This window comes from Rothia endophytica (genome assembly GCF_928381505.1).
Lineage (GTDB): Bacteria > Actinomycetota > Actinomycetes > Actinomycetales > Micrococcaceae > Rothia > Rothia endophytica_A.
The window spans coordinates 57,672-98,665 of the sequence record NZ_CAKMSJ010000010.1 but is presented as its reverse complement, the minus strand read 5'-3'; the positions used below and the strand labels follow the sequence as shown (position 1 = coordinate 98,665).

Here is a 40,994-nt window from a genome sequence, read left to right as displayed (position 1 = left end):
TCCTTGCGCCCGGTTCATTAGAATGGTGAGCATGAAACTCATCTCTTGGAACGTAGATTCTCTCAACGCCGCCCTCACCAGCGAATCAGCCCGCGCGCTGCTCTCACGCGACGTCTTTGCCACCTTGGCGGAGCACGCCCCCGACGTTCTGGCTATCCAGGAAACCAAGCTCTCCGATAAGGGGCCCACCAAAAAGCACCTTGAAGCACTCGAAAGCTACTTCCCTCAGTATGAAATTGCCTGGGTTTCCTCGGTCGAACCGGCTCGCAAGGGCTACGCCGGCACCCTCTTCCTCTACAAGAAGGGTCTGAACCCGGTGGTGACCTACCCCAAGATTCAGGCACCCACCACCATGGACTCTGAGGGCCGCATGATTACCCTCGAATTTGAGGACTGCTTCGTCACCCAGGTCTACACACCTAACGCCTCTGATGGCCTCAAACGCCTGGACGACCGCCAAATCTGGGATGCCCTCTACGCCACCTACCTGTCTGAGCTGGACGCCATCAAGCCTGTGCTCGCAACCGGTGACTTCAACGTAGCCCACACCGAAATCGACCTCGCAAACCCTAAGAGTAACCGCCGCTCACCCGGCTTCACCGACGAGGAACGTCAGGGTTTCACCAATCTGCTTGCCAAGGGCTTCACCGACACCTTCCGCCACCTGCACGGGGATGTCACCGGCGCCTATACCTGGTGGGCACAGCGCTCGCGTACCAGCAAAATTAACAACACCGGCTGGCGCATCGACTACTGGTTGGTGTCAGACCGTGTAGCAGATAAGGTGACCGCCTCAGAAATGATTGACTCCGGCACCCGCCAGGACCACACTCCCATTCTGCTGGAGATTACCCTCTAGTTTGGGCAACATTCGCACCCTGTCCACGTGGTGCGTTATTCTTGATAGTTGATATACAAGCCGTCACCGGTCTCTGCATAGCAGGGGCTAGGTGCCGGTGTCCCCAGCGATGAAAGTAGTTCACGGCTCGTGTTCAATTCACTCTCCGATCGTCTAACAGCCACCTTCAAGAATCTGCGCGGTAAGGGCAAACTGACCGAAGCGGATATTGACGCAACCGTACGCGAAATCCGCCGCGCCCTGCTGGACGCCGACGTCGCCGTGCCCGTGGTCCGCGAATTCACCGCCCACGTCAAAAAACGCGCCTTGGGTGCTGAGGTTTCGGAAGCGCTGAACCCCGGCCAGCAAATCGTCAAGATTGTTAATGAAGAGTTGGTTGGTATTCTGGGCGGGCAGACCCGCCGCATCAACATGGCAAAGACCGGTCCCACCATCATCATGTTGGCAGGTCTGCAGGGTGCGGGTAAGACCACCCTGGCCGGTAAGCTTTCCCACTGGCTCAAAAAGCAGGGGCACACCCCCATGCTGGTGGCCTCTGACCTCCAGCGTCCCAATGCTGTTAACCAGCTTAAGGTGGTAGGTGAGCGTGCCGGTGTACCCGTCTATGCACCCCACCCCGGTGTAACTTCTGAGTTTGATACCCCCACCGGTGACCCGGTTCAGGTGGCGCGCGACGGTGTTGCTGAGGCTCGTGCCAAGCTGCACGACGTCGTTATTGTCGATACCGCCGGCCGCCTGGGTGTAGACGCCGAGCTCATGGCGCAGGCACGCAACATTCGCGATGCCATTAACCCCAACGAAGTCCTCTTCGTCATCGATGCCATGATCGGTCAGGACGCCGTCAACACCGCTAACGCCTTCAACGAGGGCGTAGACTTTACCGGCGTTGTGCTCTCAAAGCTGGACGGTGACGCCCGCGGTGGTGCAGCCCTGTCAGTAGCATCGGTAACAGGTAAGCCCATCATGTTTGCTTCTACCGGTGAGAATGTTACTGACTTTGAGCAGTTCCACCCGGACCGCATGGCCTCGCGCATCCTGGATATGGGCGATGTTCTTTCGCTCATTGAGCAGGCAGAGCAGACCTGGGACAAGGCCGAAGCTGACCGCATGGCCAAGAAGTTCGTTGACCAAGAGGACTTCACCTTTGAAGATTTCTTGGCTCAGATGCAGCAGATTCGCAAAATGGGTTCCATGAAGAAGATGCTGATGATGATGCCCGGTGCGGCTCAGATTCGCCAGCAGCTTGAGAACTTTGATGAGAAAGAAATCGACCGCGTTGAGGCGATTGTCCGCTCCATGACCCCTCATGAGCGTGTTGCTCCCAAGATTATTAACGGCTCCCGCCGAGCTCGTATCGCCAAGGGCGCGGGTGTCACTGTTTCTGAGGTCAATCAGCTGATGGAGCGTTTTTCTCAGGCTCAGAAGATGATGAAGAAGCTAGCATCAGGCAACATGGCTGGTATGCCCGGTGGCATGCAGATGCCCGGTATGGCTGCTGCCGGTGGCGCCGCCCGGAAGAACAAGGGCAAGGCAAATAAGAACAAGAAGGGTCGCTCAGGTAACCCCGCGAAGCGCGCTGCGCAGGAGGCAGCTGCTGCTGCAAAGCCTGCTGCTACAGGTTCAGCCTTTGGTCAGCAGAACCAAGATTTCAAGATGGATGACATGAACCTACCCAAGGGCTTCGAGAAGTTCCTTAAGTAGGCCGGTTATAACAAGTGCCGCCGCTAGCCCACCGTGAGGTGTAGCCAGCGGCGGCACTTGCTTTTCAGCAGGTTCAGTTCTGCTGAGAGAAAGCAGAGGCCGTTTCACCTCGCACCCTGCAAGCGGCAGTTGTAGATTGGTGGAAAGAAACCTGTTCACCACCTTAAGGGAGACACCGTGGCTGATTCCTACTTGCCTGAAGAAGAGCTAAAAGCTTTTATTGCTTCGCTACCTACTCGCCGCCTTGCTTCGGGTGCTGTGATCCGCAACGAAGCCGGGCAAATGCTCTGCGTCAAGCCCAATTACAAGGATGGCTGGACCATCCCCGGTGGCACCGTTGAGGCCGGCGAAGCCCCTCAGCCGGCCTGTTTCCGTGAGGTGCTAGAAGAGGTGGGTCTCGATTTGCCCGCCGGGCGTCTGCTGGTGATTTTTCACGGCCTTCAACTGGGCATCTGGGGCGACTCTACATACTACATCTACGATGGTGGAGTCATCCCCGAGAACAGCGACATTCGTTTGCAGGAGGAAGAGCTGACGGAATACCGCTGGGTGTCTCCCGAAGACCTGGACGAATATTACGGCCCCCGCCACGCAGCGCGTCTTCGCCAGGCCTACCGGGCACTTGAAACCGGTGAAGTAGCCGAGTTCAGCTCTGCTGACCTGCCCGCTTAACCGCTCCGCCGCGCCGTCCTCTACTGAACCGCTGCAACACTGGTGCTGAGAATCGCGCACCACTGTCTATCAAAGCCACCCCTAGGATTGATGTATGTCTGATTTTTCGATCGAAGATCTTGAGCCGTCCGAGCCTCAGATGCTCTGGGCCCGTGTGCAGCTCGATTTCGGGCCAACGGGTATTGAGCTTGATGATGTTGAGACCTCTACGACACCTGATGAGAACCCGGGTTCACCGGAGGCCCGTCTGCGCCGTGAGCTTGAACAAATGGTGGGGGCTATTCAGCAGGCCAGAGGAGCTAGCAACAATGCTCTGGGCGAGCAGGACCTAGCAGAACTTGAAAACTTGCTCAAAGAGCCCGGGGCACTGGAGGACATGTTTGAAAAAGTGCTGACCGAGCACCGGGAGAGCGAGGGCGAAACTGCTTCAAAGTCTGACGTAGCACCTGCTGAGAGGCAGGATAACGAACAGCCTAATGCAACGGCCGATGACCTTGACCCTTTCGAGCAGGAGAAAGCTGAGCAGGAGGCCGAGGAACGCAAGCGTTTGGACGCTGAAATTGAGCAGCGCATTGTTGAGACCACCGCCGAGGACGTTATTAACGCCCTGATGCTGGCTAGCATTGACTCCGCTGAGGTGCTGGTTCATGAGACTACCCAAGAAAGCGTTAATCTCTACGTACTGTGCGAGAGCGACGGGCAGACACTGACTACCGTGCACATGCAGGAGGGTGGATCGGTAGAACCGGGCCAGCCCTTCGATGCGTTTGTTGATGATCTGCTGGAGCAGCTACCGGTGCGTGGTGCTATTTGTGCGGATCAGTTCTCCTACAGTTTCTCAGCTCCTGTCACGGCGCTGGGCGAGGAACTTGCGCTGAGCAATGACGGGACCGTAGCGGCCCTGGTTGAGTTGCCCATGGCCGAGATTCCCACCTATATAGGTCAGACACCGCTTGCTGGTCCGATTGAGGCCGCTCCGGCTGATAATGGCTGGTCTCTGCTCACCGGTGACCCTGTCTCGCTGCTCAACCTTCTGAGCCTGATGCGGGTGCCATCGATCGTTGCTGAAACCTCTGAGGGGCTGCAGCATCTTGCCTTTGTTTTCCCTGGCTCGTCCCAGCTTATTGAAGAGGGTTCGGTGGGCGAATGGATGACTCAGGTGGTGGGCTCACCCGATGATTCGGACGTCGGTTCCATCCTTGAGTTCGCTTGGGGTGTTCCCAAGATCTTGACGCGCTATATCCCCAGAGATTCTGCCGTGCTGGATTATCTCTGGCTACTGCCCGGTGTGCTGCCTGAGCCTCTGCACGAGATTCGTGCGGCTGAGGAAATTGATAACCTGGCCTGGCTCTACGGTCTTGATGAACAAACGTCCAAGCGTTTAGCCAATTACGTGAATGACATGACCAGCGAGACCGGTCTTGAGTCCGTTATTCAGGTGCTGCAGCTACCCGAAGAACTCTCTAAGGTAGCGGCTTCAGAAGGATCTATGCAGGATTACGTTGGCTACCGCGAATTCACCCCGGAAATGACGGGCATGGATTTGCTGAAGCAGACCGTTACTGCCTACCCCAATGGCAGTGGTCCGCTCAACGCGGTTGCCCGTGAGCTCATGGCCCGCCCCTGGCTGGTCGCGGCGGACGGCGCAGCTGCCTTGGGCGCAGCCGGTGCCTTTGCCCTATGGGCGGCGCGTCGTGCTGCTCGCGGAGATAACCCCAAGGCAGCGCTTATTGCGGCAGCAGCCCTGGGCGCGAGTGGGTCAGCTGAATTGGTGATGGCCAGCGTCTACCGCAAGCTGAAGAACGTCAATTTTGTGCAAGACCCTGCTCCGCAGGCTCCATCCCTCATGGAGGAACTAAGAGCACAGGTCGAAGGCACCGATACAGCCAAAGTCTTACCGCCCGAACCCAAAGTGGTACGCAAGGCCAAGCAGGTTGGCCAGCGAATCAGCGACACCGCCCGGCAGGGTCTCAAGAAATTCTTAGGTAGGGAGTAACCGCTTATTCTCCCCCTAACGGGGGAGGGCAGAGCATGAGAGCTTCTGTTAGGGTGAAACCCATGACTGCCCACCCCCGTTTTAGCTTTAGAGCCTTGGACCCTGACTGGGAACGCCCCAGCCCAAGCCCGCGTGAATTGCGCTGGGACTACGCTGTCTGGTTGGTAGTACTAGCTGGTACCCTCTTGATGGTCTCTGCCTATCACAGCACTGGTGTGTTCGGATCTGATCCCGGCGATATTCGCAACGCCTATATTGCCCATATTGGCATGACCCTACCGTTACTCTTGCGTCGGCGTTTCCCCCTGACCATGCTGATTTTGGGGACCGTGTTTTTTTATTGTCTAGGGTTTCTCAATAACCTTGCAGCTGCCACGATTGGCTACCAGGTGAGCTATCTTGCGGTAATTTATGCTGCTGTTGCATGGGGCAAGAATCGGTCCATGCTGTGGATTATTTATGCCATGGTTTGCCTGTCAGTCCTTGTCTGGTTGGTGAGCCTCTGGGCTATTAACGGTTCTGCTTTTTCCCTCTTTAATATCGATGATTACCAGGGCGGACTGTTTGATGTTCCCACGGCCTCCTATATTTCAACCTTCTTATCCAATCTGATTTTCTTTGGCTTCGGAGCAGTTCTGGGCAGGAGCGCTTGGATCGGTGCCTACCAGCGCTCGGTTCTTGAACGCCAGCAGGCCCAGCTAGAGGTTCAGAGCCAGCAGTTAGCCGAGGACGCCGTCAATAGGGACCGGTTGCGAATTGCAAGGGAGCTCCATGACTCGGTAGGGCACCATGTCTCTGCCATGGGCATCCAGGCGGCCGCCGCACGTCGGGCCCTCACCAAGAAACCAGAGTTAGCTTCCCAGCCCCTAGAAAATGTTGAGAAGCTAGCACGGTCATCGGTTGATGAGATGAAAAGTATTATTCGGGTGCTGCGCAGCGATTCTAGCGAGCAGACGGGGGCTTCGGCTGAACCCGGTGTGAGAGACATTGTGGAGCTGGTAGATCAGCTGAGTGACAGCGGCATCGTCGGTAAGCTTCAGGTGGATGCTCAGTCTGAGGCTAGGCTAGGAAGCCTGGCCCAGGGCACTCAGCTATCCATTTACCGCATAGTGCAAGAAGCTCTGACCAACGTGCGTAAGCATTCGACAGCCCGTTCGGTGCTGGTTGTTCTACGTACTGTTGAGTCTGCAGCCGGTGGTTGGGTTGAACTTGAAGTGACGGATGATGGCAGGGTTAGCTCTGCAGTTTCGGGTAGGGGTTACGGCTTGCAAGGTATCCGTGAACGTGCCGAGGTGCTCGGGGGCACCGCTGATCTTGGGCCCCGCCAAGGCACCGATGGTTGGAAGGTCCGGGTGCGGTTCCCGGCAGATTTTCAGACAGGACAATAGAAACATGATTCGTGTACTTCTCGCAGATGACCAGGATTTAGTGCGCAGTGGCTTCTCCCTCATCCTTTCCATGGAAGATGATATTGAGGTGGTTGGCGAAGCTAAGAACGGGCAAGAAGCTGTTGAGCTAGCGCAGTCTTTGCAACCGGATATTGTACTGATGGACGTTCAGATGCCGGTTCTAGATGGCATCGCTGCAACCGCCGCTGTGGTGTCCGAGCACCCGGCTACCCGCGTCCTGATTCTGACGACCTTTGACCGCGAGGACTATCTTTTTTCTGCGCTGCGTGCCGGTGCCAGCGGCTTTTTGCTCAAAACAGCGGATGCCGATGAGCTGGTGGACGCTGTGCGTAAGGTAGCCGGCGGCCTTGCTCTCCTTTCGCCTGAAATGACCGTTCCTCTGATTAGCCGCTTCGCGCAGGAAGATACGGCCACCACCTCAGATCAACCGGCTGGGGGAGCGCTGCCCCTTGATAACCGCGATGCTTTTGCCCTTGAGTCGCTAACCCCTCGCGAGCGTGAAACCCTGCAACTATTAGCCCAGGGGTTAACCAACGCTGAGATTGCTAGCCAACTCTTTTTGGGGCCGGCAACCGTCAAAACCCATGTCTCCAATATTCTGGCTAAAACCCAAAGCCGCGATCGGGTGGGTGCTGTTATTTTTGCCCACAGAGTAGGGCTGGTGCAGTAGGGCTACTGTCCCATTCATCCTTAAAATTCCCCCTGGTGGGGGAGGTAAGCTCTAGTCGCCCTTTCTAGGCTGGTAGATAAGAACACACTAGAGAAAGGGTGAGCGATGAATTCACGCATCGGCCGTATTGAGGCCGTGGGCCTGACTAAGGTTTACGGTGATAAAACCGTTGTGAGCGATGCCAGTTTTACCGTGGAACCGGGATCTATGACGGGCTTCCTGGGAGCCAACGGAGCCGGCAAAACCACCACCATGCGCATGATGATGGGACTGTTAGAACCAACCGCGGGTCAGGTGCTCTATAGCGGGCGTCCCATGACCGCCGAGGACCGCGCGTCCTTTGGCTATATGCCCGAAGAGCGAGGTCTCTACCCCAAGCAGCCGATTCTGAGCCAGCTAGTCTATCTGGGTCAGCTACGTGGTCTTAGTGTCGCTGAGGCACGTGATATCGCCACCGAGTATCTGACCGCTCTGGGGCTGGGTGACCGTCTTAAGGACAAGCTGGAATCCCTCTCACTTGGCAACCAGCAGCGCGTTCAGATTGTTGCCTCCCTCTTGCACACCCCCACCGCTCTTATTCTCGATGAGCCGTTCTCAGGTCTGGACCCCAAGGCAGTGGACACCATGGTGTCCATGATGCACGAGCTCATGCGTAAGGGGGTGCCCATCCTCTTTTCATCGCACCAGCTGGATCTGGTAGACCGTCTTTGCGACCGTGTGGTTATTCTGCACGAAGGCCAAGTGAAGGCAACCGGTTCTGCTACTGAGCTACGCGGAAGCGGCGCGCCCCGCTTCCGGTACAGCGCCGGTGCCGACGCCGGGTGGTTACGTGAGGTGCCGAGCGTTCGCGTCCTGGACGTGGAAGGCACAGGAGCCCTCCTGGAAATTGACCCCACAGCTGACCTTGATACCGTACGCACCACCATCCTGAGCGAGGGCATGCAGCGTCAGATGCACGAATTTGCCCGTGTTCTGCCCACCCTGGGCGATATCTACCGAGGAGTGACTAGTCAATGAACACCGCACACAGCACCGTAAAGAACGCCTGGCAGATTGTTGCCACCCGAGAAATCATGACAAAAATCAAAGATAAGTCCTTTATCTTTGGCACCCTTTTCTCGTTGGCTATTATTGTTGCCTCCATCCTAATTTCCTTCTTCCTCAACCAGGGAACCACCACCTACACCGTGGCAACTATGGATGACCGCTCTGTAAGCATGGTCAACTCAGCCGCTACCATCCAGGCAGAGGTCGATGACGAGACGGAGGTTGAGCACCAGAACTTCGCTAGCGCTGCTGATGCAGAAGCGGCAGTGACCGAGGGTGATGCAGATGCCTACCTGCACCCCACCGACGATGGCTGGGCACTGGTTTTTGATTCATCCATCAACCGAGAGCTAGCAACTCTTCTGGAGCAGACCGTTACCTCAACGGTCACCGCTGAGAACGCTGCAGCTCAGGGCGTTGACCTGGCTGCCCTTTCAGCCGGGACCACCCTGCAGTCTTCACTGCTAACGGGCGAAGATAACAGTATGATGATCTACTTTGCTGGTTTTGCCTTCGCCATGATTTTCTATATGACCACCATGCTTTCGGGTACCGCTATTGCCAACTCGGTGGTTGAAGAAAAGCAGAACCGCATCGTTGAAATTATCGCCACCGCCATCCCTCTGCCCCAGCTACTAGCCGGCAAGATTGTTGGCAACATTCTGCTGGCTATCGGTCAGGTAGCACTCTACGCTGTTGCTGCTTTGACGGTGATGAACTTGACTGGCACCGCCGATAACTTCGGTTGGATCCTATCCTCAGCAGGCTGGTTCGTGGCCTTCTACATCGCCGGTTTTGCCGCAATCGCAACCGTCTGGGCGGCAGTTGGTGCAATGAGCGCCCGAACCGAGGACGTCACCAGCCTATCCAGCCCCCTCACCTTCATCCTGGTTGCAGCTCTCTTCGCAGGGGTCTACACCGAGGGACTTATCTTGCAGATCATCTCCTTTATCCCGATCATTTCATCCATCGCAATGCCCGTACGCTTGCTATCCGAAGAGGTGCCCTTCTGGGAGCCCCTGCTGGCACTGGCACTGGTTCTGCTGGCAGCCTGGCTATTGACTAAGGTTGGTTCTCACATCTACCGCAACAACATTATGCGCGGTGGCAGCTCAGTCAGCTGGAAGCAGGCGCTCAAGCGATAGGGCCTTTCACCCCTCATCAAGAATTGTGTAAAACACAGCCGTAATCTGTTCGTGAACCTAGCTTTAAGGCGGGGGAGCTGGCATACTTGATGGGTACTCGATTTTCCCGGCCCCTCTCATCCGGGAACAATTGTGTCCGCAGAGGAACTCTGGACGGTTCGCCCCACGAGCGCAGATAGAGCACCTCGACCATTCTTAGAAAACAGGAGAAACCACTACAGTGGCTGTTAAAATTCGTCTCAAGCGTTTCGGTAAAATCCGCGATCCTCGCTACCGTGTGGTAGTAGCTGACTCACGCACCAAGCGTGACGGTAAGGCTATCGAGGAAATCGGTCTTTACCACCCCACCGAGAACCCCTCACGTATCGAGATCAACTCAGAGCGTGCACAGTACTGGCTCTCAGTAGGCGCTCAGCCTACCGAACAGGTTGCAGTTCTGCTGAAGCTCACCGGTGACCTGGCAGCAGCTAATGGTGAAAAGGCAGAGAACACTGTCAAGCCCGTTGATGCCAAGCCCGAGTTCGTTGTTCCCGAAAAGGGTTCGGTTGTCCTCCCCGAGGCAATCACTCCCAAGGCTGAGGAAAAGGCTGAGGAAGCTCCCGCGGAAGAGGCTGCTGAAGAAGCAGCTTCAGAGGAAGCAGCTGAGTAATCATGATAGCTGACGCTCTCGAACATATTGTTCGGGGTATCGTCGATAACCCGGACGACGTGAAGGTGCGCTCTAAGAGCGGCCGCCGCGGCGAAACCCTTGAGGTTCATGTGAACCCGGAGGACCTGGGCCGAGTCATTGGCCGGTCGGGTCGCACCGCTAAGAGTGTTCGCACCGTGGTCAACGCGATCAACGACGGCGACCACGTTCGCGTGGATGTCATCGACACCGATCGACGACGCTAGACTGACTAAAAAGCCCCGTGGCACGTAAGTGCCACGGGGCTTTCTGCTAACCGGGGTCTGCGCGCAATACTGCCAGTGCACTAGACTGGGAATCACGTAGACATATCCATTGGAAGGATTACCTGTGCAGGTTCAGGTCGCCCGTATCGGCAAGCCCCACGGCATTCGCGGTGAAGTCACCGTTCAGCTTTTCACCGACGCCCCCGAGGAACGCTTCGCACCCGGCACGACCCTCGACATCGAAGACTTTGACGCGAACTCCCTGGTGGGCGCTATCGCTCCCGCCGGCGTCCTCACCGTTGCAGGTGCCCGCTGGAACAAAAAAATCCTGGTGGTTCGCTTCAAAGAGGTCGCTAACCGCAACGATGCTGAGACCCTGCGCGACACCCGCCTTACCTTTGACTCAGCCACCGTTGGAAGCGACGATGAGGATGGTTACTACGAACACGACCTCATTGACCTGCCTGTCTACCTAGCCCAGGAAATCGGCGAGGATGGCTACCTGCCCGAGGAGCCTATCGCCCATGTGGTGGGTCTGCAGACCATGCCCACCCAGGATCTGCTGATTCTAGAAAATGTGGCTGACGGTGAAGAAGCCATGATCCCCTTCGTTGAAGAACTGATCCCTGCTATCGATATTGAAGAGGGGTACGTGGTCATCAACCCTCCCGCTGGTCTGATGGAGCTCAACGGCTCAGACGAAGAAGATGAAGAATCTGACGATAGTGAGCGTGACTAGAGACAGATGCGCTACGACGTCATCACAATCTTCCCCGAGTATCTGGCTCCGCTCGAGCTTTCCCTCATGGGCAAAGCCAAAGAAACCGGCAAGGTGAGCCTCAACATCACTAACCTGCGCGACTTTGCCTTCGACCGCCATAAAACCGTGGATGACACCCCCTACGGCGGGGGAGCAGGTATGGTCATGAAAGCCGAGCCCTGGGGGCTTGCCTTGGAGCAGGCGTTAGAAGCTACCCCAGCTCAGGAGCAGCTGCCCCTGCTGATCGTCCCGTCACCGGCTGGCCAGGTCTTCAACCAGCAGTTAGCCTACGACCTCGCTGATGAAGAGCACATTGTTTTTGCTCCGGCGCGTTACGAGGGTATTGACGAACGTGTTCTGGATTGGGCAGAAACACGTTTCAGGGTGCTGCCGGTATCCATCGGTGACTACGTGCTCTACGGCGGCGAAGTAGCGGTTATGGTCATGATTGAGGCCATCACCCGCCTGATTCCCGGTGCTATGGGCAACCCTGAATCCCTAGAAGAAGAGTCTCACACCGGTGGCCTGCTGGAATACCCGGTCTACACCAAGCCTGCCGACTGGCGGGGGCACCAGGTGCCCGACGTCCTACTCTCTGGTAACCACGGGGCTATTGCTCGCTGGCGCCGTGACCAGCAGATTGAGCGGACCTTTGACCGCCGCCCAGACATGTTCAAGGCCTACCCGCCAGAGAACTGGGATAAGAAGGACCGCAAGAAAGTTCAAGAACTCCACACCGCCAAGAAGGCGGCTGAAGCTGCTAGGGAGAGCTTTTAGAGGGGGCACTCACTGTGCTCGTGCGAAGCATTCGCGCCAGCTGACCCTCTTGCTCCTCGCGCTGGGCGCTCGTCGCAATTCACGCCAGCCCCGAGCCAGTTGGCTTTGAATGCTTCACTGGAGCACAGAAATGCGCGTTGAAGCTCACACAAATAGCTGAACGCAGCTGGTCGCTACCCCTGGTCATGGACAGCTAAATGTGGGATAATTTTTTCTTGTGTTCACGCTGGGCACGCCCCTGCCGCAGGGGGATGAGCGACCGCTAACAGCATGAACCACCGGCTATCGCCCACGGTAGACGGTGACACAGAATTCTCACGAACAGCATCAGTCTGGCGTAAGCCCTTAGACACTGCTCGTGAAGTACACCGAATATGTTTGACCTGCGGCAGAGATATTTATGGAGAATCTCAATGCAGACTCTTGACTTCATTGATAACAAGTCACTTCGCAATGACGTCCCCGACTTCGGTCCCGGCGACACCCTCAACGTTCACGTGAACATTGTTGAAGGTAACCGCAGCCGTGTCCAGGTCTTCAAGGGCTTCGTTGTTGGTCGCCAGGGTGGCGGCGTTCGCGAAACTTTCACCGTCCGCAAGGTTTCCTTCGGCGTTGGTGTTGAGCGTACCTTCCCCGTTCACTCACCCGTGATCGAGAAGATTGAGCTTGTTTCACGTGGCGACGTTCGCCGTGCGAAGCTCTACTACATGCGTGATCGTCGCGGCAAGGCTGCACGTATCCGCGAAAAGCGCGAATCCTAAATCTTTTAGGTTTCACACCGTTTTATGGAAACTGGCCTGATTGCCGATTCCAGTGAGACAAGGCGTCAACCCCGTTTGCGGGGCTGGCGCCTTCTTGCTCTTGCTGCGGCCCTTGCTTTTGTTGCCCTGTTACTGATTAGAACTTTCCTGTTTGATGTGTTCTTTATTCCGTCGTCCTCGATGGAGCCTACTTTTGAGCCAGGGGACCGAATTATTGTTTCCAAGCTGGAGGCTGAAGTGCAGCGGGGCGATATCGTGGTGTTTGATGGAACGGGCTCTTTTTCTCCCTATGTTTCGGGTAGCCCCTGGGCGAAAAATCCTGTCAAAGCTGCTGGTCAGTGGTTGGGGCTGGTAGGTAGCGACACTGTCTACATTAAGCGTGTCATCGGTGTTGCTGGCGATACGGTGGAATGCTGCTCATCCGGCGGAGCTCTGACCGTCAACGAGCAGCCTGTCGATGAACCTTATCTTTACCCCGGTGACGATGCTAGTGACGTGGAGTTTTCTGTGAAGATTCCTGAGGGTCGCATGTGGGTGATGGGGGACCACCGTTCGGGATCAATGGACTCCAGGGCTTTGATGGGAGCGCCCGGCGGCGGCATGATAAAGGTTGATACCGTGATTGGTCACCCTGCCTTCGTCGCCTGGCCCGCACAGCGGTGGGGTTCCCCACCTGAATGATCCTGCCCACCGGCTCAGCGAAGTAAACTAACCGATAGAACTCCAAGAAGAAGGGTGGGCGCAATGGATAAGGCTCACAATGATAGCCAGGCATTTGAAGAGGTATCTTCAGAAGCTGACGAGAAAACAGCCGATACCCCGCGCGGTGGCAAGCGGCGCCGCGAAAACAGCGTACTCAAAGAGTACGGTCTGATTATTCTTTATGCCTTGGTCATTGCCTACCTGCTCAAGACCTTCATCTTGCGAGGCTTCTACATCCCCTCATCATCGATGGAAGATACGCTTCAGATTAATGACCGTGTGTTCGTCAACGTTGCCGGTTCTCTCTTTAGCGATGCAGACCGGGGCGATGTGGTGGTCTTTAAGGACACCCAGAACTGGATGCCACCCACAACGGGTAGTAATCCGGTGCGTAATGCACTTTCTTTTGTGGGCATCATGCCAGATAGCTCATCGAACTACCTCGTGAAACGTGTTATTGGTGTAGGCGGTGACCACGTTGTAGGTCATGAAGATGGCAGCATCAGCATTAACGGGGTAACTCTGAACGAGACCTACGTTAAGGACGGCGTGAGCCCCACGGACATTCCCTTTGACGTGATTGTTCCTCAGAACTCCTACTTCGTGATGGGCGATAATCGCAGTAACTCAGCAGATTCCCGCTATCATATCGAAACGCGCACTGAATTTATCAACGAGGCAGACGTTGAAGGTGAAGTGTTCGTAGTCGCGTGGCCGCTGCAGCACTTTACCTTCACCGGTGGTGCACCGGAAGTTTTCGCTGACGTCCCCGAAGGCGAGTAGCAGAAATGCCAGTGGCTGCTGCTGATCTCAGCGTTGAGGCAGAACTATTCGAACGCGGTATGGGCCTGATTGCCGGTATGGACGAGGTGGGCCGCGGCCCTATCGCCGGGCCGGTCAGCGTGGGTGTCGCGGTGATTGACGCTGATACCAGTCTGAGCATTGAAGGTCTGATTGATTCTAAGGCTCTGACCGAGAAAAAACGTTGCGCTATGGTGCCTTTAATCGAGCAGTGGTGCACCAGCGCTGTGGGGCATGCTAGCCCTGCTGAAATTGATGCATTGGGTATTACCGTGGCCCTGCGCTTGGCAGGTCAGCGGGCCCTGGCTCAGGTGGCAGCCCGCGGGGCCTATCCTGACGCCGTCCTACTCGATGGAAAGCATGATTGGCTGACGCCGGCTCAAGCTGACCTCTTTGCAGAGCTCGACCCTGCAACCGCCCTCTATAGGGATTTAGCAGCTGAAGCATGGTCAGCAGCCGGCGTTCCTTTTGCATGCTGGAGTGGCGCTGTGCAGATGGAAATTAAGGGTGACTACCGTTGCGCTTCTATTGCTGCTGCATCTGTTGTGGCAAAGGTCGAGCGTGATGAGCTGATGAAAGAACTTGACGCTGATTACCCCAACTACGGGTGGGCTACGAATAAGGGCTACGGATCAGCCTCCCATCGGGCAGCCATCACCGAGTCAGGCCCCAGCCTCCACCACAGACTTTCCTGGGCTTTACCTGCCAGCGCTGAACAGCTCCAGAAAGCCTACCTAGCACGAGAAAGCCGGTAACCGTGAGTAGCGAGAATCTAGAGAACTTTGAATCTGATGCCCAACTAGCACTCTACGAAGAGTACAAAAATGTATCAGGGCTTTTTACCTATATCGTTGAAACCGAGCGACGTTTTTACCTGGCTAACTCGGTGCAGGTGACTCCGCACCTCAAGGAAGGCACTGTCTTCTTTGAAATTGAGATGCAGGATGTTTGGGTGTGGGATATTTTTCGGTCCTCCCGCTTTGTAAAAAATGTGCGGGTTTATTCTGTGCGGGACGTTAATATCGAAGAGCGTACACCTGGCGAGGAATTGATGATGCCCCCGATGGATGGGCTTCAGCCACCGGAAGCCTAAGTCTGATATGAATGACAATACGTCCGTCTCACCCTGTGCGGTGAGGCGGACGCTTGCCTTCTGGCAGGGCGCCTGTCGTGAAGCAGCCCTGGTGATAAGTGTGTGGAGGGCTGTCATTATGGTTCCTTGCTTCACCGTTCTGCTTAGAGCTAGGGCCCGCTGACCCAGCTGTCACCTGAAGCGGACCCTAACCTGTCTCTCCACAGCCTCACATCCTCCTGTCCTCGGTGATGGGTAGCTGGCAGGGTAGTGCTCAAAGAACCGAGTCACAGAAATGAGACCGACATGAGCAGGACGCTGGCCGCCACTACACCTATCCAGGTAGGGCGGTGGGGCGAAGATATCGCACTCACCATTTTGCGTTGTAATAGCTATTCGTTGCTAGAGCGTAACTGGCGCCCACGTACAGAGCCGGGCAGCGAACCGATTCGTGGCGAAATAGACCTGGTCATGATCGACCCGGAGATGAACCTGGTATTTGTTGAGGTTAAAACCCGGTCAAGTGAGCTTTTCGGGCACCCGTTAGAAGCTATTTCAAGGGATAAGTCCCAGAAATTGAGAGCGCTGGCCTATGCCTGGTCTAGAAGTCACGAAACCCAGGATTACAGATCTATGCGTATCGATGCAGTCTCTATTTGTGGCAAGCCCCAGCACTTCACTTTCGAACATCTGACGGGGGTTGCTTGATGGGTTTTGCGCGTACCTATTCTGTAGCGCTGGTGGGTATTACCGGTCACCTCGTAGAGGTTGAAGCTGATATCTCAGCTGCCCTTCCCGGGTTTGTTTTGTTGGGACTGCCTGATACTGCACTCAGCGAGTCAAAAGACCGGGTTAGGTCGGCAGCTAAAAATACGGGGTTGCCCCTGCCGCAGCGCAAGCTAACCATCAACCTCACCCCGGCTACTCTGCCTAAGCGTGGTTCAGGTTTTGACCTTGCAATGGTGGTAGCAGCCCTGCAAGCTGAAGGGGAATTGGAGTCCTCAGGTTCTACCGTCTTCTTAGGCGAGGTGGGCCTTGACGGTAGCTTGAGAGCAATACCTGGGGTACTGCCCGCGGTGAAGGCAGCGGTGGACGCCGGCCACCACCGGGTGGTTGTTCCGGCTGATAACGCAGAAGAAGCTGCGCTGGTCATGGGGGCAGAGGTCTCTAGCTTTGGTTGTCTGGCCGAGGTATTTACGGCACTCGGAGCCAAAGAAACAGGCAAACTGCGTCATCCTGCCCGGTCCCACAGCGCAGCTCCCCAAAGGGATACTCCTGAACAGACCTTGAGCCCTGATATGGCTGACATAGCCGGGCAGAGCGAGGGGCGCCTAGCCCTTGAAATTGCGGCAGCTGGCGGGCACCACATTCTCTTCAATGGCCCACCGGGATCAGGGAAAACGATGCTGGCAGAACGGCTGACCAGTATTTTGCCCCAGCTCGATGATGAGGCGGCAATGCAGGTTACCGCTATTCACTCCCTGTGTTCCACCGGGTCGCCCCGCAGAGAGCTGATTCGTACCCCTCCCTTTGAGGCACCCCATCACACAGCAAGCTCCCCGGCTATTCTGGGCGGTGGTTCGGGGATACCTCGCCCGGGCAGTGTTTCAAAAGCACATCGTGGGGTCTTATTTTTAGATGAGGCACCAGAGTTTAGGCGTCAGGTTCTGGACTCGCTCCGTCAGCCTCTTGAGAGTGGGCAGGTGGTGATTGATCGGGCGGTAGCATCGGCGACCTATCCTGCGCGGTTCCAGCTGGTGATGGCGTCAAACCCCTGCCCCTGCGGTATGAACGTGGGTAGGGGGCTGGACTGCACCTGCACCAGCCGCGAGCGCCGCTCCTACTTTGGCAGACTCTCTGGCCCCTTACTAGACCGTATTGATCTGCAGCTAACGGTGCCCAAGGTGACGGCTGCTGAGTTGGCCGGTGCCGGGTCAAATGAATCTTCTGAGTCTATTCGCCAGCGAGTGACTGCCGCCCGTTTGGCACAGGCTGAGCGGCTGCGTGCCTTCGGTTTGCTAACCAATGCTGATACCAACGGCAAGATTCTGCGGGGGCCGCTCAGGTTAGATGCGCGCCTGACGGGGGAGTTGAGTTCTGCAATCGACCGGGGGAGTCTGACTGCCCGTGGTTTTGACCGGGTGCTTCGTACGGCCTGGACCCTGGCTGATTTAGACGGGGTCTCTAACCCAACTAAAGACCATATTGACCTTGCGCTCTACTTCAGAGACCTTGGCAAAGAAAGACTGGAACACCAATGACCGTATATGAAACTGAACCCCAGAAGCTGGAGCAAGAGCAGATTGAGCAAGAACAGTTGGAGACTGTGCGCCGGGCACGCAGTGAGATCATGCGTATAGCTGACCCAGAGGATGCTTACGTCACAGCTCTTATCCAGCTCTGCGGGCCGATTGCTACTGCGGACTACTTGACGGGCAGGCGTGAACTCACAGTCTCTGATATGAATAAGTTCTTTGAAGCTGGTAGTGACCTGCCGCAGACGGTAATGCAGGGGCTGTATGAGGCGGTGCAACACCGATTAGAGCGCTGGACGACGCGCCGCCAGGGAATAACAGCTGAGCAGGATGCCCGTTTTGCTGCTGCTTGTTCCGCCTGGTTGTGTGTGCCTGAGGACCAGGACTGGCCCACCGCCTTGAACGACCTGGCAGAAAAGGCTCCTTACGGTCTCTGGGGCAGGGGAGACCGCCGTCTTCTCAGTGCACTGAGAATAGACCAGAGTGTGGCTGTCGTAGGGTCACGCGACCTCACTTCCTACGGCATCTCAGCTACTTCTCACCTTGCCGGTGACCTAGCGACAGCAGGTAGCACGATTATTTCTGGGGGTGCCTTTGGAGTAGATGCTGCCGCTCACCGCACTGCTTTAGCTGTCTCAACTGCCCGCCTACCTACAGTGGCATTCATGGCCTGCGGAGTCGACCGTTTCTACCCACGGCAGAATCAGAAACTCCTTGAGGGCATTCTGCAGAGCGGTTTGATTCTCAGCGAGGTTCCCCTGGGCCAATCACCCACCCGCTATCGTTTCTTGCAGCGTAATCGACTCATCGCAGCTATATCCTCAGCCACCGTTGTGGTCGAGGCACGCTGGCGCAGCGGGGCACTCAACACGGCCAACCATGCTCTTGAACTGGGCCGGCCGGTCTACGCGGTGCCCGGCCCTATCTTCTCACCCAGTTCAGAGGGCTGCCACCGTTTGATTAGGGACGGTCTGGCCCACCTCCTCACCGATGCTCGGCAGATCGAAAGCGGAGAACTTCTATTGACTGAAGAACCAGAGGCAAGTTTATTCGGCTCAGCCGGTGCTTCTCAACAACTGACGGACAGCCTCAGCGACCTACAGCGCCGAGTCTGGGATGCCTTACCGGTGCACCGCTATGCTCCAGCTGACACAATCAACGCTATCTGCGGTCTTCCCCTGAGAGAGCTACTGCTCAGTTTATCTCAGCTTAAGATTCTGGAGCTTGCTGAAACTAACGGTTCTGGCTGGCGTAAAAAGAAAGAGAACTGACAGAACCCTGCTCTCTCCTACAGGCCCGGCTAGGTTTCCTCGCCCAGAGTAGAATGGAAAACGCTCGGAGTAAAAGGGCCGGGCAAACGAGAGAGCAGGGAAGGAAGTTTTGCGTGGAAAACACCTCAGCTAACAGTGCCGCTGAACTACCCACCACCCTTAAAATTGGGGCAGGAACCCTCGATACCGACCGTGAATTTACCCGTGCCCTAGAAGCCTACGAACGCTACCTGACCTACGAGCTCCACCGTTCACCCGAGACCATCAAAGCCTACATCTCAGATCTTTCAGACTTTTTTGCCTACGCCCTGCGGCACGGAACCACTCACCTCAGTCACCTTGACCTCACCATGATTAGAGGGTGGCTAGCAACGCTCAACTCCAGACAAGCACGAGCTTCACTGGCCCGTAAGACCTCCACCCTGCGTCGTTTCTTCACCTGGGCTGAGGAAGAGGAACTGGTGCAGGTTAACCCAGCCCGGAACCTCAGTACACCCAAGAAAACATCAAAACTGCCGCAAATCCTCAGCAAAGACCACCTCAAGACTCTGACAACCACCCTTGAAACAGCGCTAGATCAAGAACCGGCTAACCCCCGCCTCCTGCGTCTGAATGCCGTGGTTGAAATTCTCTATGCCACCGGCATCCGCATATCAGAGCTCACCAACTTAAACCTCACCAGCGTGGACCGCACCAACCGCACCCTGAGGGTTATCGGTAAAGGCAATAAGGAGCGCGTTGTACCCTTTGGGCCACCGGCGCTCGCAGCCCTCAACACTTGGGTACAAAAGGGGCGGCCGCAATGGTTACCTCAAGCCCCAGCGTCACCCCAGCTTGCCCTCTTCATCGGGGCAAGAGGTAACCGAGCCAACCCACGGCAAATTCGAGAAGACCTCACCAGCTTGCTGCATACCCTAGATGACACACAGGCTACCGGCGCCCATGTCTTCAGACACACCGCTGCCACCCACATGGTCGATGGCGGGGCAGACATCCGAGCCGTACAAGAGCTTCTGGGGCATAGCTCTCTGGCTACCACGCAGGTTTATACTCACGTTTCGGTGGAGCGCCTGGCTCAAACCTATTCACGTTCCCACCCCCGCGCTTAGGCTACGATAGAAAACCATGACAGCTCTACCGCCTCCCTTGAGCCAACCCTCAGATCAGTATCTGACGACCGGTGGCTACCTTCTCCTCTATGCTGTTCCTTCAACAGTAACGCCGCACCTTCGTTGGGCCATCGAGAGCGTCGTAAAAAATGCTGTAAGCCTGAACTGGCAAGAGCAAGCCGCCCGCCCCGGCCACCAGCGAGCGGAGCTCAGCTGGTCAGGTCAGCAGGGAACCGCAGCTCAGCTTGCCTCAGCACTCAGGGTCTTCGATGGTGTCTTCTTTGAGGTGACTGAACGAGCCACCCCCACCACCGATGCCGTGCGCTTCATGTACACCCCATCTTTAGGCATTTGCGCTGTAGGGACCGACGTACTGGGTAACTTCACCGTCACGGAAGACCGAGTCAAGTACGCCTTTGAACAGGCTGAGGGAAGCTTTGAGGCACTGTATCAGGAATTCTCCCTCATGCTGGGGGAGCCCTGGGACGAGCAGCTAGAGCCGCTGCGCGCCGCTAGCGGCCAGAGCAATATCACCCACATCAACCAAAAAACGTAGGTAACTGGCATAAGAGCAGAAACAGCAGGGGGCGGCACCAGCAGGTGCCGCCCCCTAAAGAATTAACTCTATCTAGGTTCTAGACGCTGCGGAAAGCCGCCACAGCATTATGCCCGCCAAAACCAAAGGAGTTAGAGACGGCTGCAATGTCACCTGCGGGTAGGTCACGGGCATCAGTTACTACATCGAGGTCAATCTGAGGGTCTTTGTCATCAAGATTGATGGTGCAAGGAGCCTTACGGTGGTGAAGTGCAAGAACAGTAAGCACCGCTTCGAGGGCGCCAGCGCCACCTAGCAGGTGACCGGTCATTGACTTGGTGGCTGATACAGCAACCGAACCGGTATGGTCGCCGAAAACCTCACGCAGAGCTAGTGACTCGGGGACATCGCCCACGGGGGTAGAGGTTGCATGTGCATTGACGTGAACAACCTGCTCAGGCGAGATTCCACCGTCCGCCAGAGCCTCTTGAAGTGCGCGGGTAGCACCCAAGGCCGAGGGGTCCGGGGCAGTGATGTGGTGGGCGTCCGCAGAGACTCCGGTGCCAGCAAGTTCAGCGTAAATACGTGCGCCGCGAGCTTTAGCATGTTCCTCTGACTCAAGAATCAGAGCGGCTCCACCCTCACCCATCACAAAGCCATCGCGGCCGGTGTCGTAGGGGCGGGAAGCAGCAGCCGGGTCATCGTTGCGGGTAGAGAGTGCCTGCATTTTAGCGAAGGCGCCGATGGTCATGGGGTGGATGGCTGCCTCAGAGCCACCGGCAATAACAACATCAGCCTTGCCCGAACGAATCAGCATGAGGGCCAAATCAAGGGCTTCGGTAGAAGAAGCACAAGCGGAAACCACGGTCTGAGCTGAACCGCGGGCCTTGAGGTTCATGGACACTGCAGCCGCATTTGAGTTGGGCATGAGCATTGGCACGGTCATGGGAAGCATACGGCGGGGCCCCTTTTCCCGCAGGGTATCCCAGGCGTCCAGCAGAGTCCAGACTCCACCGATACCGGTGCCAAAAGCAACGGCGGTGCGCAGAGGATCGCACTCTTTGGCCTCTTCTGCGTCCTTGCCGCTGAAACCGGCGTCCTCCCACGCCTCACGAGCAGCTACCAAAGCCAACTGACCGGAGGGGTCAAGCCTCTTGCCCTCAACTTTAGATAGACGGCCAGATTCAACCGCAGCAACGGCTACCCGGCCTGCAATTGAAACGGGCAGTTCGTACTCCTTCACCCAGGGCTCATCAATGGTGGTGATACCTGAAACCCCGGAGAGGGCGTTTTCCCAGGTAGTAGGAACATCCCCGCCGATGGGGGTGGTTGCACCGAGACCGGTGACAACGACTTTACGAGACATCTGTGCGTCCTTCGAACTAAGTCTTGAGTGAGGGAGTTGAACCGAGAGGTATATAAAAGAGGTTGGGCGCGGAGGAATCCGCACCCAACCCTGCCGGGGGCAAACTTATGCGTTTGCGATGAAGTTTACTGCGTCACCCACGGTCTTGAGGTTCTTTACCTCTTCGTCGGGAATGGTGACGCCGAACTTCTCTTCTGCATTAACAACGATGGTCATCATTGAGATGGAGTCAATGTCGAGGTCTTCGGTGAAAGACTTCTCGAGCTGAACGTCCTCAACCTCAACGCCGGTTTCTTCGTTGACGATTTCTGCAAGGCCTGCGAGGATTTCGTTCTGATCTGCCATGATGGCTCCTTTGTCTAGGGTGTAGCGGCATCTGCCGCTGAGGTAGGGTGCCCCAACCTCTATCAAGAGGTCAGGGCGACATCTAGCAACTACTGCTGCTTTTAGTCTTCACAGTTGAGTGTAGTCTCTCCAGCGGGGTTTGACCGGCTTATCAGCCCCACTATTTTTGAAATAAACCTAACATTTTTTTCAAAAAGCGGTTTAGCTGAGATGGGTGAGAGTCAGTCAGTTCCCCCTAGGGGTGGAGAGGCTTTAGGGGAGGACGACCACCTGGGCGGCAAAGACGAGACCAGCGCCGAAACCAATCTGCAGGGCAAGCTTGCCTGACAGTTCAGGGTGCTCGTCAAGCAGAGCATCTACTGCCAGGGGTACGGAGGCAGCTGAGGTGTTGCCTGCACACTCAATATTGCGGCCTACCAGGACGGTGTCGGGGAGTTTGAGAGTTTTGACCATCTGGTCGATGATGCGCATATTGGCCTGGTGGGGCACAAAGGCGCCGAGATCTTCGGCGGTGATACCCGCAGCGTCTAGGGCTTGCTGCGCGACCTTAGCCATTTCCCACACTGCCCAGCGGAAAACTTTCTGACCATCCTGGCGTAGGGTGGGCCAGATTTTCTCTCCATCTTCAACGGGATGAGCAACAAAATCACGGTTGCGAATCTCCAGTATGGAATGGCTCATGCCCACAGCTTCCCAGTTGGCGCCATCCGATCCCCAAACGGTTGGCCCTATGCCGGGGGTCTCTGAGGGGCCAACTACGGCTGCACCGGCGCCATCGCCCAGGAGGAAGGAGATGGTGCGCTCGGTGTTATCAATAAAATCTGAAAGCTTTTCGACACCGATGACCAGGACGTTCTTGGCTGTGCCTGCCTTGACGAGGGCATCAGCCTGGGCCACGGCGTAGCAGAAGCCTGCGCAGGCTGCTGAAATGTCGTAGGCAGGTGCCTTGGAACCAACACCGTCGGCAACCAGCGCAGCAAGGGAAGGCGTAGCGTGCGGGTGGGTTACGGTTGCAACAATAACCGCATCCAAATCTTCACCAATGATACCTGAATTGGCGAGTGCGTCCTTCGCTGCTGTCACAGCGAGGTCGGTGATGGAAAGGTTCTCTGAGGCGCGGTGGCGGGTTTTGATACCGGTGCGCTGAACGATCCATTCATCTGATGAATCGATGGGGCCAGCGACGTCATGGTTAGTGATATAAAGGTCACCGCGGGCTGATCCGTAGCCAAGAATGCGTGAGTAGCGGTTGGGTTCCGCCTGCTTGAGGGTAGGCACTTAGATGTCCTTTCAGTGTTAGGCAGAGAGCGCTACGGTGAGCGCATCAAGGTCGTCGGGGGAGTTAATCGCTGAGGCAGGGGTGCCGCGCAGACCTCGCTTTGCCAGCCCCACCAGGGTACCGGCCGGGGCTACCTCTACGAGGTATTCAGCACCTGCTTTTGATAGAGACGCCATGCACAGGTCCCAGCGTACAGGGCGGGTCACCTGCGCTACCAGTGAATCTAGTACAGCGGAACCGCTGCTGACAGGGGCGCCGTCAAAATTTGAGAGAAGTGCTGAAGTGGGGTCCTTAGGCGTCAGGGTACCCGCAAAATCAGCGAGAGGCCCCTGAGCAGCTTCCATGTAAGAGGTATGGAAAGCGCCAGCTACCTTGAGAGGAATGACACGGGTTTTAGCTGGCGGGTTTTCAGCAAAGGCAGCTAAATTCTCTAGCGAACCAGCAGCAACGATCTGGCCACCACCGTTTGAGTTGGCAGCAGTCAGACCGGCAGCAGAAATAGCCTCGCGGACATCATCCTCATCTCCGCCCAGCACGGCACTCATGCCGGTGGGTGTAGCAGCTGCAGCTTCAGCCATACCGTTCGCACGCACGCGAATAAATTTCATGGCTTCTTCTTCGGTGAGCACTCCAGCCAAGGCGGCAGCGGTAATTTCACCCACCGAATGCCCTGCAAAAATAAGGTCTCGGTCGCCGAAAAGATTCTGGGCTAGCTTGCCCGTTACAAGACCGGCTGCAACAATCAGCGGCTGAGCAATAGCGGTGTCCTTGATGGTCTCCTCGTCAGCTTCAGTGCCGTAGTGGATGAGGTCAAGGTCGGCAGCAGCTGAAAGTTTTTGCAGGTGTTCACTCACACCGTCCAGCTCTAACCAGGGGGTCAGAAAACCGGGCTTTTGAGCTCCCTGACCCGGGCATACAAGGGCAATCACAGGGGTGAACCACCTTAAAAGTAGCGTTGTCTTTTCAAGAAGTTTGAAACTTTCTTGAATCTTTTTCAAATAACCATCCTACTCCTCTTTTGCCGTCCACCTGGTAGAAGATTCGCGTTGTACAGACCACAAAGATAACCAATCAGTCGCTGACCCATTAAAGATGGGCGGCACTAGATCTTTAGTAGACGAGAAAGGGCTGCTATTCCCTACTGGGGGAATAGCAGCCCTTCGAGCTACCTAGGGGTAACCTTACGCGTCGCCACCGGCGTTACCGGAGGTACCAGCGTTGATGTTGTTCAAGTCGTACTTAGCAAAGGCCTGAGCGGGAGCATCGGCAGCAACTTCACCGCGCTTTGCCAGCATCTGCAGGGCACGGACAACGATGGATGCTGAGTCGATCTTGTAGAAGCGACGAGCACCTGCACGGGTATCTGAGAAGCCGAAGCCGTCTGCGCCCAGGGTTGCAAATTCGTTGGGAACGAACTGGCGCACGCCGTCCATGAGGTCGGTCTGGTAGTCAGAAACTGCAACAATCGGGCCGGTTGCGCCCTCGAGCTGAGCCTCTATGAAGGGCTTGCGCGGGGTAGCTGCAGGGTCTTCGAGCAAAACACGCTCTGCATCGAGACCGTCACGGCGTAGATTGGTCCATGAGGTCACTGACCACACATCAGCTGAAACGCCCCATTCCTCAGCCAGCATCCGCTGAGCCTCCAGTGCACAGGGAACGGCCACACCTGAAGCGAGAAGCTGGGCGCGGGGGCCGTCGTTCTTGGCTTCTGAGAGGCGGTAGATGCCGCCAATGACCCCGTCAACATCGAGGTTCTCGGGCTGAACAGGGTGCTGGATCGGCTCGTTGTAGACGGTGAGGTAGTACATGACGTTATGGTCTTCATCGCCGGTGCCATACATGTGCTCGATGCCGCGCTTGACGATGTGCGCGATTTCGTAACCGTAGGCGGGGTCATAGTGAATAACAGCGGGGTTGGTGCCGGCCAGGATCGGTGAGTGACCGTCCATGTGCTGCAGACCTTCACCCGTAAGGGTGGTGCGGCCAGCGGTACCGCCGATGATGAAGCCTCGAACCAGCTGATCGGCGGCTGCCCAGAAGGAGTCACCGGTGCGCTGGAAGCCGAACATCGAGTAGAAGATGTAGACAGGAATCATGGGTTCGCCGTGGGTGTCATAGGACGAGCCAACAGCGGTCATTGCTGCAACGCCGCCAGCTTCGTTGATGCCCACGTGAATGATCTTACCCTCGGGTGATTCCTTGTAGGCAAGCATGAGTTCACGGTCCACAGCCAGGTAGTTCTGACCGTTGGGGTTGTAAATCTTGGCGGTGGGGAAGTAGGAGTCCATACCGAAGGTGCGTGCCTCATCGGGGATGATGGGCACGATGCGGTGGCCGAAGTCCTTCTCACGCATGAGGTCCTTGAGCAGGCGGACGAAGGCCATGGTGGTGGCTGCCATCTGCTTGCCGGTGCCCTTAAGCGCACCCTTGTAGGCCTTCTCGGAGGGCAAGGTGATTTCGGGCTGGACGTTCTTGCGTCCGGGGATGAAGCCACCGAGCTCTGCGCGGCGTTCCATCAGGTACTTGTACTCCTCTGAGTCCTTACCGGGGTGGTAGTAAGGGGGGTTGTAGAGGTCGTTCTCCAGCTGTTCGTCAGAGATGGGGATACGCAGATGGTCACGGAAGCGCTTGAGGTCATCCATGGACAACTTCTTCATCTGGTGGGTCGCGTTGCGAGCCTCGAAGCTAGCGCCCAGACCGTAGCCCTTGACGGACTGTGCCAGGATGACGGTGGGCTGACCCTTGTGCTCTACTGCTGCCTTGTAGGCGGCGTAGACCTTGTGGTAGTCGTGAGCGCCGCGCTTCATGGCCCAGATTTCGTCGTCGGTCATGTCGGCAACGAGTTCCTTGGTTTCGGGAGTTTGCCCGAAGAAGTGCTCGCGGATGAAGCCACCGGACTCTGCCTTGTAGGTCTGGTAGTCACCGTCCAGGGTTTCGTTCATGACGCGGACGAGCTCACCGGAGGTGTCCTTTTCGAGGAGGGTGTCCCACTCGCGGCCCCAGAGGACCTTGATGACGTTCCAGCCGGCGCCGCGGAAGAAGGCTTCAAGTTCCTGAACGATCTTGCCGTTACCGCGAACGGGGCCGTCCAGACGCTGGAGGTTGCAGTTCACTACGAAGGTGAGGTTGTCGAGCTTTTCGTTGGCAGCCAGCTGCAGTGCGCCGCGTGACTCGGGCTCGTCCATTTCGCCGTCGCCCAGGAATGCCCAAACGTTCTGGTCGCTGGTGTCCTTGATGCCGCGGTTGTGCAGGTACTTGTTGAAAGATGCCTGGTGAATCGCATTCAAGGGGCCAAGACCCATAGATACGGTGGGGAACTGCCAGAAATCGGGCAGATTACGGGGGTGGGGGTAGGAGGGCAGGTGGGTGCCTTCCTTGGTCTTCTCCTGACGGAAACCGTCGAGCTGCTCTTCAGTGAGGCGGCCTTCGAGGAAGGCACGAGCATAGTTACCGGGGGATGAGTGGCCCTGGAAGAAGAGCTGGTCGCCGCCACCGGGGTGGCTGCGGCCGCGGAAGAAGTGGTTGTAGCCTACTTCGTAGAGGGTTGCCATGCCTGCGTAGGAGGAGATGTGGCCGCCCACGCTGATGGTTGCCTTCTGCGCGCGCTGAACCATGACGGCAGCGTTCCAACGCAGAATGGCGCGGTAGCGGCGCTCAACCTGCTCGTCACCGGGGTATTCCGGTTCCTGGTCTACAGGGATGGTGTTGACGTAGTCAGTAGTGGTCACCATGGGGACGGTGATTGACTTCTGGCCTGCGCGCTGCATGAGCGAGCGCACGATGAACTGGGCGCGCTCGGTGCCGTGAGTCTCGACGAGTTCGTCGAAGGATTCAATCCACTCGCCGGTCTCTTCGGGGTCAATGTCGGTGAAGCTGTTTGTCAGCGCACTCAAAACGTGATCGTTCGTTTCTGAGGGTCCCACGAGCCAACCTCTCTATGTTGTAGGTGTAGCGCACCATTTGGTGAAAATGTGCGGTGCGCTGGGTACTGGTGTCTCTAGCGACCTTATGGTCGCTCAGACAACTTCTCTTCTATGGTGTCACAAAATGGCACTCTGGCGGCCTTGACGCCGGGAATATTGGGTGTGAAATAGCCGTCACTTCACCCATTTTTTCTTATCAGCGAAATTTGGTGCCGACCTTTTGGTCGTGTTCTGTTGCTTTGAGCGGTGTTTACGTGTTCAGTGGTAGGTGAACTGACGATGCCCCACATCCGGGTGGGGCTTGGTAAGGGCAGTAGTTGCCCGCTAACTTCAAGGAGGACGTTCGTGAGCGAGACTCGTGCCGCTGAAAAAGATGCGGTAGTCAAGCTTGGTTTCAAGGATGGGGATCTCATCCAGGAATTTGGGTATGACGATGATGTTGATTTTGATCTTCGAGATGATCTTGAAGATTGTATCGGCTCGGAGATTCTTGACGAGGACGACCAGGAAGTCGTAGATGGCATCCTGCTCTGGTGGCGAGAGGAAGACGGCGACCTGGTAGATGGGTTGATGGATGTTCTTTCTTCTCTCGATGAAGGCGGTGCGGTGTGGCTACTGACCCCTAAGGCCGGCCGTGATGGTTATGTTGCCCCGGGCGAAGTTCAGGAAGCGGCACCGCTGGCCGGTTTGCACGTCACCACCACTGAAGCTGCTTCTAAGGATTGGGCTGCTACCCGTCTGGTGATGAAGCAAAGCAAATAAGATATTCCTTATCAAACCCCGTACTGCTGTCTCCAGCGTGCGGGGTTTGGTGGTCTCAGGGGTGAGGTATCAGACAATCCTGTTAACGCTCACTGAGCTCATCGTAAAGTTGGTAGAAAATTTTTTTCACTCATTTTCCCCCTGATTTCTGGGGGTAAAGGGTGCTCTAGCCGCTTTTTTATGGCGAGCGGTGCCTCTTTCGGTTTGCGAGCGCCGAACGGTCTGTGTAAAGTATTTCTTGTTGTCGAGAGCGCAAGCATGCGACATGATGGGTCTTTAGCTCAGCTGGTAGAGCGCCACGTTTACACCGTGGATGTCATCGGTTCGATCCCGGTAGGACCCACGAACGAAACCTAGGTTTTGTCAGTCAGTTACTCGCAGTAACTAATAAATCAATAAGGGTCTTTAGCTCAGCTGGTAGAGCGCCACGTTTACACCGTGGATGTCATCGGTTCGATCCCGGTAGGACCCACCATCTAAAGCCTCGCAGTGATTTGCGAGGCTTTTTGTTTCTGCTGATATAACAGTGCTGGCGTGCTAGTCGGTCTAGTTTTCTTGGCGCTAGACTAGGAAGGTCGCCCCGGCGTCCTGCCTTCTTCTGACCGCTACCGGAAAGCCACCTGTGAAACGCAACTTTAAGCCCCGCAACTTTACCGCTGTGTTCCTCTCTATTATCTGGTTCCTCGTGTCTGTTTCATTTATTATTCAGGGCATGATGGTTCAGCTGTGGATAGGTTTTGCTGCGGTTGCTCTCATTATTGGCGGGCTAGCTGTGTGGGTTCTTTTCACTGATACATATGACCGGGAGCAGTAGAAGGTTGCCACCTGGCTCCCAGCATGTGAACGTTTTGTTTCTCTCATAGCGCGTACGCCCAAAAGTAGCGCAAATCAGCGTAACCTAAAAGGCATGACTGAAACTAATACTGAACGTAAAGCACAGATTGGTGTGACCGGCCTTGCCGTGATGGGCGCTAACCTAGCACGTAACCTGGCACGTAATGGCTACACCGTAGCTCTTCACAACCGGTCTGTTGAAAAAACTGATGCACTCTTAGCTGCACACAGCGCTGATGGCGACTTCATTCGTACCGAGACCCTGCAGGAGCTCGTAGATTCACTCGAATCTCCACGCCGCATTTTAATCATGGTGAAGGCCGGCTCACCGGTTGATGCCGTGATTGAGCAGCTGGTTCCCCTGCTGGACGAGGACGATGTCATCATTGACGGCGGTAACTCACACTTCCCCGACACCATCCGGCGTGAACGAGCACTGGCTGAGAAGAACCTGCACTTCGTGGGTATTGGCGTTTCAGGCGGCGAAGAAGGTGCGCTCAATGGTCCCTCCATTATGCCTGGTGGATCAGCTAAGGCTTATGAGTCGCTCGGGCCGCTCTTAGAAAAGATTTCGGCTAAGGCTCCTAACGGTGAGCCCTGCTGTGCTTGGATTTCAACCGATGGTGCCGGTCACTTTGTCAAGATGGTGCACAACGGTATCGAATACGCAGATATGCAGGTCATCGGTGAGGCTTATGACCTCTTGCGTTCAGTTGCGGGTGTTGAGCCTGCTGCTCAGGCAGAAATCTTCAAGCAGTGGAATACCACTGACCTGAACTCTTACCTCATTGAAATTACTGCTGACGTTCTGGCTCAGGTTGATGCCAAGACCGGTAAGCCCCTGGTCGATGTCATTGTTGATGAGGCTGGCCAGAAGGGTACCGGACGCTGGACGGTGCAAGCAGCTCTTGACCTTGGTGCTCCCGTATCAGGTATCGCAGAATCAGTCTTTGCCCGTGCACTGTCTTCAGGTAATCCTGAGGCACGTCTGCAGGCTCAGCAGCAGCTGCCGGAGGGGCTGATCGCTACCACCGCTGTAGCCAATGGTGATGAGGAGTTCATTGAGGACGTCCGCAAGGCCCTCTTTGCCTCAAAGCTGGTTTCTTACGCCCAGGGTATGGATATGCTGGCTAAGGCCGGCGCTGAATACCACTGGGATTTGAAGCTTGATGTGATTGCTAGCCTCTGGCGTGCCGGTTGCATCATTCGTGCTGAGCTGCTGGGCGAAATTATGGAAGCCTATAAGAGCGAGACCCCCGCTAATATGCTGCTGGCTCCCGCTTTCACCGCCCTGCTCGAGGATCTCGTGCCCTCCTGGCGTCGTGTGGTTGCTAAGGCAACTGCTGAAGGTGTGCCCGTGCCGGTTTTCGCTTCGTCCCTGTCTTACTACGACGCTCTGCGCCGTAAGCGTCTTCCCGCCGCCTTGATTCAGGGCCAGCGTGATTTCTTCGGTGCTCACACTTACGGTCGTATTGACTCAGAGGGTATGTGGCACACCGAGTGGAGCGGCGATCGCAGCGAAATTAACGCTGAAGATAGCCACACCCACTAGGGAGCTGATCTCTTCTAAAGAGTAAAAATGCCCCTGAGCTGCAAGGCTCAGGGGCATTTTGTGGTTTTTAAATCCACATGGTGGGGTCAACATACTCTACAGCGTCCACCAGGGGTAGCTTGGCGTCCGGGGTACGGGTCCGGGAGCGGGCTGGGATGCCCGTGATGATGGAATCCTTTGGGTGATCGTGTACTACCACTGAGTTGCCACCAATAGCTGAATCAGCACCAATCACCACCGGACCTAACACCTTAGCACCTGCACCGATAGTAACCCGATCCCCGATGGTGGGGTGACGCTTTCCCCTCTCCAAGGAACGCCCGCCCAGGGTGACACCGTGGTAGAGCATCACATCATTACCCACCTCAGCGGTTTCACCAATAACCACGCCCATACCATGGTCAATAAAGAAGCGGCGACCGATGGTAGCGCCCGGGTGGATTTCTACACCGGTCATGAAGCGGGTGAACTGACTGATGGTTCGAGCTAGTGACTTGGTGCCCTCCTGCTGCCAGAGCTTGTGAGCTAGACGGTGTGCCCAGATAGCGTGCAGACCGGAGTAATTAATCATAATTTCAGCTGGGCCGCGGGCGGCGGGGTCGTGGGTGCGGACCGTTTCCAAATCCTCACGCAAACGCGCCATAAAACTCATTGTTATCCTTTACCATGCAAGCATCTCTTCACGTTGAGTATAACCCCCGGTAGGGACAAACATATTCCTGTTTTACCCAAAAACGCCACCGCCGAAAATTCGGCGGTGGCGCTCAGCGGGCTTTATTGTTTAACCGCGGATATCTTCGTATAGAAGAGTTGAGATGTAGCGCTCACCGAAATCACACACGATAGCTACAATCAGCTTGCCAGCGTTCTCGCTCTTTTTAGCTTCTTCCAGTGCGGCCCAGACGGATGCACCAGAGGAAATACCGCCCAAGATGCCTTCATGGGTGCCCAAAGCACGAGCCGTTGAGACAGCGTCCTCAATACTGACATCAGCAACAGCGTCATAAATGTCGCGGTTGAGGGTATCGGGAATGAAGTTGGCTCCCAGACCCTGAATCTTGTGGGGACCAGCTTTGCCTTCGGTCAGCAAAGGGGAGTCCTTGGGCTCTACCGCAACAATTTTGACGTTGGGGTTTTTCTCTTTCAGATACTTTCCAGCACCCGAGATGGTTCCACCGGTGCCGATACCTGCTACAAAGATATCAATCTTACCCTCGGTTGATTCCCAGATTTCGGGGCCGGTGGTCTTGTAGTGCACGGTTGGGTTAGCTTCGTTGCTGAACTGCGAGGCCAGGATGGCGTTTTCGGTGCTGGCAACGATTTCTTTTGCCTTCTCCACAGCACCACGCATACCCTCAGAGCCGGGGGTCAAAACAATGTCGGCTCCGTAGGCGCGGAGCATGACACGACGCTCGTTGCTCATGGTTTCAGGCATCGTCAGAATGACCTTGTAACCGCGGGCTGCACCCACCATAGCCAGAGCAATACCGGTGTTACCAGAGGTGCCTTCAACGATGGTGCCACCTGGCTTGAGCGCGCCTGCTTCTTCAGCGGCGTTGATGATGGCAACGCCAATACGGTCTTTGACGGAGTTAGCAGGGTTGTAGAACTCTAGCTTGACGGCTACGTTGCCGGGCAGATTCTCGTCCAAGCGGTTAAGACGGATGATGGGGGTACCGCCGACGACCTCAGTGACATTGTTGTACATTTTTGACACGGGTTAGCCTTTCGGGTTATTGACTAAGAAGGTTCAGTTTTATTCTACGAGAATTGGGTAGCTGGGCTAAGAAAGAAGAAACTTGGCGTAACGTTGGCGCACTTTTGAAAGTTTGGGATTGATGACAGCCATACAGTACCCCTGGTAGGGGTTGCGAGCATAGTAGTTCTGGTGGTACTCCTCTGCCTCATAGAAAGTGCCCAGGGGCTCAAGTACAGTTACTACCCGGTTATCCCATACCTGGTTGGCTCGTTCGATGGCCCTGTCAAAGATAGCTTTTTGCTCTTCATCAGTGTAGTAGAGGGCCGAGCGGTACTGGCTGCCGACGTCCGCTCCCTGGCGGTCCCAGCTGGTGGGGTCATGGGAGGTGAAGAAAATATCGAGCACCGTGTCAGCATCAATGATTGAGTCGTCGAATTCGACCTTAACGACCTCTACGTGACCGGTGGTTCCGCTGCACACCTGCTGGTAGGTGGGGTTGGGGTCAGCGCCCCCGGTGTAGCCTGAGATGCTAGCAGTGACGCCCTTGATATTGCGGTATACGGCGTCGATGCACCAGAAGCAACCGCCGCCTAAAACAAAACTCTGCATATCTCTTCAACCTGCGGGTCGCCCTAAATATTCCTGACGGGCAGAACACCGTGCGCGCTGATGGGTTGAACTTCTCAGTTGGCTACCCCAGTGAAAGAATAGGGGCATGACTGATAAGAAAATACCTACTCTCCATGATGTGGTGACGGCCTTTCACGAGATTTTCCCCCCGGCTTTGGCTGAAAACTGGGACGCTAGCGGTCTGGTGCTGGGCCGAAAGGACGCGCCGGTGCCCACGGTTGGCTTTGCGGTAGATGCCACGGTGAAAACCGCCGCCGAAGCAGCAGAACGCGGGGCCGGTCTGCTCATTACTCACCACCCGCTTCTGCTGCGCGGTGCTTCCTTTCTGCCTGATACCGACTACAAGGGCGAAATTACCCACACCCTAATCGAAGCGCGCTGCGGCCTGCTGGGCGCCCACACCAACGTGGACTCAGCCCCCCACGGCACCAACGAAGCGTTTATGGATATGCTCGGCATCAGCGAACGTGAGGTGCTAGCTGATGACCAGAGCGTTGAGGTTAACGGTAGTCAGGTGCAGGTAGGCATCGGCAGGGTGGGTCAGCTACCCCTGCCTATGACACTCAAAGAGCTAGCTGAAAAAATCGCGGACTTTCTCCCTGCCACCGCAGCAGGGCTACGCGTTGCCGGGCGGGCAGATACCCAAGTGCAAAAAGTGGCTTTGTGCACCGGTGCGGGGGACTCTCTTTTCAAAGATGCGCTAAAGAGCGGCGCAGATGTCTATATCACCGCTGATTTACGCCACCACCCAGCATCAGAACTCCGAGAAAACGCTTTGATAGCCGGCGGCCCGGCGCTCATCGACTGCTCACACTTCGCCAGCGAATGGCTGTGGATGGACGGCGCGGCTCAGCTACTAACAGAACGCTTGGCGGACCGTGGGTTCACCATCAGCACCTATATTTCTGATCTCAACACCGACCCCTGGGACTTCACCGTTTCAACCGGGCAGATTAGCGGTTCAGCCAGCACCCGCTAACTCCAGCTACGGACAGGACCCCAAGCCCGGCGTCCTACTCTTTCACCACCAGGGTGAGGGTGCCGGGCTTTTTATCTGTTGCGGCGCTCAGCTCCACGGTGAACTTAGGGGAGAGCCGGGGTAGTAGCTGTTCAATATTGTTGATGTTCGTAAGGCCTTCATCAATCAGGTATCTTGCCAGCAAACCCCTGTAGTGCTTAGCCATATGTGAGACCACCTTGCGGCTGCCGTCGAGCAGCATCTTCTCAACTCTTACCGCATAGGTAAGCTGAGGTTCAGGTGTCCATGCCTTAGCATAAGCGGCTGACCGGCAATCAATAACTAACTGACCGTCGAAGGCACCGGATAGAACCGACGTCAGCTCACCGGCCCAAAATTTAGCCAGATTCCCACAACTACCTAGTTTCACTCCCATTGAGAGACGGTAAGCCGGGATACGATCCTTTAAGCTCACCGCACCCCAGAGAGCGGAAATCACCAGAAGCGACCGATCAGCGCTTTCTTGAGCTGCAGTACCTAAACTTGCATAGTCAAGCGCTTCAAACAAAACCCCGGTGTACACCTGGGCTGCAGGTGCAGCTGGCTCAGCTAAGAGGCGAGTATTTCTTTCAACCTCAGCCACTAAGGACTTACCGACCTTGAGCTGTTCAGCGGCACCTTCTTCTGCACTCACCTGAGCTAGCTCCTCTACCACGCGCTCGCGGGCTTCGGTGAGCTGCGGGAACGATAAATCACCCATCTCAACGGGGCTAGTACCTGTGGCGGGAGTCTTACCTTCGGAGGGCGGTAGAAGAATGAGCATAGTTTTTAGTGTAGTAAAGTTGAGGGGTAGACGGGGTGCCTGGGCAATCGCGAGACCTAAGGTTTCGAGGAAAGTCCGGGCTCCACAGCACAGGGTGGTCGATAACATCGACTCAGGGTAACCTGCAGGCCAGTGCCACAGAAAATAGACCGCCGCACCTCTGGTGCGGTCAGGGTGAAACGGTGAGGTAAGAGCTCACCAGCACCCCGGGCGACCGGGGTGGCTCGGTAAACCCCACTCGGAGCAAGGTCAAACAGGGCGTGCTAGTAGCCAGTGCGGCGAAGTGCCCGGGTAGGCTGCTTGAACCCACGAGCAATGGTGGGTCTAGATGGATGATTGCCACTCGGCAACGAGTACAGAACCCGGCTTATAGGGCACCCCGTCCCCACAATACTTAAGGCGCCCGCTCAGTTGAGCGGGCGCCTTCTTTTTTGAATTCTTAGTGACCGAAGGGGTCCGGGTCTACACCCGGCACCCAGCTGTTGCCGTCTACAGTCCACCCCTCAGCTTTCACCACTTTTTTGTACTTCTTGGTGTAGCGGGGGTTAAGGCGGTTGACGTAGAGCTTTCCATCGAGGTGATCTGTTTCGTGCTGCATGACGCGGGCAAACCAGCCTGTAGCATCAAATTTCAGGGGGTTTCCATCAGCGTCCTGACCGCTCACTGTGACCCACTCAGCGCGCTTGAGTGGGAAGGAATAACCGGGGAAGGAGAGGCACCCTTCAACTTCTTCTTCGGGATCAGGCTCTGCGGTTGAGATTTTGCCCAGGGTGAGCAGGGGATTGACAATAACACCCAGCGGGGGCACGCCGTCTTCGTTGTCAAACTTGTAGGTAAAGAGCCGCAAACCGACTCCCACCTGGGGAGCTGCAAGGCCCACACCGTTGGAAAGCTCCTGCGTCTCATACATATCAGCAATCAGCTGCTTCAAATCGTCGTCAAAGGACGTAACGGGTGCAGCCGGGCGGTGAAGCACGGGGTTTCCGTGCACAACGATGGGTAGAACTGTCATATCTCAACCTTACCGTGTGGGTCTAGAAGGGCACATAAAAAGAGGGCCGCTACGTTTACCGTAGCGGCCCTCTTTATTCTGGGTGATCGACGGGGGTTGAACCCGCGACCTCCTGGACCACAACCAGGCGCTCTGCCGACTGAGCTACGACCACCATGTTTACTAAAACGCTAGCTAAATTTCTTTTGCTTTTGTTTTGGCAACAGGTAATAGCTTACACAGATTTTTACCAGCTGTAAAACTGAGTGTGCGATTTGCGGGGTGACCATACTCACTCGCGCTCTGGGTGAATCATTAGCAGGGGCTGGTCTTGCTGAAGCTATTCAGGGTTAACCTCTTGACGGGTTTCACTGACCTGGCGGGCTATCTGCTGGCAAGTGGCGCTGTCCGGACCAGGGGCGGGCACAAAGATGGTTCCGCGGTAGTAGCGGAGCTCATCGATTGAATCCTGGATGTCGCCCAGAGCCCGGTGATTTCCGGTCTTGGCAGGGGCGTTGTAGGTTGCCTTTTCAAACCAGCGGCGGGATAGTTCTTTAATGGTTGATACATCAATCACCCGGTAATGCAAATAATCAATGAGCTGTGGCATATCCCGCACTAGGAAGGTCTTATCGGTGCCGATAGAGTTGCCACCCAGTACAGCCTTGCGGGGTTCAGGTACCCATTCTTTGACATAGTCCAGCACGAGCTGTTCTGCTTCAGCCATACTAATGCCGCTGTCCAACTCATTGATAAGACCAGACTCCTTGTGCATGTTGCGCACAAAGTTATCCATCTGCTCAAGAGAGCCTGGAGTCGGTTTGATGACGACATCGACGCCTTCGCCCAGAATATTGAGGTCACCATCGGTCACAAGGGCTGCTACTTCAATCAGAGCATCATTCTCTAAGGACAGACCGGTCATTTCACAGTCGACCCAAACAATTCGTTCATTACTAATAGACACACCACCAATGTACTAGCCCCAGCAGATACTTGTCTGGTCTTAGAGGTAAAAACCTTAATTTATTGAGAGCGGGGGATGAGCATCGGTGCCGATGAGAGCGGCGTGCGGGTAAAATCGGGGGTGTTTTAACAGCGCAACTCACGGAGAACGATGAGCCCCAGAAATGTGGAGGCAACTACCGCCAGCAAACCGGTGCACCGCTATAACAGCAAAACTGCGCACTATGTAACAGGTAGCCCCCTAAGAACGCTGATTTTCGGCACCATTGGGTCCCTGCTAGTGATGTTTGCTTCATTCGGTGTGGGATGGCTAGCAGATGCTTCACCCTTCCGCCGGGTTGAGTGGATTATTCCGCTGCGCTACACCACCCCTGGTTTGATTACCTGTATCGCTTTATTGGTGATTGGTGCCATGATGCTCTGCCGTGAATGGTTGCGTATGGTGCAGAAGCTGATGGTGTGGGATGAACGGGCTAAGAGATGGGTTTGGGCTGCGACCATATGCTGGATCACCCCCCAACTGTTTGCCTTCCCGCTTTACAGCCGCGATGTCTTCTCCTACTTTGCTCAGGGACGCCTGATGCAAGCCGGCCTTAACCCCTATGAATATGGGGTCTCCGCGGTCAACAATTTCTTCCAGTACGGGGCAGATCCCATGTGGGCCGAATCTGCACCACCTTATGGGCCTGTTTTCTTGTGGATCGAAAAGATAGTCGCAGGGATGGCGGGGGAGTCTGTTGATACCGCCCTCTACCTCTTTAGAGGTGTAGCAATGCTGGGCGTCGTCCTGATTGCTATTTATGTGCCAAAGTTGGCTAAACTCCACGGAATCAATGGGACGCGTGCTAACTGGCTGGTGGTCGCTAACCCCCTATTTATTGCGGCGTTTATTACCTCTAGCCATAATGATGCCCTGATGACGGGCTTTATTCTCGCCGGTGTCTACCACGCTGCTTCCCAGAGGGACGCGGTGGGTGGCATTCTTGGTGCCACCCTGGTTACTATGGCTGTCGCCGTCAAGCCCATCGCCCTTGTAGCCCTGCCCTTCATCGGGCTGTTTTGGGCTGGACGAGGGGCGAGCTGGCCCCGTCGCTTTGTCTTTTGGGCGCTGACTTTGGCAGTTTCAATCGCCGAACTGGCTCTCATGGGCTGGGTCTCCGGTCTGGGTTTTGGGTGGATTTCAGCTCTATCAACGACCGGCGGACAGTACATCTGGTACACCCTTATTGGGTTTTTGGGCTTACAAATCAATCAGATTATTGCCTCGATTACCGGTAACAATGACCTAGCTAACAGCATTAGAGACGCTTTCTTTAGCCTGGGCAAACTGATTGGTATGGGTCTCGCCGTAATCACCATGTTCATTGGGAAGGACGAGAACCTGGTGAAGCGAACCGGTCTCGCCATCGGCTTCGTGGTGCTCTTCTCACCCATGATTCAATCCTGGTATCTACTCTGGTTTATACCGCTTTTAGTGGTGGCGGGCATTAGAACAGACTGGCAGCTAGATTTCTACTTCTTGACCACACTCTTCTTTATGATTTATGCGGTCTCAGATCAGCTGGCGGTATCGCCCTACCTTGAAGATTTTGATCAGAATATCGGGCGCCTTATCGCCGCGGTTATCAGCGTTGCCTACGCATCGTGGCTGGTCTTCCTAGACCCTGCTACGCGCCGAGTATTGCGCCGCGCCCAGCGTTCGTCGATTTACGAGGTCTCGATTTAGCCTGAGCCGCCGGGGGCGTGGAGCTCTATCACTGATATGACTTTGAGGTGCACCCACGCTAGAATAAAACACGTTCAGCCTCAGTAGCTCAGTGGATAGAGCAGGAGCCTTCTAATCTCTTGGTCGGGGGTTCGACTCCCTCCTGGGGCACTTCACCTATCCCCCACCTCGTCAAAGAGGTGGGGGGGTTATTTGTTTACTCAAGTATTTATGGTGAAACTATCCTCTTATTTAGAGCATTTGATACTGCACTTGAGAATAGACTGAACCTATGCCCCAGAGAACTTTCTTCCCATCTAACGATGCCGATTTACACCCCACTGCGCGCTCGCGTAGAGGCACGCTCAAAGCGACTGCTGCTCTTCTGGCTTTAGTACCTGTGCTGGTAGCTTGCGGAGGCAACGGGGACCGAAAACAAGTCACAGCCTCTGGGCAGGAACATCTTAATGATCGAAAAGATGTGGATATCAATGAGGCTCTGTCCAGTCTTGAAACAGAGCATTCAGCAACGATTAGCTTGGCAGTCTACAACCATAAAGAAGATAAAACCTTCCTCCACCATGCTAATGAGTGGTCTTATGAGGCCTCAATCGTCAAAGTCCCCATAGCTCTCACACTTCTGCGGCGTGCGGTCTTTGAACAGCGCACTCTAACGGAAGAAGAAAAGGCGCTCATCGAGGCTGCTATCAGCTTTTCGGATAACTCCTCAACCACAGAAATATTTAGACAGATTGGCACTACTGGGCCCGGTGCTGACTCAGAGGCAAGCTCTCAATCTCTTAACAAAACCTATGAACTATTGGGTGCTACGATGACTCGCAGCGAGGGCACCTGGGGTAACAACCAAACCTGGGCAGAAGACTACGTCAAGATTATGCGGTTTATCGTAGAAGATATCCACTGGATCAATAAGACCGATGCCGAATACCTCTTAGAAACAATGGATCCGCATGGTTGGTCGCAGCTCTGGGGCGTGGGTTCTCAAAAAGACCAGACTGCTTTTGGAAAGCAGGTCCAGCAGGTCTCTGTTAAAAATGGGTGGATTCAGGACGAGACGGGCACTTGGTACGTCAATTCTGTAGGCGTGGTCCGGACAGAGGATAATACTTTCTCTATAGCCCTGCTCTCTCATGGCTTTAATGATGTAAATATCGGCTACGAAGTTGCCAGTAAAGCTGTGCAAGCCTACTTTGATCATGCCGGCTAATAGTTATTGCCCGGCCCTTCTCTTCTCACCGTGTACTGCTAGGCACCTAGCCTAATGAAGCCCGTTGCTTGGGCTAGAGCGCAGCACACAACCTGACCGGCACGCTGCGCGCCAGCGTCCTTGAGATCGTCAGCAATCCTATCTGTCGTCTCTAATGTCCTGGGTAGCTCACTGACCGAGTCAAAGATGACGGGTGAGTCAAAAGCCTGTTCGAAGAGGGCGGGAAGATTGATGCTGTGATCAAGCAAAGCCTGTGCGTTAGCGATACAGCTCCGAATTTTAGCTTCATTTCTGATCATGGATGTATCGGATAGCATCTGAGAAATATCATGCTCGGTAAGAGAAGCAACAGCCTCTAGAGAAAACCCTTTGAAATGTCTGCTGATCGCTTCTCGCTTACCTAGGACTACGCTCCACCCTAGGCCATTTTGGAAGACTAAAAGACACAGGTGCTCAAACATAGCCTGCTGCGTGCGCGGCACTTTCTGCCATTCTTCAAGGAAATACGTTCGGCTGGGATCATCTCGTACCCAAGAAGGTTCTTTGTGCGGTGTACTTCCCGCTAACTCAGCTTCGATATTTTTATTGACCATGATTGCTCCTCCACAACGGTGTAGAAACAACCTAGGTGGCTCATATGTTGCAGGTCAACGGCTGTGTACAGAGCCTGACACAAACTTTGGTGAGCTTGTCTCTCAATCACCAAATTATTTCAGAAGTCCCAGAAACCTCAGCTCCCCAAGTCCGTAAGTTTATCCACAGTTCCCAGGCTCCTTTCAAGACCTCTTCCTTGAATGTCAGGCTAAAGCTACCCAACCTTTACCCCACTAGCTCAAGGAGGAGCCATGACAGATACCGTGACAGTGAGAGGCTACATTGCCACCGCTCCCACCCAGAAATACCTACCGAAGACTAATATCCCTCTGGCTAATTTCCGATTAGCATCAACTCCACGCTGGTTTGATAATTCAACAGGGCAATGGCGTGAATCAGATACCAACTGGTACACCGTCAATTGTTTCCGGGCACTGGCTCATAATAGTGCCCGCAGTCTTCACGTAGGGCAACCAATTTTGGTGACTGGACGCCTGAAAGTTAAGCAGTTTGAACGCAGTGACGGGTCGCAGGGCACCAGCATTGAAATCGATGCTTCAAGCATCGGCCATGATCTCAACTTTGGAATCGCCCGCTTTGAGCGGGTCTCAGACCGCCGCCCTGAAGCTGGTGACGTTGATAAAAGTTTTGAACAGCAAGTAGAGGGGGAACGCCAACTCGCTCAGACCCAAGTGCCTACCTCCCATGGGAGTGCTAGAACCACAATCCCAGAGGTCTCCCATGCGGTTAATCCTTCTGAGCCCATCAGCGATCGCGTGCAACAGCTGCCCCCAAATTTTGGGCTAAGTGACGCTAAAGAAACCGATGATGCCGCTCTTTCGGTTACCACCTGATGCTGCAACCTTGAAGAAGGCGAGTCTTGCCTCTCCGGGAGAGGCAAGC

General features: G+C 55.5%; 41 protein-coding genes, 4 tRNA genes and 1 other RNA gene. 33 read left to right on the top strand and 13 right to left on the bottom strand.

All coding sequences use genetic code 11. The features are described 5' to 3' along the window. Positions 1-31: 31 nt before the first annotated feature. From L6990_RS10870 to L6990_RS10765, 22 genes are all read left to right on the top strand, one after another. Positions 32-859 (top strand): exodeoxyribonuclease III, encoded by an 828-nt coding sequence (locus tag L6990_RS10870; RefSeq protein ID WP_237204140.1) that lies wholly within the window; start codon positions 32-34, stop codon positions 857-859. Positions 860-988: 129 nt separating this feature from the next. Further along, on the top strand, positions 989-2,560 hold the full coding sequence (gene ffh, locus L6990_RS10865) for a signal recognition particle protein (RefSeq protein WP_237204139.1): 1,572 nt from the start codon (positions 989-991) through the stop codon (positions 2,558-2,560). Positions 2,561-2,737: 177 nt separating this feature from the next. Then, positions 2,738-3,232 (top strand): NUDIX domain-containing protein, encoded by a 495-nt coding sequence (locus tag L6990_RS10860; RefSeq protein WP_237204138.1) that lies wholly within the window; start codon positions 2,738-2,740, stop codon positions 3,230-3,232. Positions 3,233-3,326: 94 nt separating this feature from the next. After that, positions 3,327-5,228 carry a hypothetical protein gene (locus tag L6990_RS10855; RefSeq protein WP_237204137.1) on the top strand — a complete coding sequence of 634 codons (1,902 nt, stop codon included), beginning with the start codon at positions 3,327-3,329 and terminating at the stop codon, positions 5,226-5,228. 62 nt (positions 5,229-5,290) lie between these two features. Beyond that, a complete protein-coding gene (locus tag L6990_RS10850; RefSeq protein WP_237204136.1) occupies positions 5,291-6,616 on the top strand; it encodes a sensor histidine kinase in 1,326 nt (441 codons plus the stop codon). A 4-nt stretch (positions 6,617-6,620) separates the two neighbouring features. Beyond that, positions 6,621-7,307, top strand: a complete 687-nt coding sequence (locus tag L6990_RS10845; protein ID WP_237204135.1) for a response regulator transcription factor — start codon at positions 6,621-6,623, stop codon at positions 7,305-7,307. A 105-nt stretch (positions 7,308-7,412) separates the two neighbouring features. After that, positions 7,413-8,324 carry an ABC transporter ATP-binding protein gene (locus L6990_RS10840; RefSeq protein WP_237204134.1) on the top strand — a complete coding sequence of 304 codons (912 nt, stop codon included), beginning with the start codon at positions 7,413-7,415 and terminating at the stop codon, positions 8,322-8,324. Then, complete coding sequence (locus L6990_RS10835; RefSeq protein ID WP_237204133.1) at positions 8,321-9,499, top strand: ABC transporter permease; 1,179 nt, start codon at positions 8,321-8,323, stop codon at positions 9,497-9,499. Before L6990_RS10840 ends, L6990_RS10835 begins: the two co-directional genes overlap by 4 nt. A 220-nt stretch (positions 9,500-9,719) precedes the next feature. Beyond that, the gene (rpsP, locus tag L6990_RS10830; protein WP_237204132.1) at positions 9,720-10,148 is read left to right on the top strand and encodes a 30S ribosomal protein S16; all 429 of its coding nucleotides are present in this window, start codon (positions 9,720-9,722) and stop codon (positions 10,146-10,148) included. Between the two features lie 2 nt (positions 10,149-10,150). Beyond that, positions 10,151-10,393, top strand: coding sequence for an RNA-binding protein (locus tag L6990_RS10825; RefSeq protein WP_237204131.1), 243 nt, complete (start codon positions 10,151-10,153; stop codon positions 10,391-10,393). A gap of 109 nt (positions 10,394-10,502) precedes the next feature. Beyond that, the gene (rimM, locus tag L6990_RS10820; protein WP_336604480.1) at positions 10,503-11,132 is read left to right on the top strand and encodes a ribosome maturation factor RimM; all 630 of its coding nucleotides are present in this window, start codon (positions 10,503-10,505) and stop codon (positions 11,130-11,132) included. Between the two features lie 6 nt (positions 11,133-11,138). Then, positions 11,139-11,930, top strand: a complete 792-nt coding sequence (gene trmD, locus L6990_RS10815) for a tRNA (guanosine(37)-N1)-methyltransferase TrmD (RefSeq protein ID WP_237204130.1) — start codon at positions 11,139-11,141, stop codon at positions 11,928-11,930. 413 nt (positions 11,931-12,343) lie between these two features. After that, positions 12,344-12,691, top strand: coding sequence for a 50S ribosomal protein L19 (gene rplS, locus L6990_RS10810; RefSeq protein ID WP_237204129.1), 348 nt, complete (start codon positions 12,344-12,346; stop codon positions 12,689-12,691). Between the two features lie 24 nt (positions 12,692-12,715). Then, on the top strand, positions 12,716-13,372 hold the full coding sequence (lepB, locus tag L6990_RS10805; RefSeq protein WP_237204128.1) for a signal peptidase I: 657 nt from the start codon (positions 12,716-12,718) through the stop codon (positions 13,370-13,372). Positions 13,373-13,435: 63 nt separating this feature from the next. Beyond that, on the top strand, positions 13,436-14,176 hold the full coding sequence (lepB, locus tag L6990_RS10800; protein ID WP_237204127.1) for a signal peptidase I: 741 nt from the start codon (positions 13,436-13,438) through the stop codon (positions 14,174-14,176). A 5-nt stretch (positions 14,177-14,181) separates the two neighbouring features. Then, on the top strand, positions 14,182-14,949 hold the full coding sequence (locus tag L6990_RS10795; RefSeq protein WP_237204126.1) for a ribonuclease HII: 768 nt from the start codon (positions 14,182-14,184) through the stop codon (positions 14,947-14,949). A gap of 2 nt (positions 14,950-14,951) precedes the next feature. Further along, positions 14,952-15,287 (top strand): DUF2469 domain-containing protein, encoded by a 336-nt coding sequence (locus tag L6990_RS10790; RefSeq protein ID WP_237204125.1) that lies wholly within the window; start codon positions 14,952-14,954, stop codon positions 15,285-15,287. 285 nt (positions 15,288-15,572) lie between these two features. Further along, the gene (locus L6990_RS10785) at positions 15,573-15,974 is read left to right on the top strand and encodes a YraN family protein (RefSeq protein ID WP_237204124.1); all 402 of its coding nucleotides are present in this window, start codon (positions 15,573-15,575) and stop codon (positions 15,972-15,974) included. After that, complete coding sequence (locus L6990_RS10780) at positions 15,974-17,527, top strand: YifB family Mg chelatase-like AAA ATPase (protein ID WP_237204123.1); 1,554 nt, start codon at positions 15,974-15,976, stop codon at positions 17,525-17,527. Before L6990_RS10785 ends, L6990_RS10780 begins: the two co-directional genes overlap by 1 nt. Next, entirely contained in the window at positions 17,524-18,792 is a 1,269-nt protein-coding gene (dprA, locus tag L6990_RS10775; RefSeq protein WP_237204122.1) for a DNA-processing protein DprA, read from the top strand. Before L6990_RS10780 ends, dprA begins: the two co-directional genes overlap by 4 nt. Before the next feature lie 113 nt (positions 18,793-18,905). After that, positions 18,906-19,901 carry a tyrosine recombinase XerC gene (locus L6990_RS10770; protein ID WP_237204121.1) on the top strand — a complete coding sequence of 332 codons (996 nt, stop codon included), beginning with the start codon at positions 18,906-18,908 and terminating at the stop codon, positions 19,899-19,901. Between the two features lie 37 nt (positions 19,902-19,938). After that, the gene (locus L6990_RS10765) at positions 19,939-20,457 is read left to right on the top strand and encodes a DUF3145 family protein (RefSeq protein WP_237204120.1); all 519 of its coding nucleotides are present in this window, start codon (positions 19,939-19,941) and stop codon (positions 20,455-20,457) included. A 79-nt stretch (positions 20,458-20,536) separates the two neighbouring features. On the opposite strand, the gene fabF is transcribed toward L6990_RS10765, so the two are convergent. The 5 genes from fabF to aceE form a co-directional block, all read right to left on the bottom strand. Beyond that, positions 20,537-21,802: a beta-ketoacyl-ACP synthase II gene (gene fabF, locus L6990_RS10760; RefSeq protein ID WP_237204119.1), complete on the bottom strand. Its 1,266-nt coding sequence runs from the start codon at positions 21,800-21,802 to the stop codon at positions 20,537-20,539. A 105-nt stretch (positions 21,803-21,907) separates the two neighbouring features. Continuing rightward, entirely contained in the window at positions 21,908-22,147 is a 240-nt protein-coding gene (locus L6990_RS10755) for an acyl carrier protein (RefSeq protein WP_185174557.1), read from the bottom strand. Positions 22,148-22,399: 252 nt separating this feature from the next. Beyond that, a complete protein-coding gene (locus L6990_RS10750; RefSeq protein ID WP_237204118.1) occupies positions 22,400-23,425 on the bottom strand; it encodes a beta-ketoacyl-ACP synthase III in 1,026 nt (341 codons plus the stop codon). Between the two features lie 18 nt (positions 23,426-23,443). Beyond that, positions 23,444-24,355 carry an ACP S-malonyltransferase gene (locus L6990_RS10745; protein ID WP_237204117.1) on the bottom strand — a complete coding sequence of 304 codons (912 nt, stop codon included), beginning with the start codon at positions 24,353-24,355 and terminating at the stop codon, positions 23,444-23,446. 252 nt (positions 24,356-24,607) lie between these two features. Beyond that, on the bottom strand, positions 24,608-27,349 hold the full coding sequence (gene aceE / locus L6990_RS10740) for a pyruvate dehydrogenase (acetyl-transferring), homodimeric type (protein WP_237204116.1): 2,742 nt from the start codon (positions 27,347-27,349) through the stop codon (positions 24,608-24,610). 345 nt (positions 27,350-27,694) lie between these two features. Here aceE and L6990_RS10735 point away from each other — a divergent pair, with 345 nt between their 5' ends. From L6990_RS10735 to gndA, 5 genes are all read left to right on the top strand, one after another. Then, positions 27,695-28,111: a DUF3052 domain-containing protein gene (locus L6990_RS10735; RefSeq protein WP_237204115.1), complete on the top strand. Its 417-nt coding sequence runs from the start codon at positions 27,695-27,697 to the stop codon at positions 28,109-28,111. Between the two features lie 270 nt (positions 28,112-28,381). Then, positions 28,382-28,454 (top strand) — tRNA-Val (locus L6990_RS10730). Between the two features lie 56 nt (positions 28,455-28,510). Then, positions 28,511-28,586 (top strand) — tRNA-Val (locus L6990_RS10725). 147 nt (positions 28,587-28,733) lie between these two features. Next, the gene (locus L6990_RS10720) at positions 28,734-28,925 is read left to right on the top strand and encodes a hypothetical protein (protein WP_237204114.1); all 192 of its coding nucleotides are present in this window, start codon (positions 28,734-28,736) and stop codon (positions 28,923-28,925) included. 93 nt (positions 28,926-29,018) lie between these two features. Next, the gene (gndA, locus tag L6990_RS10715) at positions 29,019-30,497 is read left to right on the top strand and encodes an NADP-dependent phosphogluconate dehydrogenase (RefSeq protein WP_237204113.1); all 1,479 of its coding nucleotides are present in this window, start codon (positions 29,019-29,021) and stop codon (positions 30,495-30,497) included. 67 nt (positions 30,498-30,564) lie between these two features. Here gndA and epsC read toward each other — a convergent pair whose 3' ends face one another. The 3 genes from epsC to msrA all read right to left on the bottom strand — a co-directional run bounded on the left by epsC (position 30,565) and on the right by msrA (position 32,805). Continuing rightward, the gene (gene epsC / locus L6990_RS10710; RefSeq protein ID WP_237204112.1) at positions 30,565-31,149 is read right to left on the bottom strand and encodes a serine O-acetyltransferase EpsC; all 585 of its coding nucleotides are present in this window, start codon (positions 31,147-31,149) and stop codon (positions 30,565-30,567) included. 129 nt (positions 31,150-31,278) lie between these two features. Then, entirely contained in the window at positions 31,279-32,205 is a 927-nt protein-coding gene (gene cysK, locus L6990_RS10705) for a cysteine synthase A (protein ID WP_237204144.1), read from the bottom strand. 75 nt (positions 32,206-32,280) lie between these two features. Further along, positions 32,281-32,805, bottom strand: a complete 525-nt coding sequence (msrA, locus tag L6990_RS10700) for a peptide-methionine (S)-S-oxide reductase MsrA (RefSeq protein WP_237204111.1) — start codon at positions 32,803-32,805, stop codon at positions 32,281-32,283. Positions 32,806-32,911: 106 nt separating this feature from the next. Between msrA and L6990_RS10695 the strand changes: the two genes are divergently transcribed. Next, the gene (locus tag L6990_RS10695) at positions 32,912-33,805 is read left to right on the top strand and encodes a Nif3-like dinuclear metal center hexameric protein (RefSeq protein ID WP_237204110.1); all 894 of its coding nucleotides are present in this window, start codon (positions 32,912-32,914) and stop codon (positions 33,803-33,805) included. 34 nt (positions 33,806-33,839) lie between these two features. Here the strand turns inward: L6990_RS10695 and L6990_RS10690 are convergent, their stop codons facing one another. Further along, entirely contained in the window at positions 33,840-34,607 is a 768-nt protein-coding gene (locus L6990_RS10690; protein WP_237204109.1) for a YaaA family protein, read from the bottom strand. 31 nt (positions 34,608-34,638) lie between these two features. Between L6990_RS10690 and rnpB the strand changes: the two genes are divergently transcribed. Continuing rightward, an RNA gene (rnpB, locus tag L6990_RS10685) (RNase P RNA component class A) lies at positions 34,639-34,993 on the top strand. 53 nt (positions 34,994-35,046) lie between these two features. On the opposite strand, the gene def is transcribed toward rnpB, so the two are convergent. From def to orn, 3 genes are all read right to left on the bottom strand, one after another. After that, positions 35,047-35,619 (bottom strand): peptide deformylase, encoded by a 573-nt coding sequence (gene def, locus L6990_RS10680; RefSeq protein ID WP_237204108.1) that lies wholly within the window; start codon positions 35,617-35,619, stop codon positions 35,047-35,049. A gap of 81 nt (positions 35,620-35,700) precedes the next feature. Continuing rightward, positions 35,701-35,773 (bottom strand) — tRNA-His (locus L6990_RS10675). A gap of 165 nt (positions 35,774-35,938) precedes the next feature. Then, positions 35,939-36,565: an oligoribonuclease gene (orn, locus tag L6990_RS10670; protein ID WP_237204107.1), complete on the bottom strand. Its 627-nt coding sequence runs from the start codon at positions 36,563-36,565 to the stop codon at positions 35,939-35,941. A 150-nt stretch (positions 36,566-36,715) separates the two neighbouring features. Between orn and mptB the strand changes: the two genes are divergently transcribed. The 3 genes from mptB to L6990_RS10655 all read left to right on the top strand — a co-directional run bounded on the left by mptB (position 36,716) and on the right by L6990_RS10655 (position 39,497). Continuing rightward, positions 36,716-38,290 (top strand): polyprenol phosphomannose-dependent alpha 1,6 mannosyltransferase MptB, encoded by a 1,575-nt coding sequence (mptB, locus tag L6990_RS10665; RefSeq protein WP_237204106.1) that lies wholly within the window; start codon positions 36,716-36,718, stop codon positions 38,288-38,290. Between the two features lie 77 nt (positions 38,291-38,367). Beyond that, positions 38,368-38,440 (top strand) — tRNA-Arg (locus L6990_RS10660). Between the two features lie 121 nt (positions 38,441-38,561). Continuing rightward, entirely contained in the window at positions 38,562-39,497 is a 936-nt protein-coding gene (locus tag L6990_RS10655) for a class A beta-lactamase-related serine hydrolase (RefSeq protein ID WP_237204105.1), read from the top strand. A gap of 38 nt (positions 39,498-39,535) precedes the next feature. Here the strand turns inward: L6990_RS10655 and L6990_RS10650 are convergent, their stop codons facing one another. Further along, positions 39,536-40,090 (bottom strand): DNA-3-methyladenine glycosylase I, encoded by a 555-nt coding sequence (locus L6990_RS10650; RefSeq protein ID WP_237204104.1) that lies wholly within the window; start codon positions 40,088-40,090, stop codon positions 39,536-39,538. 252 nt (positions 40,091-40,342) lie between these two features. Here L6990_RS10650 and L6990_RS10645 point away from each other — a divergent pair, with 252 nt between their 5' ends. Then, entirely contained in the window at positions 40,343-40,945 is a 603-nt protein-coding gene (locus L6990_RS10645) for a single-stranded DNA-binding protein (protein WP_237204103.1), read from the top strand. The last annotated feature ends 49 nt before the right edge of the window (positions 40,946-40,994 follow it).

Excerpts from the sequence above, each read along its gene's own strand:
- L6990_RS10870 (WP_237204140.1), top strand. The coding sequence starts at position 32 with ATGAAACTCATCTCTTGGAACGTAGATTCTCTCAACGCCGCCCTCACC.
- L6990_RS10855 (WP_237204137.1), top strand. The coding sequence starts at position 3,327 with ATGTCTGATTTTTCGATCGAAGATCTTGAGCCGTCCGAGCCTCAGATG.
- L6990_RS10850 (WP_237204136.1), top strand. The coding sequence starts at position 5,291 with ATGACTGCCCACCCCCGTTTTAGCTTTAGAGCCTTGGACCCTGACTGG.
- L6990_RS10845 (WP_237204135.1), top strand. The coding sequence starts at position 6,621 with ATGATTCGTGTACTTCTCGCAGATGACCAGGATTTAGTGCGCAGTGGC.
- L6990_RS10840 (WP_237204134.1), top strand. The coding sequence starts at position 7,413 with ATGAATTCACGCATCGGCCGTATTGAGGCCGTGGGCCTGACTAAGGTT.
- L6990_RS10835 (WP_237204133.1), top strand. The coding sequence starts at position 8,321 with ATGAACACCGCACACAGCACCGTAAAGAACGCCTGGCAGATTGTTGCC.
- L6990_RS10825 (WP_237204131.1), top strand. The coding sequence starts at position 10,151 with ATGATAGCTGACGCTCTCGAACATATTGTTCGGGGTATCGTCGATAAC.
- trmD (WP_237204130.1), top strand. The coding sequence starts at position 11,139 with ATGCGCTACGACGTCATCACAATCTTCCCCGAGTATCTGGCTCCGCTC.
- rplS (WP_237204129.1), top strand. The coding sequence starts at position 12,344 with ATGCAGACTCTTGACTTCATTGATAACAAGTCACTTCGCAATGACGTC.
- lepB (WP_237204128.1), top strand. The coding sequence starts at position 12,716 with ATGGAAACTGGCCTGATTGCCGATTCCAGTGAGACAAGGCGTCAACCC.
- lepB (WP_237204127.1), top strand. The coding sequence starts at position 13,436 with ATGGATAAGGCTCACAATGATAGCCAGGCATTTGAAGAGGTATCTTCA.
- L6990_RS10795 (WP_237204126.1), top strand. The coding sequence starts at position 14,182 with ATGCCAGTGGCTGCTGCTGATCTCAGCGTTGAGGCAGAACTATTCGAA.
- L6990_RS10785 (WP_237204124.1), top strand. The coding sequence starts at position 15,573 with ATGAGCAGGACGCTGGCCGCCACTACACCTATCCAGGTAGGGCGGTGG.
- L6990_RS10780 (WP_237204123.1), top strand. The coding sequence starts at position 15,974 with ATGGGTTTTGCGCGTACCTATTCTGTAGCGCTGGTGGGTATTACCGGT.
- dprA (WP_237204122.1), top strand. The coding sequence starts at position 17,524 with ATGACCGTATATGAAACTGAACCCCAGAAGCTGGAGCAAGAGCAGATT.
- fabF (WP_237204119.1), bottom strand. The coding sequence starts at position 21,802 with ATGTCTCGTAAAGTCGTTGTCACCGGTCTCGGTGCAACCACCCCCATC.
- L6990_RS10755 (WP_185174557.1), bottom strand. The coding sequence starts at position 22,147 with ATGGCAGATCAGAACGAAATCCTCGCAGGCCTTGCAGAAATCGTCAAC.
- gndA (WP_237204113.1), top strand. The coding sequence starts at position 29,019 with ATGACTGAAACTAATACTGAACGTAAAGCACAGATTGGTGTGACCGGC.
- epsC (WP_237204112.1), bottom strand. The coding sequence starts at position 31,149 with ATGAGTTTTATGGCGCGTTTGCGTGAGGATTTGGAAACGGTCCGCACC.
- cysK (WP_237204144.1), bottom strand. The coding sequence starts at position 32,205 with ATGTACAACAATGTCACTGAGGTCGTCGGCGGTACCCCCATCATCCGT.
- msrA (WP_237204111.1), bottom strand. The coding sequence starts at position 32,805 with ATGCAGAGTTTTGTTTTAGGCGGCGGTTGCTTCTGGTGCATCGACGCC.
- L6990_RS10695 (WP_237204110.1), top strand. The coding sequence starts at position 32,912 with ATGACTGATAAGAAAATACCTACTCTCCATGATGTGGTGACGGCCTTT.
- L6990_RS10690 (WP_237204109.1), bottom strand. The coding sequence starts at position 34,607 with ATGCTCATTCTTCTACCGCCCTCCGAAGGTAAGACTCCCGCCACAGGT.
- def (WP_237204108.1), bottom strand. The coding sequence starts at position 35,619 with ATGACAGTTCTACCCATCGTTGTGCACGGAAACCCCGTGCTTCACCGC.
- mptB (WP_237204106.1), top strand. The coding sequence starts at position 36,716 with ATGAGCCCCAGAAATGTGGAGGCAACTACCGCCAGCAAACCGGTGCAC.
- L6990_RS10655 (WP_237204105.1), top strand. The coding sequence starts at position 38,562 with ATGCCCCAGAGAACTTTCTTCCCATCTAACGATGCCGATTTACACCCC.
- L6990_RS10650 (WP_237204104.1), bottom strand. The coding sequence starts at position 40,090 with ATGGTCAATAAAAATATCGAAGCTGAGTTAGCGGGAAGTACACCGCAC.
- L6990_RS10645 (WP_237204103.1), top strand. The coding sequence starts at position 40,343 with ATGACAGATACCGTGACAGTGAGAGGCTACATTGCCACCGCTCCCACC.